Origin of the sequence: Lichenifustis flavocetrariae, from assembly GCF_026130545.1 — a bacterium.
Lineage (GTDB): Bacteria > Pseudomonadota > Alphaproteobacteria > Rhizobiales > Beijerinckiaceae > Lichenihabitans > Lichenihabitans flavocetrariae.
In genome coordinates this window covers 170,836-228,303 of the sequence record NZ_JAMOIM010000009.1, presented here as the reverse complement: position 1 = coordinate 228,303, position 57,468 = coordinate 170,836, and the positions used below count along the sequence as shown (strand labels likewise).

Here is a 57,468-nt window from a genome sequence, read left to right as displayed (position 1 = left end):
CACATTGGCCGGCGCAAGAGAGGGTTTTGGACCGTTTCTCGGCGTCTATCTCCAGCACCAGGGGTTCGATCCCGCCCGTACCGGTTTCGCCATGAGCCTCGCCGGGCTCGCCGGCATTGCCGCGACGGCGCCGCTCGGCGCGCTGATCGATCGTATCACCGCCAAGCGCGCGGCTGTGGTCCTGGCCGTGACTTGCATCGCGATCGGCGCCGGACTCATCGTTGCCTCGAAGCAACTCTGGATCGTGGCCGCCGGGCAGGTCTTCATTGGCATCGCGGACAGTAGCCTGGCGCCTCTTGTGGCCGCTCTGACCCTGGGCCTCGTCGGCCGCGAGCATTATGCCGACCGTGTCGCGCGGAATGAGGCGTTCAACCATGCCGGTAACGCCGTCAATGCCGCTCTTGCGGCGCTTCTGGGCTACATGTTCGGAATGGGGTATGTCGCGGCAGCCATCGGCGTGATGGCCGTGGCGACCGGTGCCGTCATTCTCGGCGTTGATCCGAACCGCATCGACCATGAAGCCGCGCGCGGCGGCAATGCGGGCGACAGATCGACGTGGTCCGTGCTCTGGCACAGCAAGCCACTGTTGTTGCTGGCCGGGACCGTTTTCGCATTCCAAACCGCGAACGGAGCCATGCTTCCCTTCATCGCCCAGGCGCTCACCTCACAAGGTCATGACCCCAGCCTCACGACAGGTGCCATGACGGTGACGGCCCAGGTCTCGATGATCGGTGCCGCTTTGCTGGTCCCGCATGTCTCACGAAGGATCGGACAACCGACGGTTCTCGGCTGTGCCTTGTTGCTGGTGATCCTCCGCGCCGGATTGGCTGCCTGGAGCAGCGCATGGGGGAATGTCGCGCTTGTACAGGTGTTGGAAGGTCTTTCCATGGGTCTTGCCGGGGTCGCCATTCCGGCACTGGTGGCCGACATCATGGCTGACACCGGGCACGCCGGCGGAGGACTCGGCGGCGTCATGATGGCCTATGGCGCGGGTGCGGCGCTCAGTCCGGCTCTCGCAGGCCTCATGGCACAGAAGTTCGGCTTCCCGGCCGCTTTCGTGGCGCTCGGGGCAGTCGCCGCGGTCGGTCTCGCCCTTTGGATCGCCGGGCTACGCATCCAAGCGGGCGCCAATCGGGACAAGCCGCAAGGAACGCCTTCACCTCGTGGGGCGAGTTAGGCGATGGATCAGGCCCTCGACGTCGCCGTCGGCCATCGACCAGAAGCCTCCAACGCGCTTCCTGGCTTTCTGCTTCTTTATGGCGCGCTTTACGCCGCCTACGGGACCGAGTCGGCCTACATGCCCGCCTTCCTCGGCAGCCATGGGCTTTCGCTCGAGCGGATCGGCTTGGTGCTTGCGGCAGGCACGGTCGTACGGATCGTCGCCGGGCCTGTTGCGGGCCGGCTCGCCGACCACCTGGGAGCACGAAAGCAGATTCTCACAGGGGCTGCTGGCCTCTCCGGCGTCATCGGCTGGGCCTACATGCTGGCTTTCGGCCTTACACCGCTGCTCGCCGTGAGCATGGCGCACGCCGCGGCGACAGCGTCCCTGGCGCCTCTCTCTGACGCCCTCTCGGTTGCGGCGTCGAACGGGGGGCGCAACTTCCAATACGGCTGGGTGCGTGGGACCGGCTCCGCCGCTTTCGTCTGCGGGACACTTCTGTCGGGGCAACTCGTAGACCGCTTCGGCCTGTCCAGCATCATCATCACGAGCAGTGTCCTGTTCCTGATCATGGCGGTCTGTGCGATGCGAGTCCGCTCGGTCATCGCAGTGCGGGGGCCGGCCGAGGTCCATGCATCGGGCGCGTTCGGAATGCTCTGGAGCATCCCGGTCTACCGCCGGCTGATCGTTGTCGTGGTCCTCGTCATCGGGAGCCACGCGCTCAACGACGCCTTCGCGGTGATCAACTGGCGCGACTCCGGCTACGGAAGCGGCACGATCAGCCTTCTGTGGTCCGAGTCTGTGGCGGCCGAGGTTACCGTGTTCTTTCTGTTCGGCCCATGGCTGATCGGCCGCCTTGGCCCAGCCGGTGCGGCCGCGCTGTCTGCGGCTGCAGGGGTCCTCCGATGGACCGTCATGGGGATGACAACGGCGATGCCTGCACTGGTGGGTGTCCAGGCGCTCCATGGCCTCACCTTCGCCCTGATGCATCTCGCCGCGATGGGCATCATCGCGCGATCGGTCCCCGAGCGCCTGTCCGCGACGGCTCAAACCATCTACGGCACATTCGCTCTCGGCATCGCCTCGGCCGTCATGACCTTCGCGTCGGGCTACCTCTATGGCTGGCTCGGGATGCGTGCCTTCTGGGTGATGGCCGCCATTTGCGCGGCTGCGTTGCCGTTTGTCCAGGGCCTTCGGGCGTCCGTTGAGCGGGATGAGATGAGAGCAGGTGAAGCCACCTGAACGCGCGCTCAATGATCCAATCATCCGGCAACCGCGTTGTCGTCGGCCTTACCCAATGAGTTGCTCATGAACGTCCTCCATCGGCCTTTGCCGCACACCGGTCCTGCATCGACGCGGCCCTCACCGTTAATCCAACGGGTAAGGGAGGTGGCGGACGTATTGAGCCAAGTCGCAGAGGACGCGGACGCATCCGCGTCGGTCGCGGCGGAGGCATGGCGGGTGCTGTTCCGGTCGGGACTGGCGATGGCGCCGTTTCAGATAGAGCTTGGCGGGGAGGACCTTGTGGCGCCCCGGATGCACCAGGATCTCGTCGCCGTGCTCCGGCTGGTAGGTGGGGCCGACCTCTCGATAGCTCGTCTCTATGAGGGACACGTCAACGCAATAGCCCTGGTGCGTCGCTACGGCACCGCCACCCAACTGGAGCGCCTCGCCCGAGATGTCGCCGACGGCTCTCTTGCGGGGGTTTGGGGGGCCGATGACGCCACCGGTCTTTGGGCCGAAGACATCGGGGGCTCATGGCAGCTGAAAGGCCGAAAGATCCTTGCCTCAGGCGCGGGCTTCGTGACGCGCCCCCTGGTGACGGCCAGGACAGATGCGGGACAGGTGATGCTGCTTCCGCGCCTCGAGGCCGGCGAACGCGCTGATGTCTCGGGATGGACGGCGCAAGGGATGCGCTCGACCGCGACCGGCAGCGTCGACTTCTCGGGCATGGTGTTGGACGCGGAACAGGTCCTCGGAAGCCCAGGCGACTTCATGCGTCAGCCGCACTTCTCCGGCGGCGCGTGGCGCTTCTGCGCCGTCCACCTCGGCGCGGCCGAACGGCTCGTCGACCTCCTGCGGGAACACCTCGTCTCACGGGGGCGCGATGGTGATCCTTACCAGCAGCAGCGCATTGCCCAGTGTGTTGCGGCGACCACGACGGCCTCGTTCTGGATCGCGGACGCGGCGCGACGCCTCTCGGACGAGACGGCGGATCCGATCGCCACCGTCGCCTTTGTCAACCTGACCAGAATGGTCACGGAACGCGCCGCGCTTGATGTCCTGGAGGCGGTGCACCGTGGCATCGGGCTCGCGGCCTTCGTGAGGCCTCACCCTGTCGAGCGGATCGCGCGAGACCTTTCCACCTACCTGCGACAGCCTGTTCCCGATCTGGCGATGGCCGATGCCGCTCGTGCCATCCTGGCTTCACCGCGTGCGACCGCGAGCCTTTGGTCGACCGATGAAGGTTGAGGATTTTCTCCGCGCCTTGCAGGAGCTGCCGCTGACGTCACCGATCGAATTGACGGGCGGCAGGCCATTCGTCGTATTGTCGCCGCATCCCGACGACGAGTCCCTTGGCGCTGGCGGTCTGATCGCCGCGGCGTGCGCGGGCCATGAACGCGTCGAGGTGGTCGTTCTCACCGATGGGTCGGGGTCACACCCGCGTTCGGTCCTCTACCCCCGTGATCGCTTGATAGCCTTGCGCCGCGAGGAGTGCGCACGGGCCGTGGCGCATCTCGGCTTGCCCGATGGACGCGTCACGCATCTCAACCTGCCCGACACGCTAGCACCGAAGAGCGGCCCTGCCTTCGAGGAGGCTGTCGAACGGATTGTCCGGATCGTCGACGCCTCGGGCGCAGGATCGGCCTTCGTCACCTGGGGGCGTGACCCGCATTGTGACCATGAGTCCGCAGAACTGATAGCCCGCGCGGTCCGGGATCGACGCCCGTCGCTGCGGCTGTGGTCCTATCCGATCTGGGGGTGGCATCTCGACCCGGCGGCCGAGGTTGAGGATCCGGCCCCGAGCGGCTTCCGCATCGAGGTCACGCCCTGGATGGAAGGCAAGCGCGCGGCTTTGCGGGCCCATGCCTCGCAGATGACAGACTTGATCAGTGACGATCCTGAGGGCTTCCGCTTCGACGAGAAGACGATTGCGCCGTTCACCGGACCGTATGAATATTTCTTTGAGGTTCCCGCATGACCCGGCGCGAAACCACGATCGAGGCGACCTACTTCGATACCCTCTACACCGTCGAGCGCGATCCTTGGGGCTTTCGTACGAGTGACTACGAGCGAGGCAAGTACGCCGCCACCCTCGGTGCACTGAGCAAGGCCCGCTATTCGCGCGCCCTGGAGGTCGGCTGTTCGATCGGGGTGTTCACCGAGCAACTCGCGGCGCGTTGCGACACACTGGTCGCCATCGATGCATCCGAGGTCGCCCTGGCTGCGGCGAGAGAGGCCTGTGCCGGATGCGAGAACGTGATCTTCGAGGCCCGCATGGTGCCCAAGGACTTCCCGCCCGGATCGTTCGATCTGATCGTCCTCTCGGAGGTCATCTACTATCTGGATGCGCTCGATCTTCACAAGCTCGCCGCTCAATGCGCCAGGGCTCTCCTACCCGGAGGCGAGATCGTGACCTGCCACTGGCTCGGCGAAACCGACTACCCGCTGACCGGCGCGGTCGCGAGCGACCTGTTCGCGCTGGCCATGGCCAAGCGGCTCCCGGTTCACGCGATTTTGCACGATCGAGACTATCGGCTCGATCGGCTGTCCAGCAGCTGAGGCCGCCGCGTCAAGCTTCCAAGGGTCATCGAGGGGCCCTCGATTTGGCGCGGAGATCCTGTAATCCGTCAGAAGGGCGTGAAGTCTGCGTCTCTCTACGGCGCGACATCAGCTACACTGTGTCCGATCGCGGCGGCGACACTCGTCGACGACGTGACGGCAGCCACGTTTTTCAACGCGTAGTCGATCGAGGCGCGATGCCAGTCGGCGTTCATGGTGGCGCAGCAATCTTCCGGCACGATCATCACATAGCCCTTGTCTGCGCCGGTGCGTGCCGTGTGCTCGATCGACATGTTGGTCCACGCGCCCGCCACGATCACGATGTCGCGTCCGGTCGCCTTGAGGATGGTCTCGAGCGAGGTCCCTTCCCATGCGCTCATGCGCATCTTGGTGACCACGTGATCGCCAGGGTGCGGCTGGAGGCCAGGCACCGGCTCCGCGCCCCAGGTGCCGCGCACGACAGCTTTCGAGTCCACCACGCCCTCGAACAAGGGCGCGTTCAGCGTCAACCCTGGTGCTCCGGGCTCGACCACGAACCAGACGTGGATCACGGGGACATCCCGAGCACGGCAGGCCTCCGCCAGTCGAGCCAGATTGGCGATGGCATTCTGCTCCCGGCAATGGGCCGGCGCGCCGGAGGAGGCGAAGGCCCCGCCTTCCATGACGACATCGTTCTGCATATCCTGAATGATCAGCGCGCAGCGTGACGCATTGAGGTCGAGGCCGGATGATGGTGCCATGGTTGTCTGCCTCGACGGAGCGTTGTGACGTTGTTGGTTCATGAAGGGTTCGTGCCGCGGCCCGATCTTGGTCTCGACCGCGTAAAGGGACGTGCTGGCGGCGAGGAACAGCGTATGCCAGTCCGGGCCACCCCAGTGCAGATTGGCCACCAATTCAGGCACGCTGACCTTGCCGATGTGGCGTCCGTCCTGGCTGTAGACCCACACACCGCCCGGACCCGTCACCCAGATGTTGCCTTCCCGGTCGCATTTCATGCCGTCCGGCACGCCGGGCTTGAGGCTGTCCTTGATGCCGGAGGCGAAGACGCGAGGGTTCGACAGCGACCCATCCTTCTCGACCTGGAACACGCGGATGTTCGCCTGATCGGTGTCGTTGACGTAGAGGCGGTCTTCGCCGGGACAGAAGCAGAGACCGTTCGGCTGGCCGAACATGAAACGGTCGACAAGCAACTGCGGAGCGCCGCCCACCGGCGGGATCCGGTAGACGCCCTGGAAACCGAGCGCGCGCGGCCGCTCGACTCCGAAACCCGGCATGCGGCCGTACCACGGATCGGAGAAATAGATCGCGCCGCTCGAATGTACCACCAGATCGTTCGGGCTGTTGAGCTCGCGGCCTTCGAAATGCGACGCAAGAACGGTGCGGTTGCCCTGGCGGTCGATGCGCACGACGGACGATGTAGCGTGTTCGCAGACCAGCAGGTTCAGGTCGGCGTCGTAGGTCATGCCGTTGCCCTTGCGGCTCGGACGCTCGACCTCCCGCACGCCACCCTTGTCCCACCGGCGCCGCACGTCCCCCGGCATGTCGGAGAAGAGAAGATGATGCTCGGTCGGATGCCAGATCGGCCCTTCGACGAAGGAAAATCCCGAGCCGAGTTGCCGCACCGGCGCGTGTTCGTCGATCAGGGTGCGGAAGCGGGGGTCGAACGCGTCGTGGGCCATGCTTTGCCAATCCGTCTGGAGATCGCCAACCAATCGCCGGCGCCTAGGCCGGGAACCAGTCGCGGCGGGGGACGGTCTGGGAAATCGGGCCGGGGATGGCCATGTCGAGGCGGCCGACGACCTGCTGGGCTTCGATCTTGGCCGGCTTGTCGTGGATCGGCATGAGGAACTTCGAGGAATTCAGCAGCTTCTTGATGGCGCCCTTCTCCTGCCGGTGGCTATTCGAGTGATTGCCGGTGATGCGCGGCTCCATGGCGTTGATCTCGTGGAAAGGCTCGACGATCTGATCGTTGAAATCGTAGATGACGTCGCCACACACGGTCGCCCGTCCCTCGGCGGTCTCGACATGCACGTTCATCGAACCCTCGGTGTGGGCACCTGCGGCCTCGACCGTGACACCCGGCATGATCTCGACCTCGCCCGTGATTTCGAGGTCCATCAGCCGCATGGCATTCTTGGTGTGCAGGCGATCGAGCAAGTGCTTGATGTCGGGCAGCGGGTACTGTGGGAACATCAGGCCCGAGGCCGACAGCTCCATTTCGCGGCGATTGATGACCACCGTGGTGTTCATCGAGAACCGATCGTCCATTCCGGCATGGTCGATGTGCAGATGGGTGTGGAGCACGTAACGCACGTCCCCCATCCGCACGCCGTGCCGCGCGAGTTGATTTTCGATCTGGTTTTCGTGGAACTGCAGCCCGCGCATGCCGAGCGATTCCATGATGGCGTTGTTGCGGTACCCCGTGTCGACCACGATCGGATAGCGGCCACCCAGGATCAGGAAGCCGTAGACCGGCACCCGCCTGGTCCGCCCGCATTCGCGCCCGAGCACCAGGAACGACGATTCAAGTTCGATGTCGCCGTAGTCCAGCACCTTGATTTCGAGAGCCATGGTTCCTCCTGATTGTTGTTCTTCCGAGCCGGCACGGCCGCGTCGGCCGCCGGCCGGTTCGCCCGGCAAGCCTTACCGAATCTCCGGCAATCGATAGACCCGCCGCGCCGTGTCGGCGAAGATGGCGCGTTGCGCAGCGTCGCTTAAATCGCGCGCGGCATCACGGAAGGCACCGATCAGCGCCGAATAGCTCGTCCAGAGCTTCTCGATCGGGAAATTCGAGCCGTAGAGACAGCGGTCGGGTCCGAAGAGCGCGACCGTTTCGTGTAGGAGCGCCGCGATATGGGCGGGATCGTTGCGATGGATGAACGTGCCGAAGGCCGACAGTTTGGAAACCACGTTCGGCTGTTCGGCAAGCGTCCTCATACCCTGCCGCCAGACGGCCCAGCCGGCCTCCGACAGGTCCTCCAGCATGCCGGCATGTTGCAGCACAAAAGTGACCCCGGGGCAGGCTGCGGCGAGTTCGGCCGCACTAAGCATCTGGCGCGCAAAGACCTGCAGGTCGAAACTCCAGCCATAATCGGCGAGATGCGCGACGTTTCGTTGGACCCTCGGATCACGCGCGAGGTCGGCCGAGACTGCGAAGCGGTAGATCGGGTTCTCGTGCCAGTGGAGTTGCTGGCGGATGCCGCGCATGGCCGGGTATTTCGTCAGTCGGTCGAGTGCGGGGCGCGCGTCGTCGACGGTCATGTCGCAATAACCCACGATGCCATGAGGCCAGCCGGTCTCGGTGTTGACCGATTGGACCCATGCGACCTCATCCTCGAACCGGTCGACGGGCCAGTTGGCCTGCACGTAGACCGACTGGACCACCCCTGAACCCGCGATATCGTTCAGATATTCGGTGATCGGATAATCGCGCCGGATCGGCTCGTAGGGCCCGAAGATGCGTGGCTGCATCGGGCCGCTAAGCCATGCAAGGTCATCCTGGCGCCAGATATGGTGGTGTGAATCGACGATGTTCATGACGTCTGCCCGGACCAGTAAGTGACGGAGCGATTCCCTTCTCCCCTCGCGGGAGAAGGTGGCGCGAAGCGCCGGATGAGGGGGCGCCTTGGACCGGGATGTCCTACCCCCTCATCCGTCTCACGCTCCGCGCGATCCACCTTCTCCCGCGAGGGGAGAAGGAAGGCGCCGACGCGTCTCGCTTCCCGCGCATCCAGCCGGCGGGCGAGAGCGAGGATTTCATCGCAGAGCGGGCGCAGACCCGCTCCATTGCCGAGGTGGTCGAGAAACGGCAGGACCGCCTTCAGGGCCGCCGTCGACGGGGTGTAGCCCGCGTCGGCCGCAAGCGGCGTGAGCCATGCGACGCGCCAGGCCAAGGTCGAGAGCTTTCCGACGGCCGCGGTCAAGACGGCCGGATCGCCGCGCTCCAAACCGTCCGACAGAACCACGACGAGCGAACCGCGCGCGAAGGATGCGAAGCGGGGCACGTGCAGAAAGGCGTCGAGCGCATCGCCGAGCCGTGTGCCGCCGTCCCAATCGGACACCAGCGAGGCCGTGACCCCGAGCGCCTGTTCACGGCGTCGCAGCCGTAGCGCCCGCGTCACTCGCGTGAGGCGCGTGCCGAGCGTGAAAACCTCGGCACGGTCCGCCGCGCTCACCAGCACGTGAGCGAGACTCATGGCATCGTCCGTATGCGCCTTCATCGAACCCGACACGTCGACGAGGAGCAGGATTCGGCGCTGCCGCGTCGTCCGCGTGAGCTTGGGCAGGCTCAACACTTCGCCGTCCCGTCGCACCGCCTCGCGCATCAGGCGCCGCATGTGCCAGCGGTCGCCGGTCTTGGCAGCACGACGCCGAAAGGAGCGCTGCCGTGGAAGCGCGGCCGGAGCCGCCCGTGCGAAGCGCCGCAGGGTCTCGCGCGGGTCCTCGTCGCGGAACTGGCGCAGCGTCAGCCGTTCGATCGCCGTTGCCTCACCGCCGACATCCTGGTCTTCTGTTCCTTCGGGAGGTTCGATCTCGCCCTCTTTCGCGTCGAACACCTGCAGGTCCTCGTCGTCCTCCGGATCGGCGTTGGCGGGAGCAGCCAGGGTCTGGCCGTGGAACAACTGGCGGAACAACGCATCGAACTCCTCCCGTCGCTCCGGCGGGGGCGCCAGGGTCGGCACGGCGGCGCGATGAATGTCGCGCATCGAGACTGGCCCCAGCAATCCGACGGCCGCCACGAAGGCTTGCGTCTGCTCCGGCGCCACCGCAAACCCGTTGGCGCGCAGCACCGTCGCAAACTGGACGAAGGGTTTGAGGGCGCGGGGCAGGGGGGCGGTCATCGGCCCGTCCCCGTCTGCCTATCGCAAGATGCAATATGTCGTGCTTCTCCCCTTGCGGGAGAAGGTCCCGCGAAGCGGGGGACGAGGGGCGGATTTGGCCATGGCCCATGGCCTGCCAAGCAGGCTGGGGTGCCCAGGGGAGGGAGGCGCCGGAGGCGCTTCGCGCCTAACCCCTCATCCGATTCTTCGGGCCACCTTCTCCCGCAAGGGGAGAAGGGAATGCCGTCGGCCCCGAGCGCCCCGGACAAGCGACGGGTTGGCCTCATTCTCACGCCGCGATCCCCGTGATCACCTGGTCGAGCCGGCCCTGAAGGAACATCAGGTCATCCTGGTCCTTGAGTGCGACCCCGATGGCCCGCCGGAAGGCCGCCGGCCAGGTCGCACCGCCCTGGTGGAGCAGCGTTGCGGCTTCGGCCCATTCGACGGTCTCGGCGACTCCGGGCGGCTTGGAGAGCGGCTCCTGCCGCAACCGTCCGACGGCTCCGACGACCGCCTCGGCCGTGGCCTGCGCCACCGACGACGCCCGCATCATCACGATCTGGGCTTCCCGCGCGGCATCGGGATAGCCGATCCAGTGATAGACGCAGCGACGGCGCAGCGCCTCGTGCAACTCGCGCGTCCGGTTGGAGGTGAGCACCACCACCGGACGCTCGAGAGCCCGCACGGTGCCACGCTCAGGAATGGAAATCTGGAAATCCGACAGGAACTCGAGCAGGAAGGCCTCGAACTCGTGGTCCGATCGATCGATCTCATCGATCAGAAGGGTCGAGGTTTCGGGATGCCGCAGCGCCTCGAGCATTGGACGGGCGATCAGGAACTCGTCGTCGTAGATATTGATCGATCGTTCCCCGGCCTGACGGATGGCGAGCATCTGGCGCGGGTAGTTCCACTCATAGAGCGCGGCGGCCGAATCGATACCCTCGAAGCATTGCAGGCGGATCAGCGCCCTGCCGAGCACCGCCGAGATGGCTTTGGCGGCTTCCGTCTTGCCGACCCCCGGCGCGCCTTCGAGCAGCAAGGGTTTGCCGAGCGCAAGCGCCAGATAAGCTGCGGTCGCCAGTCCCTCGTCGGCGATATATTGCGCCGAGCCAAGGGCGCGTTCGAGCGCCTCAGGCGAGTCGATGCCGACGATGGTCTTGCGGACGGGCAATTCAGCCTCCTTCGTGCGCCGCGACGATGCCGTTGCGTCCCTTCTCCCCTCGCGGGAGAAGGTGGATCGCGTGCGGCGCGCGGCGGATGAGGGGGAGTCCGGCAGCGTCTGCCCCCTCATCCGCCCCTTCGGGGCACCTTCTCCCGCGAGGGGAGAAGGGATGTGCCCGGCCGCTCATATCACCAGCGCCGCTGCGGCTTCGCGCCGCCATTGGCCCTGATGCCGCGCAGCACCTTTTCGGGCGTGATGGGGAGATCGGTAATCCGCACACCGACGGCGTTGAAGACGGCATTGGCCACGGCCGGGAGCACCGGGTTGGCGCACATCTCCCCAGGTCCCTTGCCGCCGAAGGGGCCATCGGGCGCGGGGCGTTCCAGGATCGAAATGTGATGGGGCGCGATGTCGCCGGGCCCGGGCATGAGGTAGTCGTTGAAGTCGATGGGGCCGTGCGACCGGTCGGGGTAGTAGGGCTCGGTGGTCTCCCAGAGGGCGTGACTCATGCCCATCCAGGCGCCGCCGACGAGTTGCTGTTCGACGAGCTTGGGGTTGAGCGCCCGGCCGAGTTCGTAGGCGCTGTTCATCTGGGTGACGGAAACCTCGCCGGTCTCATCATCGACCTCGATATCGACCACCATGGCCGCATGGGCGAAGCAGGTGACGGGTGTCATCTCGCCGGTTTCGGGATCGACCGGAGACAACGGCACTAGGAAGATGCCTCGCCCCGAAACCGTCTTGCCCTGCTTGAATTGGGCGGCCGCACAGGCCGTCCCGGTTCCGATCGAGCGGGACGGTGCGCCCTTGACATGGATGTTGCCCTTGCCGTCGGTCACGAGGTCGTCCGGGTTGACCTCGAGTTCCTCGGCCGCAGCCTCCATCATCACGGCGCGCGCCTCCTTGGCGGCCTGGATGACGGCATTGCCGACGCGATGGGTGCCGCGCGACGCAAAGGATCCCATGCAATGCGGCCCGGTGTCGGAATCGGCGGTATCGACATAGACGTCCTCGACCGGCACCCCGAGCGTCTCGGCCGCGATCTGACGCGTGACGGACTTCATACCCTGGCCAAGATCGATGGACGACAGGGCTACGGTGAACTTGCCGTCCGGATTGGAGTGCACCAGGGCCTGGGACGGGTCACCGCCGAGGTTCATGCCGATGGGATAGTTGATGGCCGCAAAGCCGCGGCCGGGGTGGAGGGTCATGGGCAGACTCCGGTCCGGAAGTGAAGACGGTCGGTGCAATCCTTCTCCCCTTGCGGGAGAAGGTGGCACAAAGGGCGGAGCTGGCCAGGGTCCACGCCCTGCGAGGCTGGGCGCGGTGGCCAGCGCAGTGCGGATGAGGAGTACGCGCCACAGGCGCTTCGGGCCTTACCCATCATCCCCCGCTTCGCGGGACCTTCTCCCGCAAGGGGAAAAGGGGTGGCCCGGCAGCGCGCGCCGTTCGGCATCGCGACGCTCATCGTCGTCGCAGCCCCGAAACCGAGGACGAGAAGCGATTCGGGCCAGTGCGGTTGGGGGTAGGCGGGGCTGATGACGCTGGAGTGGGCTGCGTTGAAGCGACCGAGGCGGCCGGCGCTACCGGCTGCGGGCTGTAGGTCGTAGAGGGCGCGTAACTCGGCCGCGGCTCGGAGCGGACTCCCGTCCCGGGCGTCGGCGCGAAGCCGGGGAGGGGGCCTCCTCCGGCATAGGTCGGCGCTGGGGTCGGCTGGCGTGCCGGCTCGGCCCTGGGCGGGATGGTGCCCGGCATCGAGAACGGCCGTTCGGGATCGCCGGGCCGGCGCTTGATGCCGCGGTTCCGGGTGTCGACAAGCCCGTTCTGATCCGTTGCCGTGTAGTTCGGCACCCGCCCTGCTTCGCCGACCCCACCGCCCTCGCTCGAGGCCATGCGGCGGAAATCGTCGCGGATCGGCCAGTTCGCCTTCTCCGAAACCACTTGGCAGCATTCGATCAGGGCGGTGTTCTTCGCGACGCGCCGATGCGCCTTCATGTCGCCGTCGCGGTAGGCGTTGAGGATTCGGAACTCGATCGGGTTCATGCCGATCTCGTGCGCCACCACATCCATATGCGACTCGATGGCGAAATCGACGCCCGTGATGCCGAATCCTCGCATGGCCGTCGACGGCGTGCGGTTGGTGAAGACGCAGTAGACGTCCGACTTGACATTGGGGATTGTGTAGGGGCCGGGCAGATGCCCGGTGCTCTTGTGGATGGCGTAACTCGACAGGCGCGTGTAGGCGCCGGCGTCGAAATAGCCCGTGAGCTGTCGCCCGAGAATGCGACCGTCGCGGCCGACGGCGTCTTTCAGGTACCAGCGCTCCGCGCCGCGCGGCGCACCGACCTGCATCTCCTCGGCGCGGTCGAACATGTATTTGACCGGCCGGCCCGTGAGCATGCAGCCGAGGATCGCCATCGGCTCGTGCAGACTGTCGACCTTGCCGCCGAAGCCGCCCCCCACCGTGCCGCCGATAAAGTGCAGCCGGTTCGAGGGCACGTTCAGCAGTTTGGCAGCCGTGCCGAGTGAGAAGAACAGCGCCTGGGTCGAGGTGTAGCAGACAAAACGGCCGTTGTTCTCCTGCGCCGCGATCGCGCCGCAGGTCTCGGTCGGCGCCTGCTCGATCGGCGACATCTGATAGCGGCCTTCGATGACTCGATCAGCCTGACGGAAGGCCGCCTCGACATCGCCGAAACGCAGCTTCTGATGGTCGTATTTGTCGTGATACGTGAACGTATTGCCGGGATAGGTGTCGTTCACCGTCACGGCGCCGGGCTTCAGGGCGTCCTCGACATCGAGGACGTGCGGCAGCACCTCCCAGCTGACGCGGATCTTCGCGATCGCGTCATAGGCGGCCCGCTCGCTCTCCGCGACGACGGCGGCGACCGGCTCGCCCTTGTAGCTGACCTTTCCACCCGAGATCAGCGGCTCGTCGTCGAGCCCGAACCCCATCAGGCTCAGCAACGTGTTGAGATTGTGCGGCACGTCCTTGGCGAGGATCACGCGATGCACGCCGGGAGACCGCTCGGCATCCCGCACCTCGATCGAGCGGAGACGGGCATGATGATGCGGGCTGCGCAGACAGCGCAGATGCAGCAAACCCTCGAAGGCATGGTCGTCGTAGAACGGCGAGCGGCCGGTGACATGGCCCACCATGTCCTGCCGCTGGGTCGGCTTGCCGATCTCGTTCAGGTTGTCGTCCCGCTCATCGCGGAACAGGTCCTTGCGGAACTCGATCATGCGCGGCTCCTCAACAAGGACCGTTGCGGGTGTGACGAGTGCATCGGCGCACCACTTCTCCCCTTGCGGGAGAAGGTGCCCGACAGGGCGGATGAGTGGTGAGGCGCGACGCGCCTTTGGCGCTTACCCCTCATCCTCGGCTTCGCCGGACCTTCTCCCGCAAGGGGAGAAGGAGGGTAGCCAGCGCCTCGCCTGTCTATGCCGCCCCTCATGCCGACCTCCGCCCGCTCATCCGCGACGAGGCGTCGAGCACGGCCGCAATGATCGGCTCGTAGCCGGTGCAGCGGCAGATGTTGCCGGCGATCGCCTCCACGACCTCCTGCCGCGAGGGGCTTGGATTATGGTCGAGCAGGCTTTTCGCGGCCATCAACATGCCGGGGGTGCAGTAGCCGCACTGGGCCGCGAAATTGTCCATAAAGGCTTGCTGCAACGGATGTAGTTCGACGCCCTTGCCAAGCCCGGAGGTGGTCTCGATCGAGCGCCCCGCGACCGTCTCTGCGAGTGTCAAACAGGAGAGGTGCGGCTCGCCGTCGACCAGCACCGTGCAGCAGCCGCAGGTCCCCTGGCCACAGCCGTATTTCGGGGCGAAGTCCCCGACCCCGCGCCGTAGCACGTCGAGGAGGTTCGAACCCTCCTCGACGAAAATTGCCTGGTCACGCCCATTGTGGCGGAACTCGATGGGTGTGCGTGCCATGCTGCTCACCCCGCCTGATTGAGCAGCAGACGCCGAAGATGCACGGGCGCGACTTCCCGCCGATACCAGCTCGAGGCGAGAGCGTCGGTCGGTGGATCTAGCCGTTCCGTCGCGGCCGCCAGCGCGGGCGCGATGCCGCTCGCGTCAAGGCTCCGGCCCTCCAGGGCCCGCTCGACACCCGTGACGCGAAGCGGCGTCGGCCCCATGGCGCCATAAGCCACGCGCGCATTGTTGACCCGCCCGCCGGATTGCGGCAGGTGCGCCGCGATCGACAGCACCGAGATGCCTTTCGGCTTGATCCGGCTGACCTTGTGGAACCGGAACGCTTGCGCGTCGCGCGGCCGTGTGATCGTCACCGACGTGACGATCACACGTGGTTCCCGATCCCGCACCTTGAGGAAATCGTCGAGATTCAGCGCTCGGCCCCCGCCTGCGATGGTGACCGCACCGTCGAGCGCCAGAAGCGCGACCGTGAAATCACCATAGGGGCAGGCGGCAAATAGATTGCCTCCGATCGTCGCCATGGTGCGCACGGCCGGACCGCCGATCGAGCGCGCCACAGGATGCAGAAAGGCGAGATCGCGGTTGGCCAGAACTGCCGCCATGGTGACGCCAGCTCCGATCGTCAAACGATCGCCCTCGGGCTTGACCTGCCTCAGCGCCGGATCCGTGACGCGGATCACAGTATCGAAGGCCTGCGTCCCCTCGTTCAACGCTCGCATGACCAACGTGCCGCCGCCGAAGAACCTGGCTGAACGGCTGGCTGAGAGAGCACGCGCCGCCTCTTCGACTCCTGCGTAAGTCTTTACGCTTACCGGCATCAGGACACTCCTTCGATCGTCGCCGGCAGGCCGAGATAGGCGCGCACCGCCCGGAAGCCTGCGTCGTAGATGTCCGTCGAGATCGCCTCGAACAGCGCCTGTTCCTGGCCGGGCGGCGTGTCGAACCGGCAGTGCCAATGCCAGAACGTTCGATCGCCGTCGGTGATCGGGATCAGCCGGTTGTGCGCCACATAGTTGAGCAGCGGCACCGGCGTATCGAGGAGGCAATAGCTGAAGCTCATGTCGGCGTCCGACAAGGTCAGCAGCAGTTCCCGCAGCTCGGAGCCGTCCTGGAGATGGAAGCGGCGCACGCAGCCCACTTTGTCGGACGGCAGCCCCCGCTCGATCTGGCTGTTCGCCACGGCCGGATGGTATTTGTCGTGCAGATTGAAGTCCCGCAGCACCGCCCACACCTGCTCGACCGGCGCGTCGACCACGGTGCTCTTGTCGATTTTCACCATGGGTGGTCCTCGACAATTCGGATGGCCAGGAGGTCCCTTCTCCCCTTGCGGGAGAAGGTGGCGCGAAGCGCCGGTTGAGGGGTAAAGCGCGAAGCGCTTTTCGAGGCACAACCCGCAGCCGAGAGGGCTAGGTGGCACAAAAAGTAGCGCTTAAGCTTACCAAGATTATGGCATGTCGGATCCACAACTCCATGACGCTCATACGACGGCGCACAAAGCTTTCCCGATCTCTGCGCGCCCGAAGCACCGACACCGAAGCGAAACTCTGGATGATACTCCGCGGACGCCACTTGAGTTCGATGAAATGGCGTCGGCAGGTGCCACTTGGGCCGTATATCGTCGACTTCCTCTGCTTTGACCGCAGGCTCATCGTCGAGTGCGACGGCTCGGGCCACGCGGACAATGCTTATGATCAGACCAGGGACGCTTGGATCGATAAGCAGGGGTTCAAGGTGCTGCGGTTCTGGAACCACGAAGTTTGGCAAAATCCGACCGGCGTCACCGACACGATCTTGGCGCGTGCGGGCCTTCCATTCTGACATTGCCGAAAAGGCGCTTCGCGCCTTACCCCTCATCCCCCGCTGCGCGGGACCTTCTCCCACATGGGGAGAGGGTAAGCTGCCGCTCTTAGTTTGACCGACGATGCGCATCCTCACCGCCCCGGAAAATGGCGTTTGAGGGAGTCGAAGCCGCCCTGGAACACATTGGTGCCGATGCCGGTGACGAGGCCCTCCTCGACTTCAGGTGCGCAGGCGAACTCGGCGGTCCATTCGACGAAAGTCCGGTCGCCATCCGTGATCGGGGTCAAGCGGAGGGTCGCGATGTAGTCGGTGAGCGGCATCGGGCTTTCGAGAATCGTATAGGTGCAGAAGAAGTCGTAGTCGGACAGCCCGAGCAGTTTTTCCCGGATGCGGTCGCCATTCTGCAGCCGGAAGTCGCGCACGCAGCCGATCTGGTCCGAGGGCGCGCCGTTCTCGATGCGGCTCTCCCGAATGCCGGGGTGCCACTTAGGCATACCGTTGAAGTCGCGGACCCGCTCCCAGACTTTTGCGGTCGGCGCACTGATGACGGTGGAGATGAAGACGCGGGCCATCAGATTGTGTCCTCGCAAGAGACAACGGCCGCCGTCCCCTTCTCCCATTGCGGGAGAAGGTCCGGCGAAGCCGGTCGGAGCTGGCCAGGGCCCCCGGCAAGCAACGCTTGTTGGGGTCGCCAGCGGAGAGATAAGGGGTGAGGCGCGAAGCGCCTTCGATGCTTGCCCCTCATCGGCCCCTGCGGGGCACCTTCTCCCGCAAGGGGAGAAGGAAGACGCGCACAGCCTGTCGGACCGACCTGAAACGCTCTCATCGCCCTCACTCCACTGGCGCGGCGGGCTTGGATCCACCGCCCGAGCCGCTCTTCGTGTCCTTGGCGATGCGCTGGAGATCGCTCGCTTCGCGGATCAGCCCGCCCATCTTGGACAGGGCACCCCCTTCGATGCCGAGATCGGCCAGGAGGCTGTCGACCAGGGGCGCCTGCACGCGGTAGCGGAGCGCCGAGTCGATCACCTCGTCTGTCGCGCTGCGGCCACTGCCGCCCCCGCCGCCCCCAATGCCGTCCAGGTGCATGATGCGGATGTCGTTGATCTTTTCCATCGGCTTGACCGAGGCCGCGACGATCCCCTCGACCTTGTCGAGCAGCTTGCGCTTGAACAGAGAGGCGCGCGCCGGCTCGGTGAGCACGTTCTCGGCTTCGTTGACCAGCCGCTGGGCTTCCGCCTCGACCGCGCGACGCACGCGCTCCGCGTCTGCCATGATGCGTTCGCGCTCGGCAGCGATCTCGGCCGTCACCACGTCGACGGTGCGTCGACGGTGCACCTCCTCGGTCTCGCGTGCCGTCTTGATCTTTTCCTCGGCTTCGGCGGCCCGGGCACGGGCCGTATCGGCGGCTGCACGGGCGGCCGACTCTTCGAGCGACGCCTGATAGAGTGCGATGGCTTTCTGCATCGAGGCGAGATCGACGACCCGCTCCCGGTCGATTTCGAGCTTGCGACGGTCACGCTCGTGGGTGATGCGGGCTTCGTCAAGCCCGCGCTCCGACACGATGCGGGCCCTCTCGATCTCTTCGTGGGATGCGATCTCGGCTTCCCGCAATGCCTGCACGCGGGCGATTTCCAATTGCTCGGTCGAACGGCGGCGTTCCAGCCGCGCCGCATCAAGCGCCCGCTCGCGGCCAACGTCGGTCGCCTCGATATCGCGTTTCGCCGTGATCTCCGCCTGACGCACCCGCGCGTCGGCTTCCACACGCTCGGCGCGGCGAGCCGCGAGTTCGATGACGCGGGCTTCCTCGGCCTCCTCGACCATGCGCTTGCGGGTGATGTCGATGATCTCGCGTTCCTGCTGCGATCCGATGCGGTGCTGCTCAAGAAGGAGTTCGACCTCGATACGCTGCCGCTCGACGGCCTCGCGGCGCTTGAGGTCGGCCGCCTCGATGGCTTCGCTGCGGGCGATCTCGCGACCCCGGACCTCCTGCTCGGAGTCGATGCGGCCGACGTTGATCTTGGCTTCCTGCGCGATCCGAGCCGACTCGGTGGTTTCGCGTGACGCGACATCGCGCAGCACCGTCTCTTCCTGGCGGGTGATGCGTTCAACCTCGATGCGGGCGGTTTGCGCGATGCGGGCAGCTTCGACGGCCTCGCGCGCCACGATCTCGGCCTCGTCGATCGCGCGATTCCGGGCGATCTCCAGCGAGCGCACCCTCTCCTCCTGCGCGACCCTTGCGGCCGAAGTCGACTCGCGGGCCGCGATATCGGCTTCCTCCAGCATGCGCTCGCGTTCGATCTCAAGCTGCCGAGTCGCCTGGTCCGAAGCGATCCGCTCCGCTGCAACCTGCTTCTCACGGGCGATGCGCGTGGCTTCGGTCGCTTGCCGCGCCGTGATCTCGGCCTCCTCCAGCGCGCGCTGCCGTTCGATTTCAAGGCCCCGGGTGCGAAGGTCGGACTGGATGCGCTCCTCATCGACCTGGGCAGCCTGGACGATGCGCAGCCTCTCGGTGCCTTCGCGTGCGGCGATCTCCGCCGCCTCCACGGCCGCATTACGCTCGATTTCACGACGGCGCGTCGTCTCCTCGCTGGCGATGCGGGCCTCGGCCAGGGCGCGGTCCTGCTCGATCCGCGCGCGCTCGGTGCCCTCTCGCGCCGCGATTTCAGCCCGGTCAAGACTGCGCTGGCGTTCGATCTCCTGCGAGCGGGTCTCGAGGTCCCGGGTGATCCGCGCCTCGATCACGGCCCGTTCTTGGTCGATCCGCGCCCGTTCTGTCGATTGGGTCGCTGCGATCTCTGCAGCCTGAAGCACCCGCTGACGCTCGATCTGCAGAGCCTCGGTTTCTCTCTCGTTTTCGATGCGCGCTTCCAGCACCGCGCGTTCCTGCAGGATACGGGCGCGCTCGATCTGCTCGCGGAGCCCGATTTCCGCAGTTTCGACAACCTGCTGGCGATCAAGCTCGCGCTGGCGGATGTCACGTTCGGACTGGATGCGGGCCTGGGCGATCGCATAGTCGTTGGCGATGCGGGCGCGTTCGATGCTTTCGCGGGCGATGAACTGGGCCTGCTCCGCTTCGGTATCGCGTTCGGCGCGTTCGCGGGCGAGTTCGGCGCGTTGCTGCGCACGGCGGAACTCGATCTCACGTTCCTGCCCCAGGCGAGCGTGTTCGCTTTCCCGCTCGATGTCGAGCGCCTGCCGTTCGGCCTCCAGGTTCCGGGCGCGGATCTGGATCACCGAATCCTGCTCGATGTCGTTGCGGAGCTTGCGGCGCGACTCGATGGTCTGGATGAGCTGGGTCAGGCCTTCCGCATCAAAACGGTTCGAAGGATTGAAGTATTCGAGCCCGGCCTGGTCGATGTCCAGGATCGCCACGGATTCGAGTTCGAGACCATTTTGGGACAATCCAAGCTGCGCCATGGCGCGAACCTGTTCGACGAACAGGTTCGGTGCCTGATGCATCTCGTCCATGGTCATTTCTGCCGCGACCGCACGCAGGGCCGACTCGAACTTGCCGATCAGCAATCCTCGAAGATTCTCAGCCTCCAGGGTCCGGCGGCCGAGCGTCGAGGCCGCAAGCGAAACCGCTTCCCGCGTGGCCCGCACCCGAACATAAAACTCGGCCTGCACGTCCACCCGCATGCGATCGCGACTGATGAGGGCGCCTTCGCGGGCCCTCACCACCTCGAGCGGCAGCGTGTGCATGTTGACGGGCGTGATGTCGTGGATGATCGGCCACACGAAGGCACCACCGTCGATCACGACCTTCTCACCGAACAACCCGGTTCGGACGAAGGCGATTTCCTTGGTGGAGCGGCGGTAAAGCCAGTTCATCACGTAGTAGACGATCGCGATCAGGACGACCGCAAGGATCAACCACAGGATCAACTGTCCGATGATCTGCCCGGTCATTGGGAATTCCTCACGATGCGCGATGTCAGGGGTGTCTGGCGATGGAACGAGCGGTCTCGGGTGTCCTTCTCCCCTTGCGGGAGAAGGTGCCCCGAAGGGGCGAATGAGGGGGAAGGCGCGAAGCGCCTGCGGCGCTTACCCCTCGTCCCCCGCTGCGCGGGACCTACTCCCGCAAGGGGAGAAGGGATCGCGCCCAGGTTCTCACCGATTACCGAGGACATCATGCGCCACCCCCTGTCCGGCCGATCGCCTTGAAGGCGCGGGTCTGATCGGTCAGTGCAGCTTCCACCGGCAGTCGCTCCATGGAGGACGCGCCGTAGAAGCCATGACAGTGCTTGGTGTTCCGCAGCACGAAGCGGGCATCCTCCGGCATGGCCACGGGCCCGCCATGGACCAGGATCAACGCGTCCGGGTTGACCCTGAGGGCGGCGGCGGACCAGCGGTCGACAAGCGTCGGACAGTCTTCGAGCTTCAGCGCCGTCTGCGCCCCGATGCTTCCTCCGGTCGTCAGTCCGAGGTGGCACACGATGATGTCCGCTCCGGCTTCCGCCATTGCGGTCGCATCCGCCTCGCAGAACACGTAGGGCGTCGTCAGCAGGTCGAGCGCCCGCGCCTTGCGGATCATCTCGACTTCGAGGCTGTAGGACATTCCGGTTTCTTCGAGATTGGCCCGGAAGGTGCCGTCGATGAGCCCGACGGTCGGAAAATTCTGCACGCCTGAGAAACCGAGGCGTTTCAGCTCGGGCAGAAAGACATCCATGTCGCGGAACGGGTCGGTGCCGTTGACACCCGCCAGCACCGGGGTGTGCTTGACGATGGGCAGCACCTCGCACGCCATGTCGACCACAATGGCATTGGCGTCACCATAGGCCAGGAGCCCGGCCAGCGAGCCCCGCCCCGCCATGCGGTAGCGGCCGGAATTGTAGATCACGATAAGGTCGATGCCGCCGGCTTCCTCGCATTTGGCCGACAAGCCCGTGCCGGCGCCGCCGCCCACGATCGGCTCGCCGCGCGCCCTCATGGCGTGGAAGCGTTCGAGGATGGCGTGACGTGAAATGGCTGGCATGGTCAGCGCGCCCCCTGTCGCTTCTGTGCCCGCGACTTGGCCGTAATCGCGCGATGGGCGGCCACCGCCTCGGCCGCAAAGGCCGGATCGTTGATGGCGTGCGGCGAGCGGATGAGCTGGCGGGCGGCCGTGACCCGGACGGTCTTCTCCAGGGCATCGAACAACGCCGCATCGGCCGCCGGATCGTAGAAAATTTCGCCAGGACGATCGATGATCGACACGCCTCCGAGCGGGAGCAGGAACCGCACCGGACCTTCCATCTGGTTCAGCTTCTCGCCGATCCAGCGACCCATCTCGGCGTTTTCCTCGGCGGTGGTCCGCATCAGCGTGACCTGCGGATTGTGCTCGTAGAACAGCCGGCCTCTGTAGCGCTCTGGCACCGTCTCGCGGGCTCCGAAGTTCACCATGTCTAGGGCGCCGACCGAACCCACATAGGGCACGCGGCGACGAATGACGGCGCCGAACCGATCGGCCGTCGCCGGAAAGACGCCGCCGAACAGGAAGTCGCACACCTCCGTGGTCGTGATGTCGATCACGGATCCGATCAGCCCGGCCTCGACCAACGCTTCCATCGATTGCCCGCCGATGCCTGTGGCGTGGAACACCAGGCAGTCGGCCTCGGTTTCCAGGGCCTTGGCGATCACTTGCACGCAGGGCGTGGTGACCCCGAACATGGTGATGCCGATCGCAGGCTTGTCGACCGGTTTGGCCTCGGCCGCGCCTTCCCTGCGGCCACGCACCATGCCGGCGAGCGCATGGGCGCCGTTCGACAGCACCATACGGGTGATCGGGTTCAGCCCCTGCACGTCGGCAACCGCATGCATCATCAAGATGTCGCTGGCACCCACGTAGGCCCGAACGTCGCCCGACGCGACAGTCGAGATCATCACCTTGGGAACCCCGATGGGCAGCGACCGCATGGCCGGCGCGATCATGGCCGTGTTGCCGGATCCCCCGGCCCCGATGATCCCGCCGATGCGCTGTCTGCGCATCCATGCTTCGAAGGCGACCGTCATGCCCGCGATGGACGAGCCACGATCGCCGGTGAAGACGCCGCTCGGTCCGCGCGGATGATAGGCGGCAATCTGATGCGCCGGGATATCGGCACCCGTTTGGGCGCCCGACGTCGATAGGTCGGCGAGCCGCACCCCCAGGCCCTGCGCTTTCAGGAGGTCGCGGAGGAACCGGAGCTCCGGCCCCTTCGTATCGAGCGTTCCGGCCACGATCACCGCACCTTCGCCCATGGAGACGGCAGGCCGAAGTTCGCCGGCTTCTCCCGCCATAGGGGAAAGGCTCGAAATCGTGCGGGCGGATTGCTCAAGCAGCCGGACCGGCACTGGTTGCGACCAGCGGTTCGGCGGAACGGGGTTCGACATATAAATCTTGCGCGGACCTACCGGTGCGGCCGCGATTTGCGGTCCGGCTAGCGCTTCCGATCCAGGTGTTTCGTCGTGCGCGTGGCGGCCGACGCCGAGAAGACGCTGCTGCAGGTCGCGATCACCCGCGAGTTCGGCCGCATCGGCCTCGCGATTGATCCGGCCGTTGACCATGATGGCGACGCGGTCCGCGACCGCGGTCGCGACCCCGATATTCTGCTCGATCACGAGGACATCGATGTCGCCCTCCTGGCCGAGCCGTGTCAGCATCGCCTCGACCTGGGTGACGATGACAGGGGCGAGGCCCTCGGTCGGCTCGTCCATGACGAGGAGACGGGGGTTGAGCAGAAGGGCACGCGAGATCGCCAGCATCTGCTGCTCGCCGCCGGACAACTGGCCGCCGCCGTTGGTCTTGCGTTCCGCCAGCCGCGGAAACGTCGCGTAGATCCGCTCGATCGTCCAGGCGCCGCCTTTGGTCGAGACCAGCCGCAGGTGTTCGTCGACCGTGAGAGAGCGCCACAGCCGACGGCCCTGCGGAACGTAGCCGACCCCGAGCCGGGCCACGTCGGCCGGCGCAAGCCCGCGCAATTCCCGGCCGGCGAAGCGAATGGAGCCTCCCGACGCCGGAACGAGCCCCATGATCGCCTTGCAGAGCGTGGTCTTGCCCATGCCGTTGCGGCCGACGACCGACAGGACGCCGCCATGCAGCGTAAGGTCGACGCCCTGCACCGCATGCGAGGCGCCGTAATGGACGTGGAGGTTGCGGATTTCGAGGACGGGCGCCCGCGCGTTGCCCTTCGTCGGCGGAGATCCGGCCACTGACCTCATGCGGCTGCGATCAGGCATGACCGCCTCCGAGATAGAGCGCCTGCACCTCGGGATCGGCCTCGATCTCTTCGGGCAGCCCTTCCTTGAAGATGCGGCCGTTGTGCATCATCGTCACGCGCTCCGCGACCCGCAGCGCGACATCCATGTCATGTTCGATGATGATGAAGCCCATGTGGCCGGGCAGGTTCGTGAGGATTTCGACGAGTTCGCGCCTCTCGGTCGGCGATAATCCTGCGGCCGGCTCGTCGAAAAGCACAAAGCGCGGCGCGCCCGCGAGCGCGAGCGCGATCTCCAGCTGACGCTGCTGTCCGTAGGACAGGACCGCGACCTTGATGTCCCTGACGTCGCGCAGGTGCACGGCTTCGGTCAGTTGCTCGGCCGTGGCCAGCAGCGCATCGTCGCGCCTCGGTCGTATGAAGGAAAATCGGCTTCGCGACACGCCGCAGCATGCGAGATACACGTTGTCGAGCACCGAGAGGCCGGGGAACAGCTGCGAGATCTGGTAGGTACGACGAAGGCCGCGCCGGATCCGCTCATGGGCTGGGAAGCGCGTCACATCCTCGCCGAACAGCCGGATGGTGCCCGAGGTCGGGAGAAAATCGCCGGTGATGCAGTTGAACAGCGTCGTCTTGCCGGCGCCGTTCGAGCCCAACACCGCGCGCCGCTCGCCTGGGCTGACCGAAAGCGAGATGTCGGTGAGCGCCGCCAGAGCGCCAAACAGCTTGGTGACCCCACGCAGTTCCAACGCATTGGCGGTGCCGGCCGAGGACAGGCGCTCGGCAATCGAGCGGGTTGCGACGGCGCTCATCGTGACACCTCCCTGTCGGGAAGAATGCCGCGCTGCGACCGATTCTGCAGTTTCGTCCAAAGCCCGAGCAGCCCATCGGGCGACCCGAACACGATGATGAGGAAACCCAGCCCGATCAGCAGTTGGAACCGCTCGCCCGACAAGCCCACCGCGACCAGCGCGTCGAGTGCGAAGGTTCGCAGGATCACATAGATCAGGGCTCCGATGAAGGCGCCGATCGGGTGGCCGATACCACCCACGACCGCGATGATCAGGATATCGATAGCTGGTCCCACGGCGACGGTTCCCGGCGACACCTGCGCGTTCAACCAGACCAGGAGCACGCCGGCCACAGCCGCGATCAGGCTCGCGACGCTGTAGGCCGCGATCCGATGGGCCGTGACGCTGAACCCGAGAGCGGCCATCCGCCGGGCATTGTCCCGCACACCCTGAAGGGCCAAGCCGAACGGAGTGCGTGCCACGTAGAGAACCGCCAGATAGGCCAAGGCCGCGCAGCTCAGGATCAGGTAGTAGAACGCGATGGGGTTGTGCCAGTCGACCCCCAGGAACACGGGCGGGATCAGGTTGTTGAAGCCGGTGAAGCCGTTGAAGACCGCATAGTTCTGCTGGACGAAGTAGAAGAAGGCGGCGGCGATCGCGAGCGTAATCATGATCGTGTAGATGCCGGCTGTCCGCACCGCGAGCGCACCCACGAGCGTGCCGAACACGACCGCCACCAGCATGGCCACGGGCACCGCGAGCCACCAGGGCCAGTTCAGGCTGATACCGCTGACCGCACTCGTGCCCAGGATCGCGGTGAGATAGCCGGCTATTCCGGCAATCGTCAGCTGCACGAGACTGACCATGCCGCCATAGCCCGCCAGGAACATGAGGCTCAGCGCGATCATGCCGAGGATCATGGCCCAGCCGAGGATCTGGAGGAGGACGAAATGGGAACAGAACAAGGGGGCGAGAACCAGCAGGGCGCCGACGACCCAATAAAGTCCCGGGATCTCGCCGGTGGCAGGACGCGCGGGCGCCTGGGTCGTTGCAGTCAGGCGCGGTGACTTGGCCGAGACCGCCGTCATGCCGATCGAGCCCCGGACTTGGGCTGGCCGCCTGACCTGTCGAGCCGTCGGGCATCGTCCCGGCGCATCACGTGCGCCCGCTCGCCAATAGGCCCTGTGGCCGGAACGCCAGCACCACGACCATGATCAGGAAGGTGAGAACGACCGCGTAGGTCGGAAAATAGACGGAGCCGAGTTGCTCCGAGAGGCCGATGATCAGGGCTCCGAGAGCAGCGCCCGGGATCGATCCCATCCCGCCCACAATGACCACCACCAGCGAGGCCAGCAGGAAACGGATGTCCTCGCCCGGTGCGATCGACTGGAATGTGCCCCCGACGACGCCGGCCACGCCCGCGAGCCCCGCACCGAACGCGAACACGAGGATGAAAACGCGCTGGATTCTCACGCCCGTGGCCGACAGCATGTCGCGGTCGTCGACCCCGGCCCGGATCAGCATCCCGATCCTGGTTTTGTTGAGAGCCAGCCACACCGCCACGCCGAGCACGACGGCCGCGCCGAACACCGCGAGACGGACGACAGGATACGTCAGGTAGACGGCCTCGCCATTGCTTTTAACGGCCGTCACGAGCGGCAGCTTCACCGGCCCGGACAGCCAGCCGGGTGCCAGGATCTGATAGAAATTGCCGCCCCAGATCCAGAGCATCAGATCGGCCAACACGATCGAGATGCCGATCGTCACGAGCGTCTGGCGGAGATCCTGCCCCTCCATGCGCTGGAAGACGAAAAGCTGAAGCAGGACGCCGAGCGCGCCCACGACGATGAAGGCGGCGACGAAGCTCAGGAGCCAATAGCCCGTCAGCGCCGAGACTTCATAGCCGACGTAGCCGCCGAGCATGTAGAGCGAGCCATGCGCCAGGTTGACATTGCGCATGAGGCCGAAGATCAGCGTGAACCCGCTCGCGACGAGAAAGTAGAGCCCGCCGAGCGTGATGCCGTTGAAGAAGGCGTTCAGGAAAATCTTCTTGGATCCGGCCCAAGCCACCATGCCGGGCGGCCATGCCGCGAAAATGGCCCACAGCAAGGCTGCCGCCGCGACAAAAACGATGAGTGACCAAATGGGGTGCCGCGACGCAAATGCACTCATGCGTCACGCCCTCGCTCATAGGCGTCGATGTCGTCCAGTGCTGAGTGAAGGCGTACTAAAGTCCGCATGAGGTTCCGGTCGTTTCGTCCCGTCGGGTCTCTACGGACCGCGTTGGCACGAGACTAGAACGGGAATTGCAGGGCCGCGTACCTCAAAGTCTTCTCCCATCGTCCGGCGCCGATCATCTTGCCGCATGCCGGGCGAGCGCGCTGCCGCGCGCTCAAGCGAGGCGGCATGCGACGCGGCGGTAATCGCTCGGAGGGACGCCGACGTTCGTGGTGAAGAACCGCGTGAAACTCGCCTGAGATGCGAAACCGAGGTCAAGCCCGATCACGGTCACCGGGTCGGCAGTGCCGGTGAGACGGTCAATCGCAGCCTCCATGCGTAAGGTGTTCAGGTAAATGTTCGGGGTGAGACCGACGTGTTGCCGAAACAGCTTGTAGAAGTGGGGGCGCGAGAGGCCGGCATCGCGCGCGATCGTGTCGATCGCGAGTTCGTCGGCGATGCGCGCCTGCATCAGGCGGATGGAATTGCGGATGCGAAAGTCGCGGTAGAGACTCGAGCGATCGGCGGCCGTCGGCGCACGTCGGTCTTCCCAACTCTGTTCGTAACAGGCGCAGGCGAGGTCACAAAGGTGCCGATCAAAGCCGCCGGATGCGCCCTCGCCAAGCAGCAGAGCAACGATGCGGTCGACGAGCCGATGGAGCCCTGGTGTCATCTCAAGCGTCGATCGGCCGAAGCGAAGGCCGCCACGACCGCCCACACCCTCGTCGGATGTCCATTGCGGCTTCAAATAAAGTACGAGCGCGACCGTGCTCTCGTAGGCGTCGCCGGGATCGTAGCTGTGCGGCTGCCATGGGTCGACCGCGACGCCCGTCAGATCGTCAAGCCCGATGGGCAGCTCTGAGACCGTGATCCTGGCCGACTTGCCTCGCACATAGAATGTAAGATGAGCCTCTCGATGTGCGTGCATCAAGAAGGCTTTGTTCAACTGATAAAGCGCAGCCCGGCCGAATTGACCGTGGCGCACAGCGAGAGCGGTGCTCATTCCCCCTCCGGCGAGGGCGCGCATCCCGGTGCAGTCGCATATCGACCATCACGCAGCCGGGTACGCCCCTCGATACAGGTCGGACCGAGACGTCGAAGACGTCGTCGTTCCCGACGTTTCCTTATGTCGCCCACCTCGTTCGGGCAGTGTCGACGGAGAGAATAGAAGGACCAATCGTTGGACGGGTCAAGCCGACTGTTCAGGTCTCGAAGGCTCTACACGATCAGCGGCTTCCGCAAGCCTGGCTGTTCAATGCGGCTTCATCACATCCAGCGAAAGACGCAGGCCTTCGCGGTTGAAGAACTCTCCGTTCTTAATCAGCAGGCGGTCCTCATGGAGCTTGCGCACAAGGGCGGCAAGGCGGCGTTGAGCCTCCGCGTCGCGCACCAATCCTTCGCGGTCCGCCTGGAAGAAAGCCGCGGCTGACCAATCGACCTTCGCACTGGCAAACAGATCCATCATAGCGGGCCAGCGCGTCTCGTCGCCAATCACGTGCAGATAGGCGGAGCGCAGAATGTCGATGTTCGCGTCGCCGATATGGACGAGCACGAACAGCATCGTGAATGGGCCCGTCGACGCGAAAGTCTCGACCATCCATTCGTCGAAGTCGGTGTGGATTGCCCCGCTCATTCCCGTTCAACCCCTGGCGGAAGAGAATGGGAGTCGAACCCACCCGGGACAGTCTCGCTGCCCCACCCGGATTTGAAGTCCGGACGCCCCACCGGAGACGATTCTCTTCCCTGCGGGCTGTCTGTCGCTGTTGGCTGGAGCTGCGGGACGAACAGATCGAGACGGTGCGGATTGATACGGCGCAGGTCGCCGCGCCGCAAGGTCACTCCATGCCGGTCGAAGAAGTCGAGGATTTGGATTGCGACCTTGCGGCCATTGTCCATCCGGTCACGAAACTGGGCGGCGGTGAATTCCCCTTTTGGAGCTTGTGTCGCAACGTCGCAGGCCAGCGCCACCATCTCGGCCGTGGTCGAGCGCGCGAAGAAGTGGTCATGGGCGATCTGATCCACACGGCCCAGTCGCGCGCAGAGCTTGAGGATGCGACGCACCTCGGTTTCTGGGCTGCCGAGTTCCCCTGCAAGGTCGCGGACCCTTGGGGGCCGGAACCGGCCCCCGGTCCCAAGCCTCGGCGAAATCGCCGCCCAAGTCGCTTCGTCGGCAGCGCTCAGGCGCACCTCGTGCCCGGACAGGCGCACGAAGGCGCCTTCCAGCACAAGGTGCCCGGCCTCCGCTTCTGCCTGCAGCACCGCAACGAAGGCCGCCACCGGGAGCCGTGGCTCGACCGAGAGGCGCAGCCTTTCGCGTCCCACACCCTGCAATTCTGCGCTTTCGACATGGAAACGCGAAAGTTCGGCTTCGATGTTCCGGATCAACCTCGCCCAAGAGTCCGGCGCAAGTGCGAGTCGATTCTCGTTGGATGGCAAGACGATCGCCTTTGTGGCGTGTTCAAGTTCCGTCGTCTGGCCGATCGACAGCGCGTGATCCCGGGCAAAGTCGCTCAGGTCGACCAAGAAGGGCGGCTGTCGAAGAAGCTCGGCGAATGCCTCTACTGGATGCGGGCGAGCGAGCGCACTCAGTTGCGCCAGACGCTCGGCCGTGCGGCGCTTACGTGCGGGCGCGCGAAGGTCGAGGAAGCGGCCGCCCCCGAGCGTGCGCTGCGCAGAAACATCACGGATGACGAACCGATCCCCGGCCGCGGCCGCGACAGGACGGTCGAGGACGAGTTGCACCCAGCCTGTGCCGCCGGGCGGTATGGGAGGGCCGAGTGGTACGATGCGGGCGCCGACTTCGGCACTGGCTTGATGCAGCCGCGCCGGAAACCACGTGCCAATCGGCTTGGCTTCGGCGGGAAGAAGATACAACTCGGCGTCAATGCGGTCACTGGGGGCGTGGAGTTTCGGATCGAGCACGACGTCGCCGCGCGCGATCGCGTCTTTGGTAATGGCGTCGCCAGCGAGGTTGAGCGCGCAACGTTCACCTGCAACGCCGTGTTGGGCTGGCCTGTTCTGGGCATGCAGCGACCGGACGCGGGCCGTGAGCCCCGAGGGGCTGACGGTCACGCGATCGCCGACCGTGATCCGTCCCGACAACACCGTCCCGGTGACCACAACACCAGCGCCCGTCAGGGTGAAACACCGGTCGACAGCAAGGCGGAAGCGGCCGTCCGCATGCCTCACGACGATCGTGCGCTCGGCCTCGGCCAGTAGAGCTCGCAGGTCGGCGATCCCTTCGCCGGTGACAACGGACACCGGCACGATTGGCGCATCGCACAAGGCCGTAGATTCGAGCAAACCGGTGATTTCAGCTCTGACGGCAGCCGTGCGCGCCTCGTCGGCCAGATCGGCCTTGGTCAACGCGACAATGCCACGTCGGATGCCGAGCAGATCGAGAATGGCGACATGCTCGCGGGTCTGGGGCATCACGCCATCGTCGGCGGCAACCACGAGCAGCGCGACGTCGATCCCGCTGGCGCCGGCCAGCATCGTGTGGACGAAGCGCTCATGGCCGGGAACGTCGACGAAGCCCGTGACCCGCCCTTCCGCCATTGGCCGATAGGCGAAGCCGAGATCGATCGTGATCCCGCGCGCCTTCTCTTCTTTCAGCCGATCCGTATCGACGCCCGTCAAGGCTTTGACCAGCGCCGTCTTGCCATGATCGATGTGGCCCGCCGTGCCGACGATCATGAGGGATTGTCCGTGAGCGGTGCCGCCGCGCGCTGCGCCGCCAACTCGAACTCGGACGGGTCGAGACCCGCCCGCGCGGCGGGCAGGAACGGCTGCGCCAAGGCGCTCCCGCCCGCTTGCGCCCGCAGCAACCAAACCAAAGCGCCTACACCGTCTTTCGCGACGCCGTTGCCGAGCAGATGCGCGGCACCCAGCATGGCTTGACCATCCGCATCGCCGTGCCGCGCGGCCTTGCTCCACCAGATTGCGGCCTCGGTAGGGTTGCGCTCGACCCCTAGGGCATTGTGATACAGCATGCCGAGCCGTGTCATGGCGGAAGCCACACCGGCATCCGCGGCGAGGCGTGCCCAGTGCCGCGCCTCGATCGGATCGACCGGGATGACGTCGCCTTCAAGGAGCATCCAACTCAGCATGTCCTGTGCCGGAGCATCGCCTTGTTCGGCTGCTTGCCGGTAGAGCGCGGCGGCCCGGATGAAGTCGGCCTCGATGCCATCGCGGCGAAAGTGAAATGCAGCGCAATTGCGCTGCCCGACCGGATCTCCGGCCTCGGCCGAAAGCGTCAGCCACTTGAGCGCGAGCGCGGGATTGCGCTTTACCCCAAGTCCCTCCGCGAAACAGGCCCCGAGATTGTTTTGTGCACGAGCGACTCCGGCCAGCGCAAGCGGCTCCCAGAGCGCGAACGCGGCGGCATGATCACCGACCTCGGCCGCTCCGAGCGCCAGCTCCATCGGGTCGGTCGAGGGCGCCGGCCGACGGCGAAACCGGTCAAGCCATGCCATTCGGGGGCAATGCCGCTAGAGATTGCAGGAAGGCCGGTTCGTCTTCAAGGCATCGCAGGTCAAACACGATCGCGTCATCCTTGATGTGGCCGACGACGGGACGGGGCAGGGCGCGCAGGTCTGCCGCCAGACGGTTCAGAGCATGGCCGTCCGCTGCGCGAAGCCGCAGTCCGGCACTCGGCAGGGTATCGATCGGCAGCGCGCCCGAGCCGATCTGACTACGACACGCGCAGACCTCGACCGAGCGGGTGGGGCCGAGCAATGCCGCCACAAGCGGTTGCAGCCGTCGCGCGACGGCTGCGATCTCGGGCTCCTTGCGGGCGAGAAGGCGAAGCGTGGGAAGGCGGTCGGCGAGGCGGTCGGGATCGCGATAGAGCTTCAGGGTCGCGGCGAGCGCCGCGATGCGGATCTTGTCGACACGCAGCGCCCGCTTCATCGGATTGCGATTGATGGCGGCGACAAGATCCTTGCGGCCCACGATGAAACCCGCCTGCGGGCCGCCGAGCAGCTTGTCGCCCGAGAAGGTAACGAGATCGGCACCTTCTGCCACCGTCTCGCGAACTGTCGGCTCCTTGGCCAGATCGTAGATCGAAAGATCGACCAGCGTGCCCGACCCGAGATCGTTCAGGAGCGGCACGCCCGCCTCACGGGCCAGGGCGGCGAGGTCGCGGCCACCAACCTCGGCTGTAAAACCTTCGATCCGGTAGTTGGAGGGGTGCACCTTGAGGATCAGTCCGGTCCCGGCCCGCAGCGCCGCTCGGTAATCCTTGGCGTGTGTCCGGTTGGTGGTGCCGACTTCGACAAGCGTGACGCCCGCGCGCGCCATGATGTCCGGCATCCGGAAGGCGCCGCCGATTTCGATCAGCTCGCCGCGCGACACGATGGCTTCGCGTCCCGCGCCGAGCGTGTTGAGAGCGATCAGCACCGCCGCAGCATTGTTGTTGACGACGGTGGCGTCCTCGGCGCCGGTCAGTTCGCACAGGAGCGCGCGCAGATGGTCGTCCCGTTCGCCACGCCGTCCTGTGTCGAGATCGAATTCAAGCGCTGCCGCCTCGCGCATGGCGTCCACAGCCGCCGAGATCGCCGCTTCGGCCAGGATCGCGCGGCCGAGATTGGTGTGCAGAACGGTGCCGGTGAGATTGAAGAGCGGGCGGAGGTTTGATCGCTCCTCACCCTGAAGACGATCGAGAACGCTGGCGGTGATGAGGGCTATTGCGGGAAGACTCCCGCCATCACGTATGTCTTGCCGTCTCTCGTCCAGCACATTGCGAACGGCAGTCGTCACGGCGCGGCGCCCGAAGCGACCGACGGCCTCAACGATGACAGGTATGTTCAAAGTCTGATCGACCGAAGGAAGAGCCCTCAAAGCGCTATTATCGAGCATTGTCGTCCTGACAACGACCTCTGAACGACAGGAGGATGATCGGCATGAGTTCAATAGCCGAGCATGAAAGGATTGGATCCGGCGGCGCGATAGTCCGTCCCACGCATGAGCATGTCGAGCCCGAGGCTCGCGACATCATCCGCGACCGGGTCCAGCGACGGATTCTGGTTCTGATAAAGAATTTTGATCCAGCTGTGACAATGGTCGCAGACCTCAGCCTTGACGGTCGCCGTGGTGCCCGGTTCGGAGGTGTCGCGATACCCGATCCCCTGCGTCGACCCACAAGCGATGCATTTGACGCGAACTTCGTTCCACGACGTGCTGCAACAGGAGCAAACCGCATAACGGGCGCCCTCCGCCCCCGAGAAGCCGACGACGACCGAGACCCCGGGTGGGCCACCACACGCCGGACATACCCCGACCGCGATGGGAACGAGCGTCGATGGATCAAGCGCCGCGGCGCATCGCGCCGCATGAACCTGAATGCCGGCCGCGACGAAGAGGTGCGGCGCGAGACTGTCGCGCGGGATGGCATCGGCCAGCACATTGGCCGTCATGGCGCGCAACATCCCGGGTTCAGCCTGTCGTGTCGTCGAGAGTGCCTGTGCGGCGGCGGCCGGCATCTCGATGGTCGCTGCCGCTTCGAACAGGCGATCGAATGTCGTTGCGAGGTCGGGCGCTGTAGCCAGACTGGCCCGATCGATCGGTGGCATAGCTGCCGCCCGCGCGCGCTCGATCTGTGCCGCGTCAGGCGGCGGGAGCGCGGGCAGAGTCGCCACGAGACTGGCTTGTGCCCGCGTGAGCGCGCCCAGAAAATTGAGATAGGGCGCCAATTTGCTGGTTGAGGCTAGGATGTCGAAGCGATCCGCACGCCGCGTGAAGATGCGGAGTGGGCCAGGCGGCAGAACGAAGGGCGCCTTACTGACGCCGCCGACCATTGACGGGTCGGGCTGCAGGGGACTTTGCTCTGCCATCTCGCCTCACGGGCCACGATGTCTCGCTTCATGATTCTCAGAGGAAGCCGCAACTCTATTCCGCAGGACCGACCCTGTGCTGACCCGCCAGTTTTCGCAACCATTTCCGGTGATGCCGCCACGCCCATCCGCCCGTCACTGAGCCACGTGTCATGGCGCGCAGCGTGCCCCGCGTCCAGATCCCGGCATAGACGTGGAGGATGAAGACGCAAATGATCAGCACGGCCGCCACCGAATGCGCCAGTATTGCGATGCGCTTGGTGCCGATGGCTGTCGCATCCGCGAAATACTGGTCCCAGATGATCACGCCCGAGACGATCAGGATCAGGATCAGTCCCGACATGGCCCAGAAAACGAATTTCTGACCGGCATTGTATTTCTCGAGTTCCGGCAACCGCTCTTCATGGCCGGCGATAAGGTCGCCGATGCGGGACAGCCAAACGAAATCAGTGCGCGTCCAAAGGTTTGCCCGCCACAATTGAAAGAAGAACACGAAGAAGCTGACGAACAACACGATCCCGAACCACGGGTGCAGCATGCGGGTGTTCTGGCCTCCGCCGAAAAAGTCCGTGAGGAAGAACAGGGACGGGGTGAAGAGCGCCAGTCCCGAGATCGCCAGCAGGATCAAGCTTGCCGCCGTGACCCAGTGGTTCGCCCGCGCCGCCGGGCCATATCGATCGACAGTCAAAGGCGGACCGATATGAATGGCGTCGCCGGGCTGGATGCGCTCCGCTTCGGTCAAACCCGGGCCTCCGGCTTGCGCTCGACGAGCTCCTCGGCGGCTTCCTCATCCTCTTCGGTCACGCGATTGGGCCTGCCAAGGATGCCGTGCAGCAGACTCCCGGCCGCCGCCACACCCATGAAGGCAAGTCCCACGTATTTGGTCACACCCTTCCAGGTTTCGACGACAGGGGAGATGCGTGGGTTGTCCGGAAGGTCGGCGTAGATGTGCGGCTTGTCGTTGTGGTGGAGCACATACATCACATGTGTGCCGCTCACGCCGGGCGGATCGTAGAGGCCCGCATTGGCATAGCCACGCGATTTGAGATCGGCGATCCGCTCGTCCGCGTGCTTCTTCATGTCCTCCTTGGTGCCGAATACAATGGCCTTGGTCGGACAGGCCTTGGCGCAGGCCGGACCTTGGCCGACCGCCACACGATCGGAACACAAGGTGCACTTATAGGCCTTGTGATCGACCTTCGAGATGCGTGGGATGTTGAACGGACACCCCTTCACGCAATAGCCGCAGCCGATGCAGTTCTCGTGAACGAAATCCACGATGCCGTTCGAATATTGCACAATGGCGCCCGGAGACGGGCAGGCCTTCAGGCAGCCTGGATCAGAGCAATGCATGCAGCCGTCCTTGCGGATCAGCCATTCGAGATTGTCGGTCTCGGGGTTCACCCATTCGGTGAACCGCATCAGCGTATACATGTCCGCCGTGAGGTCGTGCGGATTGGTGTAGACCCCGACATTCTCCTCGATGGCCGGGTTCGTGTCGTTCCACTCGATACAGGCCGACTGACAGGCCTTGCAGCCGATGCATTTGGAGACGTCGATCAGCTTCGCGACCTCGGTCAGCTGCCGCTCGGGCGGCGGCAGCGACGAGGTGGCCGAGCGCCGGATGAGATCACGCTCGGTGAGGTTGGTCTCCATCGGCTGCACGGGCGGGTTCGCGGCCGCCGTGCGTGGGCTGTCGGGGCGCATCATGCCACTACCTCGCTGGGCGGCGTGGTGGGTTCGATATTCACCAGGAAGGCTTTCGATTCAGGCGTTTCGATATTGGCGTCCCCCACGAAGGGCGCGAGGGAATTCGGCCCCCATCCCTTCTTGGCCGCGCCGATGAAGCCCCAGTGCAACGGGATACCCACCACATGCACCGCCTTGCCGTCGCACATGAGGGGTCGGATGCGTTTGGTCACCAAAGCCTTGGCCTTGATCGAACCGCGCTTCGACCAGACTCGCACCCAACCGCCGCGCTCGATCTTCTTCTCGGCCGCCAGTTCCTCCGAGATCTCGACGAAGAATTCGGGCTGGAGGGCCGCGTTCACCCGGTTGTGCTTGGTCCAGTAATGGAAGTGCTCGGTCAGCCGGTAGGACGTCGCCGCGTAGGGGAATTCCGCCGAGGTACCGAACTGCGACACATCGTTCTGGAACACGCGCGCCACCGGATTGCCGCGGATCTTCGGGTTGATGACATTGTCGACCGGCGACTCAAAGGGCTCGTAATGGGCCGGGAAGGGTCCATCGCGCATCAGGCCGCGGGTGAAGAGGCGTGACACACCCTCCTGGTTCATGATGAAGGGGCCGACATCCTGCGGCTTGGCGTTCGGCGCGATATCCGGCACGTCGAAGCCCGACCATTTGGTGCCGTCCCATTCGATGATCTTGCGGGTCGGGTCCCAAGGCTTGCCGTTCACGTCGCAGGAGGCGCGGTTGTAGAGCGTCCGGCGGTTGAGCGGCCAGGCGAAGGTCCAGCCGAGATAGGCTCCGGTATCGCCGGGGTCGTGATTGTCGCGGCGAGCCATGTTGTTGCCGTTCTCGTTGAAATTGCCGGAATAGATCCAGCAGCCCGAGAGCGTGGTGCCGTCGTCCCGCAACTGCGAGAAGTTCAGCACCTGCTTGCCGGCCGGTACGAGAACTTTGGTGACGTCTGTCGGATCACGCAAATCCTCGATTGCCCGCCCGTTGATCTCCTTCGCGAGCTCCTCCGGCGTCGGTTCTCCCGGGTCCTTGTAGTCCCAAGCGAGGTTGACGATGGGGTCAGGGAACGCGCCGCCCTCCTTGCGGTAGAGTTCCCGCAAGCGGACGAAGATCTGGCCCATGATCCAGGTGTCATGCTGGGCCTCGCCAGGTGGCGTGCCGCCGGCCCAATGCCACTGAAGCCAGCGTCCGGAATTGGCGAGCGACCCCGCTTCCTCGGCGAAACACGTTGTCGGAAGCTGGAACACTTCCGTCTGGATGCTCTTCGTGTCCACGTCGTTGTACTCGCCGTGGTTTTCCCAGAACCGAGACGTTTCCGTCTCAAGTGGGTCCATCGTGACGAGCCACTTCAGCTTCGACAGGGCGGACGTGATCTTGGCCCGATTCGGGAAGGCCAGGAGCGGGTTGAAGCCTTGACAGAAATAGCCGTTGACCCGCCCTTCGTTCATCAGCTCGAAGATGCGCAACACGTCATAGGACGGCACGTCGAGCTTGGGCAGGTAGTCATAAGCCCAGTCGTTGTCGGCTTGCGCGGCGTTGCCCCACATGGCTTTCTGGAAGCTGACGAAGAACTTCTTGTAGTTCTGCCAGTAGCTCGTCTGGCCCGGCCGCAGCGGCTTGAACTGCCGCGTGCTCATATAGCTGCCGAAGTTTTCTTCCATCTCGGTCGGGATGTTGAGATAGCCCGGGATCAGGTTCGACATGAGCCCGAGGTCGGTCAGACCTTGAATGTTGGAATGACCTCGAAGCGCATTCATGCCGCCGCCCTGCACCCCGATATTGCCCAGGATGAGCTGCAGCATGGCCATGGCACGGATGTTCTGCGCGCCGCTCGAATGCTGTGTCCAGCCGAGCGCATAGAGTGACGTCATGGTTTTGGTCGGCGTCGAGCATTCCGCGATCATCTCGCAGATCTTCAGGAACTTCGCCTTGGGGGTGCCGCAGACGCGCTCGACGAACTCGGGCGTATAGATCGCCACATGCTCCTTGAGCAGGTTCCATACGCAGCGCGGATGCTGCAATGACGGATCGACTACGGCAAAGCCGTCGTCGCCGATCACATAATCCCAGCTCTCCCGATCGTAGTCGCGCTTCTCCTCATCATAGCCGGTAAAGAGCCCGTCCTGATACGAGAACCCGTCCTTCACGATGTAGGACGCGTTGGTGAAGGCTTTCGTGTACTCCCACTGCACCTTGTTGTTTTCGATGCAATATTTGATCACGCCGTTGAGGAACGAAATGTCTGTTCCCTGACGGATCGGCGCATAGAAGTCCGAGACCGAAGCCGTGCGGGTATAGCGCGGATCGACGACGATCAGCTTCGCGCCCCGGTTGGCTTTCGCCTCCGTGACCCATTTGAATCCACAGGGATGCGCTTCCGCCGCGTTGCCGCCCATCACGACCACGAGATCCGTGTTCTTGATGTCGGTCCAGGCGTTGGTCATTGCACCACGGCCAAAAGTCGGGCCCAAACTGGACACCGTAGGGCCGTGTCAGACGCGTGCCTGGTTGTCGAAAGCGACGATTCCGGTGGACCGCACGACCTTGTAGGTCGCGTACGCGGTCTCGTTGGTGGTGGCGGAGGCGGCCAGGAAGCCCGTCGTGGTCCACCGGTTCACCGGCACACCCTTGGCGTTCTTGGCGATGAAATTCGCGTCGCGATCGTGCTTCATCAGCCGAGCGATGCGATCAAGTGCGAAATCCCAGCTGACCTGTTCGAAACGATCCGAACCGGCCTTTCGCATCATCGGGTGCTTCAAGCGGGTTGGCGCATGCACGAAATCTTTAAGCGCCGCGCCTTTGGGGCAGAGGGTGCCGCGATTGGTCGGATGGTCGACGTCGCCCTCGATATGGACGATATCCGCCTGCTCGCCTTTTCGAAGGTCGCCCTTCGAGTACATGATGATGCCGCAGGCGACCGAGCAATAAGGACAGGTGTTGCGCGTCTCGACAGTGGTGGTGAGCTTGAACGGCCTGACGTGTGCCAGCACCGCCGCTTCCGCCTCGCCGAAGCCCATGGCCCCGAGCGTCGTCCCCGCCACGCCCGCGCCTGCAGCTTTCAAGAAGCCGCGTCGCGAGAGTTCCATATTCATGGCACCCTCCCCTCGGGCCGGGATCACATATCCGCTGCGGCCCGACAATGTCCTGTTTCTTCCGAGAGCGAATGTAAATTTCGCTCCGCTGTCCGTCAAATGTGGCCTGTAGCTTTGTTGTCGCGACCGCGGGCTCGACGGACGCGGTGAGAACTCAGATCGCCAGTTCTTCTGACGTGATCGTATAGCGAACGGCGTCCGGATGGTAGCAATCCACCCGGCCAGCCGCGGTTTCCGCCTGGGGATACATAAGGAACGCCTCCGGGCTGCGGGTCGAGCCGGGCAGGGCGATGTCGTTGGCCGTATTGAAGGGAATCCAGTTCCCCTCCCAGGATCCGAACAGGCGGGCGCGAGCCGCTTGAACCTTGGGCTGATCCATCGTCAGGCCGCCCGGTGCTTCCTCCAGCATGACCTTGCGAACGTCGGCCGGGTCCATCGCAGTCCAACCATAGCCATCCAGGAAGACCTCGGCCCGGCAATGCTGGGACTTGGTGATTGTTGTCGTGCTCGGGCCAAGACTGGCGTAGCCAAGCCGCGAGGGGGCCACCCGAACGCCGTAGAGGTCCCGCGCCGGCAGCCCTGCCGCCCGGGCAAGGGCGACGAAGAGCGGATTGATGTCGGCGCACTTCCCACCCATCTGGCCGGTCTGCAACATCCGCAACACGTTGCCGTCGCCGCAGCCAGGCACGGGCGCCGAGCGGAACGTGTTGTCGACGACCCATTCGTAAAGTGCGCGCGCTTTGGCGACATCGCCGGACGCGCCCGCGGTGATGCGATCGGCGGTCGCCTTCACAAGGCCGTCGACAGGCGCCAGCGTGGAGCCGCTGAGATAGGTTGCCCGCTCCCCGTCGGAGAGCGTCGTCTTGGACGGTGGCGATCCCGCGAAGGGTGCCGTGCGGTCCCGCGTCACCACAATGCTCGCGACATCGAGGAACCGGGCGCCCGCGCCCCACTGCACGTGAAGCAATTCGGCGCCCGCCGAAATGAGGCGCTCCACTTTCGCACCTTCGCTCGCGGTCCATGTTTGAGTCTCAGGCCGGACCCAGTCCGTGGCCTCGAATGTGGCCAGAGGCACCCAGGCTTGAGCGGGCCCTGGAGCATCGGTCAGGTCGAGGCGCGTGGTCACACGAAATCGACGCCAGCCCTCTCCAGCGCCTGACACGGCGGCGATGCCCGGACCCGTCAAGACGGTTGCGGCGGCGCACCCGGCGATTGCAGCGGTAAAGCGGCGGCGAGACAGCATGGGACTCTCACGGCTGGGTTCACACCGGCCTATAGTCCAGATCGCCGACTGATGGAACATCGAGGGCGACAAGGTCGCAACCGATGTTTGCACCGATTGGGGATTGCAAGCGTTCCAATGGCCAATCGACAAGAGGCATGACGCGATCTACGGATTGAGACCGTGCCAGGGCCTGCAACGACAGACACCCTGAGAGCAACTGAGACCGCGCCGAAGGCGCGAACGGGAGAATAAGCCATGAAGGCGCTGGTTCTGGAAAAGCAGCATGAACTCAGCTTGCGGGAGATCGACCTGCCGCTCGACGTCGGTGCCACCGATGTGAAGATTAAGATCGATACGGTGGGGGTCTGCGGGAGCGACGTGCACTACTATACGCACGGTCGCATCGGCTCCTTCGTGGTCGAAGCGCCGATGGTGCTCGGGCACGAAGCCGCTGGCACGGTGGTGGAAGTTGGCTCGGCGGTCACCTCATTGAAGGTCGGCGACCGGGTCTGCATGGAGCCCGGCATCCCAGACCTCACCTCGCGCGCCTCCAAGCTGGGGCTCTACAATGTCGATCCGAGCGTCGTGTTTTGGGCAACGCCGCCGGTCCATGGCGTGCTCACGCCCTATGTGGTGCATCCGGCCGCCTTCACGTTCAAACTGCCCGATAATGTGTCCTTTGCCGAAGCCGCCATGGTGGAACCCTTCGCGGTCGGCCTCCAGGCCGCAGTGAAGGCCAAGATCCAGCCTGGCGATACGGCCGTCGTGACTGGCGCGGGGCCGATCGGCATCATGGCCGCGCTGGCGGCGCTCGCCGGTGGCTGCTCGCGTGTGATCGTCTCGGATCTCGTGGACGAGAAACTCGCCATCGCGGCTCGCTATCCGGGCGTCACCACGGTCAACATTCGACGAGAGAAACTCGCCGACGCGGTAGCGAAGGCCACTGAGGGCTGGGGTGCCGACGTGGTGCTCGAAGCCAGCGGCGCTCCTCAGGCCTATGATGGCATCCAGAACGTCATCCGTCCTGGTGGCTGCCTGGTGCTGATCGGCATGCCGATCGAACCCGTCAAGCTCGATGTCTCCTCGATCGCGGCCAAGGAGATCCGCATCGAGACGGTGTTCCGCTACGCGAATGTGTTCGACCGGGCGTTGCAGATGATCGCTTCCGGCAAGGTCGATCTGAAGCCGTTGATCAGCGAGACGTTCCCGTTCGAACAGAGCGTCGCGGCCTTCGAACGGGCCGCGCAAGCCCGACCCGGCGATGTTAAACTGCAGATCAAGCTTTGACGGGGGCTGACAGAACCTCACGCAGCGGGTCGGCGGGCGTGATCGATACGCCGCAAGTGGTTCAAATCGGGACGGATTAGGGGCTCCGTGCCGTAAGCTCTCGTTGAGAGTTCGTCCGGCATCGTGGTTACCGAAACGTAGCCGCGAGCCGCCTGATGACCCCGGACCCCTTTTCCTCCATGCCGCCACGCGCGCGGCATTCCGCGAAAGGTCCGGGGCGTGCCGAACCGCTCGATGGCGAAGTGATTCCGCCCAGAATTCGTGTGGTCAACCCGGAGCAGGAACGGGGGCCGGTCCCCCCGGTCGCGCCGCGTTCGGGTTTCCGCATGCGCCTCAGCACGGCTTTGCTGGGCGTGGGGTTTGTGATGACGCTCTGCGGCGGCGGTGCCTTGGAGGCCTACCGCTGGCAGAAGATGGAACAGGCACGCCAGGCCGCGATGCCCAGTCCCACCACGGTGGCTTTGACGCATCTCGGCAAAGACCTCGGCGAACTGAAGGCGACTGTCGAGTCGACACGTCAGGACGATACGGTCCGGGCGTTGAAGAAGAGCGTCGACCTTCTCAAGGCGGAACTCGACGGGCTCCGCAGCAACGATGCCTCGGCCATTTCACAACTGACCGCAAAACTCGACAAAGCCGCCCAGAACCCGGGACCCGGGCTCTCCGACGTCATGAGCCGGATCGACAAGATCGATCACGACCCGCGGCTGGGGGAGATCGCGGCGCGTCTCGACCGTATCGAGCATCAAGTCTCGTCGCCGACCCCGACCGGCACGGTCGCGGTTCCGGCGCACTCACCCGCGGCCCAGACCGTGTCGATCCAGAGCGGAACGAGCACCGCCCCCGTCACAAAGCCCCTCAAGCAGGCTGTCCTCGACAATTGGATCGTCCGCGACGTCTACTCGGGCATCGCCTTGGTGGAAGGCCGCAGCGGCGGGGTGCGCGAGGTCGTACCTGGCGAGACGCTGCCCGGTGCGGGCGAGGTGCGTTCGATCGAGCGGCGTGGACGGGCGTGGATCGTGGTGACGAGCCGCGGCATCATCGACACCGAGACTTGGTAGACGGGAAGCCTGTCCTCGCGGGCGGCACCAGCCACATGCCGCTTCATTCACAGGATGGCACATAGGTGCCGCGTCGGGAGAGACCCGTTTTGACCCATCTCTGGAGCGCCATCGAGGCTTTCGTCATGGCGGCGGTGGTTGCGACGCTTCACACCCTGGCTACTGGCATCTGGCATCTGTAGGTTCGCAGCATCTGGACTGACCGGCGATGTCGATATGCGGGACGAAACGCTTCCCCTGAGTCACTTCGAGGCGTTCTATGCGCGCGGCGGGCCTGATCCCTGGCATTTCGCGACAAGCCGCTACGAGGCGGCGAAATATGACGCGACGCTTTCGGCTCTGCCGCGCGCCCGCTATGCCAAGGCTTTGGAGGTCGGCTGCTCGGTCGGCGTCTTCACCGCCAGGCTGGCGGAACGTTGCGACGACCTTCTCGCAATCGAACCTGTCGCGAAGGCCCTGCAGGCGGCGCAAGCCCTGAACGCGGCGCGATCCTGGGTTCGGTTCTCATCTGCATTCATCCCGGCCGACTGGCCGAATGAGCGGTTCGATCTCGTCATCCTCTCCGAAGTGCTCGACTATCTTGGCAGCGCCGACCTGGCCAAGCTGGCCGAATGCCTGTCTGGTTCGATCGAACCGACTGGCGATGTCGTGATGGTGCATTGGGTCGGTAAAAAGGGTGGCGCCGCCAAGTCGACAGAATCAAGCGAGATCCTCATCAAGGCGACAAAGGGCTTCCTGCGGCCCTCCTGCCAGCATCGGAATTCCGACTATCGGCTGGACGTTCTGCACCGGGACGTCTCCGCCTAACGGCGCGAAACTGGAGCGCTTCCAATAGGGCTCGTAGCGACCTCGCTACGGGAGACGCTAGACGACACTCCCATGCAGGTCGTAGGCGTCCGCCCGCTCCACGCGGACGGTTACGATGTCTCCCACCCGGACCGGGCGGCGGGATGTCAGATAGACCTTGCCGTCGATTTCCGGGGCGTCGCCTTTGGTGCGCCCCTGGGCCACAGTCGAGCCCGCCGCATCCACAATCACTGACAGACGGCGCCCGACTTTCGCTTTCAGTCGTGCGGCGCTGATGCGCTGCTGATGCTCCATGAACCGGCGGTGACGCTCGGCCTGCACTTCAGGCGGTACCGGCTCTAGCCCGAGATCGTTGGCGGGCGCGCCGGCCACGGGCTCGTATTTGAAAGCGCCGACGCGGTCGAGCTTGGCCTCGGTCATCCAATCGAGCAGGAAGGCGAAATCCTCTTCGGTCTCGCCCGGGAAGCCGACGATGAAGGTGGACCGCAACGTGATGTCCGGCAATGCCGTGCGCCAGGAGCGGATACGTTCAAGCACTTTCTCGTGGTTTCCAGGGCGACGCATGGCGCGCAGCACTTTGGGCGAAGCATGCTGGAAGGGGATGTCGAGATAGGGCAGTACACTGCCTTCCGCCATGAGGTCGATCACCTCGTCGATGTGCGGGTAAGGATAGACGTAATGGAGCCGCACCCAGGGGCCCAACCGTCCAAGCTCGCGCGCCAGATCGATGAATTTTGTCCGTACATCTCGATCGCCGAACCGGCTCTCCGCATACCGGACATCGAGACCATAGGCCCCGGTGTCCTGCGAGACCACAAGCAACTCCTTGACGCCGGCCTTCGCCAAGCGCTCTGCCTCACGCAGGACATCTCCGGCCGGCCGCGAGACGAGGTCGCCACGCAGCTTGGGGATGATGCAGAATGAGCAGCGGTTGTTGCACCCTTCCGAGATCTTCAGATAGGCGTAATGGCGCGGAGTGAGCTTCACGCCCTGCGGAGGGACGAGGTCGAAAAACGGGTCGTGCAATGGGGCTGCGGCCTGTCGAACCGCCGTCATGACGCTCTCGTAGGCCTGCGGGCCCGAGATAGCCATGACATTGGGATGCGCGGCCGAGATGGCTTCGGGCTCGGCGCCCATGCAGCCGGTCACGATGACCTTGCCGTTTTCCGCGAGAGCCGCCCCAATGGCATCCAACGACTCACGCTTGGCGCTGTCGAGAAAGCCGCACGTGTTGACGATCACGGCATCGGCGCCCGCATGGCTCTTGGTGAGCTCATATCCCTCAGCACGCAGCCGCGTGATAATCCGTTCGCTATCGACCAGCGCCTTGGGGCAGCCGAGAGACACGAAGGAAATACGCGGTGCGGAACGCTCCGCTGTGGGAGCCTTTGAAACTTCAGTCAGGACGGACATGATTTTCCATGCCATGCCTGCCGGAAGAGAGCAACCGGAGGCTTGGCCATGTATCGACCGGCCAGCGCCTCGATGCGGTGACCAGGTTGCCGTCCGGTGCGCTACACGTACGGGTTCACGCTCAGGATATGCACTGTTCCCTGGAGCATGAACTCCGCGGCGAGCGTATCCGATGGATCGTTCGCCGCAGAGTTCGTCACATCTCAGTAGGTCGTGAACTTGTAGTTCAGGCCGATGCGAGCCAGTTGCGTCGCGCCATCCGACTTGGCGTTGAAGCTCGTGCCCTGCGTGTTGATCGATGTTCCTACAAGCGTGTAGTTCTTGCTGCCAAGGTCGGCGTAGAGATACTCCCCTTTCACGCTGATATTCGGCGTGATCGCATATTCGATACCGGCACCGATCGTGTAGCCGACCCGGACGTCGTCGTTGTTGTTCACGCCATAGGTTGCGATCGAGAGGCTATTCGCGGCCGAGAATGTTGCCGACGTGTAGCGGGACCCGTAGTTGCCGTAGGCAAGGCCGCCTGTGACATAGAGCAAGGTGCGATCGAACCCGGCATAGCCGAGCCGGCCGCGAAACGTGCCGAGAAAACCATTGCCGTCCTCTCGTTTCGTCGTCAGCGTGCTGCCGTTGAAGGCCGATGTGGCGGTCGACGTCGAGCCGCGGCCGCCGATGTTGATATAGTCGATGTCGGTCTCGACGCCGTAGACGAAGACTCCGTTCTGCCAGTTGTAACCGGCCTGTCCGCCGCCGATGAAGCCGCTGTCGGACCCACTCGACGAAGTGCCGACCGAGGTCGTGAACCCATTCGGCGTGAGTGCGCCGGCCTTGTTGTCGAAGGCGCCACCGAGATTGGCGCCGACGTAAAATCCGGTCCAGCTATAGACAGGGGCGGGATAATAGGGCGCAGGCGGGGGCGAGCGCATAGGAAGATCCGCAGCCAGAGCGGAACCCGCCATGCCGGCCACAGTGGCTGCTGCCAGGACGGAACGAACGAACATGATGACTCCTCCGGAGCCTCGGCTCAGGGTTTTCGGGTACGCGGTTGGCCTTCTGCAGCAAGAGCTTGCCGAAGCGACGAACCGATCGACTGTCCATTTTATTCGCCAAGGGGCATCAAACAGAACCGGAGGCATAAGAGCTGCCGATGAGATCTTTGATCGATCTTGCGTTCCGCCTGATAGCTCCCTGCCGATTGCAGGAACTGAGAATTTACTACGTTGGGATGGTTGACGAATTCTTTCCAAGTCGGCGCAATATTTTTGGTTATATGCTTAACAATGAATGACCAGGCCTCTGACAGCCTCGCCCTATGTCATTGGTCCTGCAGACCTGCTTTTGTACCGACGCCAACTCCTCTAGGGATAGCCGTGCGCGCGCTGAACGGTTTCTCCAGATGCCGCGCGGATCAGGAACTTGATGTCGAGGCGGATGCATTGATTCTCGTCACCGGCGGTGCCGGATTCATCGGCTCGAATGTGGTCGCATCGCTGAACCACGTAGGTGAGCGGGATGTGGTCGTCTGCGACGACCTCGGGACTGGGAACAAATGGCGCAATCTGCAGAAGGCGCTTGTACAAGACATCGTCCCCATCAAGGAGTTGCACGGCTGGATCGAAGGGAGAACGCTCCAAACCGTGGTCCACATGGGCGCCAACTCCTCGACGACAGCCAGCGACGGGGACGGAATCATGGAGGAGAACTTCCGGTTTTCGCTCCGGCTCCTCGAATGGTGCACGATGAAGCGCGTGCCCTTCATCTACGCGTCATCGGCCGCGACCTATGGGGCCGGCGAGGCGGGCTTCGTGGATGATATTTCGGTTGCGGCGCTACGCCAGCTGCGGCCGCTCAACCTTTATGGCTGGAGCAAGCACCTCTTCGATCTCGTCGTCGCCGATAAGATCGAGCGCAAACTTCCGCTGCCGCCTGTTTGCGTCGGGCTCAAGTTCTTCAACGTCTATGGTCCCAACGAATTGCACAAGGGCTCGATGATGAGCCTCGTGAGCAAGCTGCACGACAGGGCGGCCGCGGGCGAAAAGATCGCGCTCTTCAAAAGCCATAAGGAGGGCTATGCGGATGGGGAGCAGTTGCGCGACTTCGTTCATGTCGACGATCTGGTCGACGTGATCCGCTGGCTGATGAAATCGGGGCCGCGTGCCGGCATCTTCAACGTCGGCACGGGAGAGGCGCGTTCTTTCAAGGACCTGATCCAGGCCCTGTTTACAGCGGTCGGCCGCACGCCCGACATCGAATATGTCGACATGCCCGATGCGATCCGTGATCGGTATCAATATTATACCCAGGCGGACCTGAACCGGCTGCGAGCTGCCGGTTACAACCAACCTTTCCTCAGCGTGGAGCAGGGCGTCGACCGTCTCGTCTCGCAATATCTCTCGAAGCCAGATCCCTACCGCTAAACGCCTGGGGCGTCGTCAGGCGGAGAACGATTGGGCCAAAGCGGCTGCGAGGCCGCTCCGGGGCACGGGCGTGCAATGAACATCGCCCTGGTCGACCCTATCGGCGTTTCCTACAAGAAGCCGATGAGGGATGCCGGCCGCGGCGGCGGCCTCCATGTCGCTTATCCGGTCGCCCACCATGCAGGATCTGGCGAGATCGAGCCCGAGTTCATGGGCCGATGCCGCTATCATTCCAGGCGCAGGCTTGCGCCAGTCATGCGCTTCGCGGCGATAGCGCAGAACGGCGGCATCCGCGTGATAAGGACAGGCGAGTACGAAATCGATGTGGCCGCCGAGGGCCTGGACCGCTTTATCGATCAAAACCTGAACGGACGAGAAGGCAGGCCAGTCAAACAGCCCACGACCGATCCCGGATTGGTTGGTAACGATACCGACCGCGACGCCGCGGGCGTTCGCGGCGGGGACAAGCGCCAAGGCTTCCGGAATCAGCACCACGTCTTCTGGCCGATGCGGGTAACCGCTATCCTCGATCAGCACGCCGTCGCGATCGAGGAAAAGGCAGGGCTGTCCCCTGCATTGTTTGGCGACTGTCCGATAATCGGCCCAGCAGCCGTCGTCGGTGATCACGACGGTTTGGGCGCGAAGAGGTGTCGGAAGCGCAGCACCTCGGCGAAGGCCAGGACGATGTGGTAGAAACTGCTTGCCGGGATCTTGTCGGCCTTCGGCTTCATATCGTGGTCACGGCATTCAATCCAGGTGCCGACAGGTTGCGTTGCCAGATAATGGGTGAACAATTGTTCCACCCCTTGGGCGACCGCCCCGCGAGGATCGATCCCGTCGCGCTCGAACATCGCCAACCAAGCCTTCAGACGTTCGGCCTGAGGCCATAGCCGCTGATCGCGCTTGATGGCAGTGCCGTCGGGTCGAACAGCCTCCACGACGAGGTTCGTGTGCGGGTTCTGACCGTGAGCCACGGCGAAGTCGAAGAGCCGCCGCATGGTCCGGTGCACATCGCTCCGTTCTTCGCCTGGCTTCATGAAGCTGTGCAGCAGCCAAACCCATTCATAGTGATGGCCGGGCTCGAGCAGGACACTGTGTGGGAGGCCATGACGCGACCAGTGCCGGTCAAACGTCTCGGCAAGCGTTCCCTTCTCGACATCGCAGAAGCGTGTCAGGCACAGATCCACCAGCCGCTCGGCTTCGTCGGCAAATCTGGCTTGGCCCGTCGTGTCCCGGAGGACGATCATGGCCTCCGTGAGATGCATATGAGGGTTTTGGAGAAAGGGAGCCCTTCCGCCAGCCCGGTGCAGATAGCCCTCACCGGAAGGATGCCGCATGTGCCGGCCAAGAAAATCAAGTGTCTGGCCCGCCAGGTCGCTCACGCGAGGGTCGCCCGTCACGCGATGCCAAAAACCGAGCGCGAATAGAACGAAGGCTATGTCGTAGAGATCCGGGATTGTGTCGAGCGGCTCCCCCGCACGCGTCAGGGTGCTGGCCCAACCTCGCTCCGCACCGGCCCAAGCCTTGTCGATGAGCAATTCGACGCCGTGTCGGGCGGTGTCCACACCATCGCCGCTCCAGCCCAGTTCTGCGGCTCGGCAGAAACAGTAGACCTGACGGGCCTGAACCCGGACCCGTTTGAACGTCACATCGGCGGGTACCCCGGCCAGCGTCAGATGTTCTACAAATCCAGGGCCCTGCCGGTCCAGCCCCTGCTCGGACCAGAACGGGAAGGCCGTGTCGAGTAACCAGGACTCGACGCGTTCGATGATCATCAACCCTCTCGGCTCCGAGCGTGGCCCCAGCGTGTACCAAATCCGGGCCGAATGGGCAGTGTGCGAATTCGATCACATCGCCGGAGTCATGTAATCGAAGGTCTAGCGGTCGGAACAAGATCTGGCCACGATGGAGGACGTCGATTGTCCTTCCGCGAGATCGGCGAGCAGCACCGTCCCCCCCGCTGCTTTCACCACGTCCGCGCCAACCACCTGATCTTCCCGGTAGTCGGCCCCCTTCACCAGCACATCGGGCAGAAGCGTTGTGATCAGGTCGAGCGGCGTGTCGTCCTCGAACACCACGACCGTGTCGACGCAGAACAGAGCGCCGATCACCTTCGCGCGCGACATTTCGTTTTGGATCGGCCGTGTCGGACCCTTCAGGCGGCGGACCGAGGCGTCGCTGTTGATGGCGACGATCAGCCGGTCGCAGCTGGCGGCCGCCTGTTCGAAAAGCTGGATGTGACCCGGATGCAGGATGTCGAAGCAGCCGTTCGTGAAGCCGACTTTCAGTCCCTGTTCCCGCCACATCTCACGCAGCTTCAAGGCCTGATCGGTGCTGATCACGCCAGCGTGGCTCGGTCCCACACGACGGAGGGCGCGGTTTAACTCGGTAATTGTCAGAGTGGCGGTGCCTTGCTTCGCGACAACGAGACCCGCCGCCGCATTGGCGATCGACATGGCCTGGCGCAGCGTCATGCCGGCAGCCAGCGACGTGGCCAGAACTGCCACCACCGTGTCGCCGGCGCCTGAAACGTCGAACACCTCGCGGGCTTCGGTGAGAATATGAAAGGCAGGCTCGTCCGCTTCGACGAGCGACATGCCGCGTTCCGAGCGCGTTACCAAAATGGCCGATCCCGTGGCCTGCGCGGCGCGGCGCGCGGCAGCTTCGACCTCTCCGTCGCTTTCGCAGGGCAGGGCGGTCGCCTGCTGCAATTCGAGTTTGTTCGGGGTGATCACGGTCGCGCCACGATAGATGGTCCAATCCGCGTGCTTGGGATCGACGATCACGGGGCGACCGGCCTTGCCGCAAAGATCGATCACGTGGCGGATAACATTTGGGGTGAGAACGCCTTTCCGATAGTCCGACAGAACGACGACATCGACTGCCTCAAGAGCCTCCTCGACAAAGCGCAAAAGCTCCTCTTCGCTCGCAACGGCTATGTCGCGAGCCTCTTCGAGGTCGAGGCGAAGCAACTGCTGGCCATTGCTGACGAACCGTGTCTTCAGCGTCGTAGGTCGGGACGGATCCACCGCGAAGAGGGGCCGCAGCTGTTGGCCGAACCGCGCGAGAACCTCGGAGAGTTCGCGCGCGCCCTCGTCGTCCCCCACGACGCTTGCGAGGGCCACGCCGCCGCCGAGCGAAGCGATATTGGCCGCCACGTTAGCGGCGCCGCCGGCCACGCGCTGGTTGCGGAGCCATTTGAGGATCGGAACGGGAGCTTCGGGCGACAAGCGCGATGCACGACCGTGAACATAACGGTCCAGCATAACATCGCCGACGACCAGGACCGTGCCCTTGCTGGAAAAGTTCAGGAGCATCGGAAAGCGGCACCCATGTCGAGACGAGGTATCAACTCGCGTTGGCTTCTAACAGCCGGCACCGAAAGGGCCAAGACGGTCTGAAGGGGACGCATCGGCCCTGACGCCGATGAGCAAGGTCTGTCCCGAAGTTGATGGTAGGCCACAAACCGGTGGGCGCGAACGGCCAGGGCGAATTCACGCGGAAGGCAAGAGTTAAGTCAGTCCTGCTGCAAAAGGCCCACTGACCGGACCTTTGCTATCTCTCCCGCTCAAGCACACTCGTGGCCTAGGTTGTGAAATATCGTTTTCACTCGGTAAGCTATTCACGTTTGACCTTCGCAGGGCCGTTAAGGCGATATTGATTATTGATCGATGTAGAAGAGATGCGGCGCATTTCAGGAGAAATTAATCGGACTTCGTTTCACGCAACCCGATCTATGCTTTGATTTTCCCAGAAAACACGCGCATTTAGAACGCGAGTGCCGCTTCATAATGTCAAAGTCGTCACAATGGAAATCCTTCGCATTATAGTTTTGACCTGGTTGAGCGCGATCCTAGTGGGTGGATTCATTATGGTGTCGCCGCTTCAAACATACGGACTAGAAGTACTTTTTGCGGCCGGTATCTTTATGCAGACCGTCCCCACAAGCGTACTTTTATGTTGTGGTATTCTGGTTCACGCTGCCGCTGTTTATTACGTCCTGTTGCTGCGACCCACAGCGGAATCTCAGCACATTGGCGTGGCGTGAGCTCCAGGAATCGGAGACCCGGCGCTTGGCTCATCAATGCTCCCACGGGTGCAATCGAACAGAGAGGACATCATGCAGGCCGCGACGTATCTGAAAAGCTTATTGTCGAATTTCTATCGGACCGACGACGCCCTGGTGGCAAAGGATGCGGCCGCCCTCATCGAGCGGTGGGGCGCAGGGGCCTACAAAGCCGCCGCGGAGCTCTCTTGGCGCGAAGACATGGGGTTGCTCAAGGCTTCGTCTCCAGGTCATTGGGGCAGGGTGACCCTTGAAATTGCGCGATGCTCCCCTGTCGGGCGAGAGCCTGCAATAGAAAGCGGACTTCGCGTCGCCGCCTGACGCTTCGGTGTGCTCGCTGCAGCGCGAGCGTTCGTCCGAAGGCAGCATTGTTCGGGATCGACAGGCGCGCCGACACGCTGCATGCCTCCCTTGTCGACGCCTCTGAGATTGTAGGTGGCGTCGTGCTCAGCCGCCCCTACAAGGGCCGACTGGAGCGCCAGGAACTGACGAACCGATTCGCTCCCCCGTCAAGGAGCGTTTGTCGATGATCGAAACCAAGGTTGTGCGTGCGGCCGATCGCAGCGTGGTGGTGCGAGATGACGCGGGCCACGAGTTCACTTTTCACTGCCCGACCAAGAGCAGCGGTGACGTCAAAGCCGGCCACGTCGCGATGACTCAAGACACGCCGGAGGCTCACGACGTGACCGTCGACCAATATCGTGCGGCGCGAGAGATGGCCTTACGCCACGCCCAAGCCATGGGGTGGCTGTCAAAGGATTGATCGAGCGGCTCTCATGAAGACTGAGGAAAGGGTTACGACCCTCTAATTCGGCCACAGCAATCAGCAGTTCTGCCAGCAGCGGCGACCGTAGCCGTAACCCCCAGTCCGGCCGCTTGGACGAAACTCTATTCGTATTGGCCCACACAAAAAACGCCCGAGCATGGCGCTACGGGGGGTGTTAGATCGGGTCCGCCGCGATCAAAGGGGTCGCGGCGAGTTTCTTGCCCTTCGATGTAGCCCGACGCTTGGTGCCGTAGCTGAGGCCGGCAAGCGCCAGAAGGCCCGCGCCGAACATGGGAGCCGCGGCGGGCAATGGCACGGTCGAAATCGTCCCTCCGGAAGCCACCACCCCTGCGAACTCGAACGAGGGCGAGCTGCTCGAAAAACTCACCGTGGTAAACGGTGTGTCACTTACCGCCACAACATAGGCGCTCCCGCCTGGTCCCTGGAATCCGTTTGACACGAAACCAGCTGTTGTCGTCTGGACCTGCGCCCCTGTCAGCGTATCGCCATTATCGAACGTGATGCTATTGCCTTGGTCGATTGAACCCCACAGCAAAGCGAGCGAAGTCTCGGGCGTCGAAAACGTCAAGGTGATCGTGCCTGTCCCGGTCGAGAGGTAATTGCCGGACGCAGAGATGTCCGTCGTCTGAGTCGACCTCAAGTCTCCAGAGAGAAAGCTAGAGCTTCCAGCCGAAACTCCGGCCACCGGAACGGCATAGTTGCCTGAACTGGCGCCATGAACAAGCCCCTGGTTGGCGGCCACCGAGAAACTGAGCTTATAACCTGCGCCAACGAGAGCTGCATGGGATGGCGAGCTCACCCCTTGCAAAGCCACGATAGTGTTCGTCGTTCCGACTGGGAGCAGTGGAGTGTACAGGCTTGACGAAACCATGAGGGATGCATGGGCGACACTGCCAATGGCGCTTCCCACAAGCAGTCCACTTGCCAAGACCGTCGACCTAATGAATTTCACCATCGTAAAATCTTGCGCCTCAAATCACCGGCCCATTCCTGACTGTTTGGGTGGTTTTGATCAACGCTATGATGAATCGTAGGTTAACAGGCGGGCGGTTGGGAGCCCGGTGCCCCCTTGAGTGCCGCACGGCGCCGTATCAACCGCGCCTGACGAGTTACCTCAGGAAAACAGGCACCGAATGGCGTGAACTTTTGGAAACCATTCCACAATTGGCCTTGCCCCTGAAGGGATCAACGCGGCAAAGATCACATGATTCAATGGCGTCCCGGAAGGGATTCGAACCCCTGACCTACGGTTTAGGAAACCGTTGCTCTATCCTGCTGAGCTACCGGGACTTGGCCGGAGGTATATCATGCCGGGCGGGGATGCAAAAGACGGTTCATGATGAAGCTGACCGGTGCGGCGGGATGGTGCGGAGCCTGTGCCCTCCTGTTTTCTGTCATGTTCGCGGTGCCGGTCAGGTCAGGGCCCTTGTCGTCTCCGGGATGCATGGCGGGCGGCGCGATGGCGAGGGTGACGGCCGTGGATGATGAGCTCCATCTGCGACTCGAGGACGGCCGAGTCGTGCAGATGCCCGGACTCGACCCGCCATGGTCAAGCGGGGAGGGAGCGGAGATGACCGACGGGCGAAATGCGCTGAGGAGATGGCTCATAGGTGCTGATGTCCGGGTCGAGCCACTTGCGTCGGCTCCGGACAGGTGGGGGCGCTTCTCGGCTCTCGCCTTTGCGATCGCTCCCTTGGGTACGGACAGCCCTCGCCCCGAGGTCTCTGTCTCAGAAGCCGTCATCGAGGCCGGCTTTGCGCGAGCGCGGCCCGATCCATCGATCGATCCCTGTTGGTCCACGTACCTGACACTGGAAAGCCAAGCCCGTCAGGCACGGGCTGGTGTTTGGGCCGATCCCTTTTACGCGATCCTCGATCCGCTGGATCGCGTGTCGCTTGAGACGCATCTTGGTAGGTTTGTGATTATTGAGGGTCGAGCGCGGGAGTCACATGAGGGGCACTATGGGCTCTACATCCAACTCGCAGATAAACCAGGCGGCTTGGCCATCTCAATTAAGCGAAATGCGGCGCTTCGTCTCACCAGACAAGGCGCCGACCCGCGGGGTTGGGTCGGCCGGCGTCTTCGGGTGAGGGGCCTGCTCGACGATCGCTGGGGGATGCAGATCGACGTCACATCGGCGCAACAGATCGAGCTTCTCGAACCATGATCCCGTTGCGGTGCGGCTTCCGGATTGCTTTTCATTGAGCGCACAGGGTGTGTTGCTGTATCGAACCGGGGGATGTGACCATACGGGTGTGGCCGGCGAGATGAGAAGCGCGGTGATGACGGGCCGGCGAAGGTGGATGCGGGGTCGCGTCAGGTACCCGCTCGGTGCTGCGCTGATGTTGACGATTGCCGGGTGTGCGAGCTTCGGGCCGGACAATACGCCGGCCACTCCCGAAGCCGTTTCCGTTCCCATTGCGGCGCCGAAAACGACGGGGATCGACCCTGTCGCGGTGCGCCAGCACAAGCAGGTCGTGGCTCTTTATGGCGGCGAGTATCATGCGCCGGCGACCGAACGGTTCCTCAACGAGGTTTTGGGTAAACTGGCAGCGGCCTCCGAGACGCCGGGGCAGACATACAAGGTGACGATCCTGAATTCGCCGATAGTCAATGCCTTCGCGTTGCCGTCGGGGGATCTCTATGTCACGCGCGGCCTTCTCGCACTTGCGAACGACACGTCGGAGGTGGCGGCCGTTATGGCGCATGAGATCGCCCATGTTACCGCCCGGCATGCCTTGCGGCGCGCGGAACTCGAAAAGAGATCCGACGTCATCAGCAAGGCCGCCATGGTGATCGAGAATCGAGACAAAAGCCGCACTTTTCAAAACTACGCCCAACTGTCGCTGGCGAGCTTTTCACGTCAGCAGGAATATGAAGCTGACGAGATCGGCATCCATGTCATTGCAAGGGCCGGTTATGACCCTTATGGCGCCTCGCGTTTTCTAGAAGCGCTCGGCCGGTCTGTGGAGTTGCGCCAATCGCTCCTCGGCCGGAATACGAGCGCCGAGAAACCGGACATTCTCTCAACACACCCTTCGACTCCAGACCGCATCGCCAAGGCTGTTGGGGTCGCACGGCAGCTTGGCGCGCCGGGACTTGGTGACGTGGGGCGGGAGCGCTATCTGGCCGCCATCGATGGGATCGAGTTTGGCGACGATCCCTCCGAAGGGGTCGTGCGGGGGCACGTTTTCTTGCATCCCAAACTCGGCTTCACCTTTACGGCGCCCGCGAATTTCGCGTTGGAGAATTCAGCCCAGGCGGTGCTCGGCATCGCCGAAGGCGGGTCGGAAGCGCTACGACTTGATCGCGTCCATGTCGCGGCCGATACCACTCTCGAAGCCTATATCGCGTCGGGATGGATCGACGGACTTCAGGCAAATTCCATCGAGAGCCTTGTGATCAATGGCTTGCCGGCCGTCTTAGCGGTCGCCAAAGGCGACGAATGGACATTCCGCCTGGCAGCCATCCGGTATGGGCCCGATGTCTATCGGATGATCTTTGCGACGAAGTCGCTGTCGGAAGACGTTTCGCAACAGTTCCGATCCTCGATCGAAAGCTTTCGCAAGCTGTCTCCCGATGAAGCGCAGGGGATCAAGCCAACCCATGTGTCAGTGATCACGGCCGACGCGTCCGACACCCCAGACAGCCTCGCGAACCGCATGGCCGTTGCCGAAAAACCCTTGGAATTCTTCCTCCTCCTGAACGGATTGGAATCGCCCTCTAGTTTCAAGTCCGGCGAGCACTACAAACTTGTGACCGAATGATGTCGAACACACGCCGTCTAAGTTCGCGGCCGGCGAAGTTTTCTGTGTGTTTTCTGCAACCATCCTGGTCCTGAGGCGTCTTTTCCCTGTGTTCAGGGAGAAGACGCGATGCAGTTGGCAGGCGTACGGCGGCAGTTCGTCAGGGCGGCGATGTCGGCCCGGTTTCTGGAACGTGAAGAAGAGCGTGCCCTAGCGGTCAGCTGGAAAGACAATGGCGACGAGGCGGCGCTTCACGAACTCGCCGCAGCCCATATGCGCTTGGTCATTTCGCTTGCGGCGCGTTTCCGACATTACGGCCTCCCGATCGCGGATCTGATCCAAGAGGGCCATGTGGGCCTTCTCGAAGCCGCCGCGCGTTTTGAACCGGAACGCGAAGTCCGATTCTCGACCTACGCAACTTGGTGGATCAGAGCGTCGATCCAGGATTATATCTTGCGCAATTGGTCGATCGTTCGCGGGGGAACGAGTTCCGCGCAAAAGGCGCTCTTCTTCAATCTTCGCCGTCTTCGCGCCAAGCTCGCCCGGGACGGAGCCAATCAGAACGGCAACGTGGCCGTCTTCCAAACGATTGCGACCGCCTTGGGCGTCTCGGCCGCCGATGTCGAGCTGATGGATACGAGGCTTTCGGCTCCAGATATGTCGCTGAATGCTCCGGTCACTGACAGCGACAATTCGGGCCAGACCGAGCGCGTCGAGTTCCTCGTCGACGGCAATCCGCTACCAGACGAGACGGTTGGGGATGCGATTGATAGCGACCGCCGCGTGACATGGCTGCACGAGGCCCTGAAGGTCCTGACCGACCGCGAGTTGAGGATCGTGCGCGAACGCCGGCTGCAGGAAGATGCGGCGACGCTGGAAGCCCTGGGCGGCACACTCGGGATTTCCAAGGAGCGCGTGCGCCAGATCGAGAGCCGGGCCATGGAAAAGCTCAAGAGGGCATTGGCGATGAGCTCCTTGGGTGACGAGCGGCTCCAGATCTCGTAAGCAAGCTTTGTGTGCGTCGCGAGGCACGATTGATGCCGAAGCCAGACAAACCCGTCGACAAATCTAATCTCCTGAGCTATACGCGCCTCCTCAAATGATAACAGCGCGCCGAAACGCTGCGGTGGCTTGAGCCTCCGCGACGGCAGGAGTTTGGTTCTATGAACATCATCGAGGCTCTCGAAGCCGAAGAATTGAAGCGCTTGGTCGCGACACGGGAAATTCCCGAATTCCAGCCAGGTGATACCCTCATTGTAAACGTCAAGGTCAAGGAAGGCGAACGCACGCGCGTTCAGGCCTATGAGGGCGTTTGCATTTCGCGCAAGGGCGGCGGAATCCAGGAAAGCTTTACGGTTCGCAAAATTTCCTATGGCGAGGGCGTTGAACGTGTGTTCCCCGTTCACTCGCCGAATATCGATTCGATCAAGGTGCTCCGGCGCGGCAAGGTGCGTCGTGCGAAGCTCTATTACTTGCGCGATCGCCGGGGGAAATCGGCGCGTATCGCCGAGCGGACGGATCTTAAATCCAAGGCGCCGGCTAAAGCCAAGGCCTGAGATCTCTTCAGCAGATCTCCTTTCCTCAAAGTGACTTGCGACGCATCCCGGCGTCGCGAGTTCGCATCATTCGATACGGACGGTTGAGGCTCCTTCGCGTCTGAACCCGTCCCGTCACGCTCTGGGATCAAGGACATGACCGTCGCGTCGCCTCGCACGCTCTATGACAAGATTTGGGACGACCACGTCGTCGATCAGCAGGCGGATGGAACCTGCCTTCTCTACATCGACCGCCATCTCGTTCATGAAGTGACGAGTCCGCAAGCCTTTGAGGCGCTGCGCGTTTCAGGCCGTCGCGTGCATGCTCCCGAAAAGACCTTGGCGGTCGTCGATCACAATGTTCCGACGTCCGACCGGAGCAAGGGCATCGAGGACGAGGAGAGCCGCACACAGATCGAGACCATTGCGGCCAATGCCCGAGATTTTGGAATCGAATATTTTGACGCGCTCGACCGCCGCCAGGGTATCGTGCACATCATTGGTCCGGAGCAGGGTTTTACGCTGCCGGGCACAACGATCGTCTGCGGAGATAGTCACACGTCGACCCACGGCGCCTTCGGGGCCCTCGCCCACGGCATAGGCACGTCCGAGGTCGAGCACGTGCTCGCAACGCAGACACTGATCCAGAAG

Annotated in this window: 49 protein-coding genes, 2 tRNA genes and 1 pseudogene (2 of these 52 cut by a window edge); 17 read left to right on the top strand and 35 right to left on the bottom strand. The window is 64.0% G+C overall.

Annotated features, from left to right (window positions below; all coding sequences use genetic code 11):
• The 5 genes from M8523_RS15550 to M8523_RS15530 form a co-directional block, all read left to right on the top strand.
• A protein-coding gene (locus tag M8523_RS15550; RefSeq protein ID WP_282585789.1) for an MFS transporter crosses the window boundary here: on the top strand, window positions 1-1,177 show its 3' portion. The gene continues 35 nt to the left of window position 1, outside the view; only the last 1,177 of its 1,212 coding nucleotides appear in the window; the start codon falls outside the window, past its left edge; it ends in the stop codon at window positions 1,175-1,177.
• A 3-nt stretch (window positions 1,178-1,180) separates the two neighbouring features.
• Window positions 1,181-2,401: an MFS transporter gene (locus M8523_RS15545; RefSeq protein ID WP_282585788.1), complete on the top strand. Its 1,221-nt coding sequence runs from the start codon at window positions 1,181-1,183 to the stop codon at window positions 2,399-2,401.
• A gap of 66 nt (window positions 2,402-2,467) precedes the next feature.
• Window positions 2,468-3,631, top strand: coding sequence for an acyl-CoA dehydrogenase family protein (locus M8523_RS15540; protein ID WP_282585787.1), 1,164 nt, complete (start codon window positions 2,468-2,470; stop codon window positions 3,629-3,631).
• Window positions 3,621-4,361: a PIG-L deacetylase family protein gene (locus M8523_RS15535; RefSeq protein ID WP_282585786.1), complete on the top strand. Its 741-nt coding sequence runs from the start codon at window positions 3,621-3,623 to the stop codon at window positions 4,359-4,361. Before M8523_RS15540 ends, M8523_RS15535 begins: the two co-directional genes overlap by 11 nt.
• Entirely contained in the window at window positions 4,358-4,942 is a 585-nt protein-coding gene (locus M8523_RS15530) for a class I SAM-dependent methyltransferase (RefSeq protein ID WP_282585785.1), read from the top strand. Before M8523_RS15535 ends, M8523_RS15530 begins: the two co-directional genes overlap by 4 nt.
• 95 nt (window positions 4,943-5,037) lie before the next feature.
• Here the strand turns inward: M8523_RS15530 and M8523_RS15525 are convergent, their stop codons facing one another.
• The 10 genes from M8523_RS15525 to M8523_RS15480 form a co-directional block, all read right to left on the bottom strand.
• Window positions 5,038-6,621, bottom strand: a complete 1,584-nt coding sequence (locus M8523_RS15525; protein ID WP_282585784.1) for an isochorismatase family protein — start codon at window positions 6,619-6,621, stop codon at window positions 5,038-5,040.
• A 43-nt stretch (window positions 6,622-6,664) separates the two neighbouring features.
• Window positions 6,665-7,513 carry an N-acyl homoserine lactonase family protein gene (locus M8523_RS15520; RefSeq protein ID WP_282585783.1) on the bottom strand — a complete coding sequence of 283 codons (849 nt, stop codon included), beginning with the start codon at window positions 7,511-7,513 and terminating at the stop codon, window positions 6,665-6,667.
• Between the two features lie 72 nt (window positions 7,514-7,585).
• The gene (locus tag M8523_RS15515) at window positions 7,586-8,479 is read right to left on the bottom strand and encodes an amidohydrolase family protein (protein ID WP_282585782.1); all 894 of its coding nucleotides are present in this window, start codon (window positions 8,477-8,479) and stop codon (window positions 7,586-7,588) included.
• Entirely contained in the window at window positions 8,476-9,783 is a 1,308-nt protein-coding gene (locus M8523_RS15510) for a vWA domain-containing protein (RefSeq protein ID WP_345894253.1), read from the bottom strand. Before M8523_RS15510 ends, M8523_RS15515 begins: the two co-directional genes overlap by 4 nt.
• Before the next feature lie 268 nt (window positions 9,784-10,051).
• A complete protein-coding gene (locus M8523_RS15505; protein WP_282585781.1) occupies window positions 10,052-10,933 on the bottom strand; it encodes an AAA family ATPase in 882 nt (293 codons plus the stop codon).
• A 179-nt stretch (window positions 10,934-11,112) separates the two neighbouring features.
• A complete protein-coding gene (locus M8523_RS15500; protein ID WP_282585780.1) occupies window positions 11,113-12,135 on the bottom strand; it encodes a xanthine dehydrogenase family protein molybdopterin-binding subunit in 1,023 nt (340 codons plus the stop codon).
• Window positions 12,136-12,388: 253 nt separating this feature from the next.
• A complete protein-coding gene (locus M8523_RS15495; RefSeq protein WP_282585779.1) occupies window positions 12,389-14,164 on the bottom strand; it encodes a xanthine dehydrogenase family protein molybdopterin-binding subunit in 1,776 nt (591 codons plus the stop codon).
• Between the two features lie 208 nt (window positions 14,165-14,372).
• Window positions 14,373-14,858, bottom strand: a complete 486-nt coding sequence (locus M8523_RS15490) for a (2Fe-2S)-binding protein (protein WP_282585778.1) — start codon at window positions 14,856-14,858, stop codon at window positions 14,373-14,375.
• Window positions 14,859-14,863: 5 nt separating this feature from the next.
• A complete protein-coding gene (locus M8523_RS15485; protein WP_282585777.1) occupies window positions 14,864-15,679 on the bottom strand; it encodes an FAD binding domain-containing protein in 816 nt (271 codons plus the stop codon).
• On the bottom strand, window positions 15,679-16,140 hold the full coding sequence (locus M8523_RS15480; RefSeq protein ID WP_282585776.1) for an SRPBCC family protein: 462 nt from the start codon (window positions 16,138-16,140) through the stop codon (window positions 15,679-15,681). The genes M8523_RS15485 and M8523_RS15480 overlap by 1 nt, the downstream gene beginning before the upstream one ends.
• Before the next feature lie 167 nt (window positions 16,141-16,307).
• Here M8523_RS15480 and M8523_RS15475 point away from each other — a divergent pair, with 167 nt between their 5' ends.
• The gene (locus M8523_RS15475) at window positions 16,308-16,679 is read left to right on the top strand and encodes an endonuclease domain-containing protein (protein ID WP_345894254.1); all 372 of its coding nucleotides are present in this window, start codon (window positions 16,308-16,310) and stop codon (window positions 16,677-16,679) included.
• 113 nt (window positions 16,680-16,792) lie between these two features.
• Here M8523_RS15475 and M8523_RS15470 read toward each other — a convergent pair whose 3' ends face one another.
• From M8523_RS15470 to M8523_RS15385, 18 genes and pseudogenes are all read right to left on the bottom strand, one after another.
• Window positions 16,793-17,233, bottom strand: a complete 441-nt coding sequence (locus M8523_RS15470) for an SRPBCC family protein (RefSeq protein ID WP_282585774.1) — start codon at window positions 17,231-17,233, stop codon at window positions 16,793-16,795.
• Between the two features lie 259 nt (window positions 17,234-17,492).
• Window positions 17,493-20,570: a flotillin domain-containing protein gene (locus M8523_RS15465; protein ID WP_282585773.1), complete on the bottom strand. Its 3,078-nt coding sequence runs from the start codon at window positions 20,568-20,570 to the stop codon at window positions 17,493-17,495.
• A gap of 220 nt (window positions 20,571-20,790) precedes the next feature.
• Complete coding sequence (locus tag M8523_RS15460) at window positions 20,791-21,636, bottom strand: phosphoenolpyruvate hydrolase family protein (protein ID WP_282585772.1); 846 nt, start codon at window positions 21,634-21,636, stop codon at window positions 20,791-20,793.
• 2 nt (window positions 21,637-21,638) lie between these two features.
• Entirely contained in the window at window positions 21,639-23,840 is a 2,202-nt protein-coding gene (locus tag M8523_RS15455) for an ABC transporter permease (RefSeq protein WP_282585824.1), read from the bottom strand.
• Window positions 23,841-23,850: 10 nt separating this feature from the next.
• Window positions 23,851-24,648 carry an ABC transporter ATP-binding protein gene (locus M8523_RS15450; RefSeq protein ID WP_282585771.1) on the bottom strand — a complete coding sequence of 266 codons (798 nt, stop codon included), beginning with the start codon at window positions 24,646-24,648 and terminating at the stop codon, window positions 23,851-23,853.
• Window positions 24,645-25,715 carry a branched-chain amino acid ABC transporter permease gene (locus tag M8523_RS15445; RefSeq protein ID WP_282585770.1) on the bottom strand — a complete coding sequence of 357 codons (1,071 nt, stop codon included), beginning with the start codon at window positions 25,713-25,715 and terminating at the stop codon, window positions 24,645-24,647. Before M8523_RS15445 ends, M8523_RS15450 begins: the two co-directional genes overlap by 4 nt.
• Window positions 25,716-25,782: 67 nt before the next feature.
• On the bottom strand, window positions 25,783-26,799 hold the full coding sequence (locus M8523_RS15440) for a branched-chain amino acid ABC transporter permease (RefSeq protein WP_282585769.1): 1,017 nt from the start codon (window positions 26,797-26,799) through the stop codon (window positions 25,783-25,785).
• A gap of 220 nt (window positions 26,800-27,019) precedes the next feature.
• Complete coding sequence (locus M8523_RS15435; RefSeq protein WP_282585768.1) at window positions 27,020-27,847, bottom strand: helix-turn-helix domain-containing protein; 828 nt, start codon at window positions 27,845-27,847, stop codon at window positions 27,020-27,022.
• 249 nt (window positions 27,848-28,096) lie between these two features.
• The gene (locus M8523_RS15430; protein WP_282585767.1) at window positions 28,097-28,405 is read right to left on the bottom strand and encodes a hypothetical protein; all 309 of its coding nucleotides are present in this window, start codon (window positions 28,403-28,405) and stop codon (window positions 28,097-28,099) included.
• An 86-nt stretch (window positions 28,406-28,491) separates the two neighbouring features.
• Window positions 28,492-28,587, bottom strand: a tRNA-Sec gene (locus tag M8523_RS15425).
• Between the two features lie 123 nt (window positions 28,588-28,710).
• Window positions 28,711-30,540: pseudogene (selB, locus tag M8523_RS15420) on the bottom strand (selenocysteine-specific translation elongation factor); the annotation flags it as partial.
• Window positions 30,537-31,319: a tetratricopeptide repeat protein gene (locus M8523_RS15415; RefSeq protein ID WP_282585766.1), complete on the bottom strand. Its 783-nt coding sequence runs from the start codon at window positions 31,317-31,319 to the stop codon at window positions 30,537-30,539. The pseudogene selB and the gene M8523_RS15415, both read right to left, overlap by 4 nt.
• The gene (gene selA, locus M8523_RS15410) at window positions 31,306-32,703 is read right to left on the bottom strand and encodes an L-seryl-tRNA(Sec) selenium transferase (RefSeq protein ID WP_282585765.1); all 1,398 of its coding nucleotides are present in this window, start codon (window positions 32,701-32,703) and stop codon (window positions 31,306-31,308) included. Before selA ends, M8523_RS15415 begins: the two co-directional genes overlap by 14 nt.
• A gap of 50 nt (window positions 32,704-32,753) precedes the next feature.
• Window positions 32,754-33,677 (bottom strand): formate dehydrogenase accessory protein FdhE, encoded by a 924-nt coding sequence (gene fdhE / locus M8523_RS15405; protein ID WP_282585764.1) that lies wholly within the window; start codon window positions 33,675-33,677, stop codon window positions 32,754-32,756.
• A 55-nt stretch (window positions 33,678-33,732) separates the two neighbouring features.
• Complete coding sequence (locus M8523_RS15400; RefSeq protein WP_282585763.1) at window positions 33,733-34,419, bottom strand: formate dehydrogenase subunit gamma; 687 nt, start codon at window positions 34,417-34,419, stop codon at window positions 33,733-33,735.
• On the bottom strand, window positions 34,416-35,333 hold the full coding sequence (gene fdxH / locus M8523_RS15395; protein ID WP_428350659.1) for a formate dehydrogenase subunit beta: 918 nt from the start codon (window positions 35,331-35,333) through the stop codon (window positions 34,416-34,418). The genes M8523_RS15400 and fdxH overlap by 4 nt, the downstream gene beginning before the upstream one ends.
• Window positions 35,334-35,383: 50 nt before the next feature.
• Window positions 35,384-38,473 (bottom strand): formate dehydrogenase-N subunit alpha, encoded by a 3,090-nt coding sequence (gene fdnG / locus M8523_RS15390; protein ID WP_282585761.1) that lies wholly within the window; start codon window positions 38,471-38,473, stop codon window positions 35,384-35,386.
• 154 nt (window positions 38,474-38,627) lie between these two features.
• Window positions 38,628-39,716 carry a transglutaminase-like domain-containing protein gene (locus tag M8523_RS15385; RefSeq protein ID WP_282585760.1) on the bottom strand — a complete coding sequence of 363 codons (1,089 nt, stop codon included), beginning with the start codon at window positions 39,714-39,716 and terminating at the stop codon, window positions 38,628-38,630.
• Between the two features lie 237 nt (window positions 39,717-39,953).
• Between M8523_RS15385 and M8523_RS15380 the strand changes: the two genes are divergently transcribed.
• From M8523_RS15380 to M8523_RS15370, 3 genes are all read left to right on the top strand, one after another.
• Complete coding sequence (locus M8523_RS15380) at window positions 39,954-40,985, top strand: NAD(P)-dependent alcohol dehydrogenase (protein ID WP_282585759.1); 1,032 nt, start codon at window positions 39,954-39,956, stop codon at window positions 40,983-40,985.
• 155 nt (window positions 40,986-41,140) lie between these two features.
• Window positions 41,141-42,046, top strand: coding sequence for a hypothetical protein (locus tag M8523_RS15375; protein WP_282585758.1), 906 nt, complete (start codon window positions 41,141-41,143; stop codon window positions 42,044-42,046).
• Between the two features lie 216 nt (window positions 42,047-42,262).
• The gene (locus tag M8523_RS15370; protein WP_282585757.1) at window positions 42,263-42,853 is read left to right on the top strand and encodes an SAM-dependent methyltransferase; all 591 of its coding nucleotides are present in this window, start codon (window positions 42,263-42,265) and stop codon (window positions 42,851-42,853) included.
• 57 nt (window positions 42,854-42,910) lie between these two features.
• Here M8523_RS15370 and rimO read toward each other — a convergent pair whose 3' ends face one another.
• Both rimO and M8523_RS15360 read right to left on the bottom strand, forming a co-directional pair.
• The gene (gene rimO / locus M8523_RS15365) at window positions 42,911-44,266 is read right to left on the bottom strand and encodes a 30S ribosomal protein S12 methylthiotransferase RimO (RefSeq protein WP_282585756.1); all 1,356 of its coding nucleotides are present in this window, start codon (window positions 44,264-44,266) and stop codon (window positions 42,911-42,913) included.
• A gap of 203 nt (window positions 44,267-44,469) precedes the next feature.
• A complete protein-coding gene (locus M8523_RS15360; RefSeq protein ID WP_282585755.1) occupies window positions 44,470-45,267 on the bottom strand; it encodes an outer membrane protein in 798 nt (265 codons plus the stop codon).
• Between the two features lie 435 nt (window positions 45,268-45,702).
• On the opposite strand from M8523_RS15360, the gene rfaD reads away from it, so the two are divergent.
• Window positions 45,703-46,683 carry an ADP-glyceromanno-heptose 6-epimerase gene (rfaD, locus tag M8523_RS15355; RefSeq protein ID WP_282585823.1) on the top strand — a complete coding sequence of 327 codons (981 nt, stop codon included), beginning with the start codon at window positions 45,703-45,705 and terminating at the stop codon, window positions 46,681-46,683.
• 15 nt (window positions 46,684-46,698) lie between these two features.
• Here rfaD and M8523_RS36760 read toward each other — a convergent pair whose 3' ends face one another.
• From M8523_RS36760 to hldE, 3 genes are all read right to left on the bottom strand, one after another.
• The gene (locus M8523_RS36760; protein ID WP_428350657.1) at window positions 46,699-47,220 is read right to left on the bottom strand and encodes a D-glycero-alpha-D-manno-heptose-1,7-bisphosphate 7-phosphatase; all 522 of its coding nucleotides are present in this window, start codon (window positions 47,218-47,220) and stop codon (window positions 46,699-46,701) included.
• Between the two features lie 86 nt (window positions 47,221-47,306).
• Complete coding sequence (locus M8523_RS15345) at window positions 47,307-48,458, bottom strand: AGE family epimerase/isomerase (protein ID WP_282585753.1); 1,152 nt, start codon at window positions 48,456-48,458, stop codon at window positions 47,307-47,309.
• Window positions 48,459-48,560: 102 nt separating this feature from the next.
• On the bottom strand, window positions 48,561-50,000 hold the full coding sequence (gene hldE / locus M8523_RS15340; protein WP_282585752.1) for a bifunctional D-glycero-beta-D-manno-heptose-7-phosphate kinase/D-glycero-beta-D-manno-heptose 1-phosphate adenylyltransferase HldE: 1,440 nt from the start codon (window positions 49,998-50,000) through the stop codon (window positions 48,561-48,563).
• A gap of 803 nt (window positions 50,001-50,803) precedes the next feature.
• Here hldE and M8523_RS15335 point away from each other — a divergent pair.
• A complete protein-coding gene (locus M8523_RS15335) occupies window positions 50,804-51,070 on the top strand; it encodes a hypothetical protein (protein WP_282585751.1) in 267 nt (88 codons plus the stop codon).
• 205 nt (window positions 51,071-51,275) lie between these two features.
• Window positions 51,276-51,512, top strand: a complete 237-nt coding sequence (locus M8523_RS15330) for a hypothetical protein (protein ID WP_282585750.1) — start codon at window positions 51,276-51,278, stop codon at window positions 51,510-51,512.
• A gap of 178 nt (window positions 51,513-51,690) precedes the next feature.
• On the opposite strand, the gene M8523_RS15325 is transcribed toward M8523_RS15330, so the two are convergent.
• Together M8523_RS15325 and M8523_RS15320 are read right to left on the bottom strand one after the other, a co-directional pair.
• Window positions 51,691-52,176, bottom strand: a complete 486-nt coding sequence (locus tag M8523_RS15325; RefSeq protein WP_282585749.1) for an Npun_F0296 family exosortase-dependent surface protein — start codon at window positions 52,174-52,176, stop codon at window positions 51,691-51,693.
• Window positions 52,177-52,749: 573 nt separating this feature from the next.
• Window positions 52,750-52,826, bottom strand: a tRNA-Arg gene (locus M8523_RS15320).
• A gap of 46 nt (window positions 52,827-52,872) precedes the next feature.
• Here M8523_RS15320 and M8523_RS15315 point away from each other — a divergent pair.
• The 5 genes from M8523_RS15315 to leuC all read left to right on the top strand — a co-directional run.
• Window positions 52,873-53,703, top strand: a complete 831-nt coding sequence (locus M8523_RS15315) for a thermonuclease family protein (protein WP_282585748.1) — start codon at window positions 52,873-52,875, stop codon at window positions 53,701-53,703.
• Between the two features lie 175 nt (window positions 53,704-53,878).
• Window positions 53,879-55,303, top strand: a complete 1,425-nt coding sequence (locus tag M8523_RS15310; RefSeq protein ID WP_282585747.1) for a M48 family metalloprotease — start codon at window positions 53,879-53,881, stop codon at window positions 55,301-55,303.
• Window positions 55,304-55,411: 108 nt separating this feature from the next.
• Complete coding sequence (locus M8523_RS15305) at window positions 55,412-56,287, top strand: RNA polymerase factor sigma-32 (protein ID WP_282585746.1); 876 nt, start codon at window positions 55,412-55,414, stop codon at window positions 56,285-56,287.
• Window positions 56,288-56,445: 158 nt separating this feature from the next.
• Window positions 56,446-56,838 (top strand): 50S ribosomal protein L19, encoded by a 393-nt coding sequence (rplS, locus tag M8523_RS15300; RefSeq protein WP_282585745.1) that lies wholly within the window; start codon window positions 56,446-56,448, stop codon window positions 56,836-56,838.
• Window positions 56,839-56,973: 135 nt separating this feature from the next.
• Window positions 56,974-57,468: the 5' end (the start) of a 3-isopropylmalate dehydratase large subunit gene (gene leuC / locus M8523_RS15295; protein WP_282585744.1), read on the top strand. Its footprint extends 918 nt past the window's final position; only the first 495 of its 1,413 coding nucleotides appear in the window; the start codon lies at window positions 56,974-56,976; the stop codon falls past the right edge of the window.

What these genes read in the sequence shown, in the direction of transcription:
- M8523_RS15545 (WP_282585788.1), top strand. Translation starts at nt 1,181, where the DNA reads ATGGATCAGGCCCTCGACGTCGCCGTCGGCCATCGACCAGAAGCCTCC.
- M8523_RS15540 (WP_282585787.1), top strand. Translation starts at nt 2,468, where the DNA reads ATGAACGTCCTCCATCGGCCTTTGCCGCACACCGGTCCTGCATCGACG.
- M8523_RS15535 (WP_282585786.1), top strand. Translation starts at nt 3,621, where the DNA reads ATGAAGGTTGAGGATTTTCTCCGCGCCTTGCAGGAGCTGCCGCTGACG.
- M8523_RS15530 (WP_282585785.1), top strand. Translation starts at nt 4,358, where the DNA reads ATGACCCGGCGCGAAACCACGATCGAGGCGACCTACTTCGATACCCTC.
- M8523_RS15525 (WP_282585784.1), bottom strand. Translation starts at nt 6,621, where the DNA reads ATGGCCCACGACGCGTTCGACCCCCGCTTCCGCACCCTGATCGACGAA.
- M8523_RS15520 (WP_282585783.1), bottom strand. Translation starts at nt 7,513, where the DNA reads ATGGCTCTCGAAATCAAGGTGCTGGACTACGGCGACATCGAACTTGAA.
- M8523_RS15515 (WP_282585782.1), bottom strand. Translation starts at nt 8,479, where the DNA reads ATGAACATCGTCGATTCACACCACCATATCTGGCGCCAGGATGACCTT.
- M8523_RS15510 (WP_345894253.1), bottom strand. Translation starts at nt 9,783, where the DNA reads ATGACCGCCCCCCTGCCCCGCGCCCTCAAACCCTTCGTCCAGTTTGCG.
- M8523_RS15500 (WP_282585780.1), bottom strand. Translation starts at nt 12,135, where the DNA reads ATGACCCTCCACCCCGGCCGCGGCTTTGCGGCCATCAACTATCCCATC.
- M8523_RS15495 (WP_282585779.1), bottom strand. Translation starts at nt 14,164, where the DNA reads ATGATCGAGTTCCGCAAGGACCTGTTCCGCGATGAGCGGGACGACAAC.
- M8523_RS15490 (WP_282585778.1), bottom strand. Translation starts at nt 14,858, where the DNA reads ATGGCACGCACACCCATCGAGTTCCGCCACAATGGGCGTGACCAGGCA.
- M8523_RS15485 (WP_282585777.1), bottom strand. Translation starts at nt 15,679, where the DNA reads ATGCCGGTAAGCGTAAAGACTTACGCAGGAGTCGAAGAGGCGGCGCGT.
- M8523_RS15480 (WP_282585776.1), bottom strand. Translation starts at nt 16,140, where the DNA reads ATGGTGAAAATCGACAAGAGCACCGTGGTCGACGCGCCGGTCGAGCAG.
- M8523_RS15475 (WP_345894254.1), top strand. Translation starts at nt 16,308, where the DNA reads ATGGCATGTCGGATCCACAACTCCATGACGCTCATACGACGGCGCACA.
- M8523_RS15470 (WP_282585774.1), bottom strand. Translation starts at nt 17,233, where the DNA reads ATGGCCCGCGTCTTCATCTCCACCGTCATCAGTGCGCCGACCGCAAAA.
- M8523_RS15465 (WP_282585773.1), bottom strand. Translation starts at nt 20,570, where the DNA reads ATGACCGGGCAGATCATCGGACAGTTGATCCTGTGGTTGATCCTTGCG.
- M8523_RS15460 (WP_282585772.1), bottom strand. Translation starts at nt 21,636, where the DNA reads ATGCCAGCCATTTCACGTCACGCCATCCTCGAACGCTTCCACGCCATG.
- M8523_RS15455 (WP_282585824.1), bottom strand. Translation starts at nt 23,840, where the DNA reads ATGAGGTCAGTGGCCGGATCTCCGCCGACGAAGGGCAACGCGCGGGCG.
- M8523_RS15450 (WP_282585771.1), bottom strand. Translation starts at nt 24,648, where the DNA reads ATGAGCGCCGTCGCAACCCGCTCGATTGCCGAGCGCCTGTCCTCGGCC.
- M8523_RS15445 (WP_282585770.1), bottom strand. Translation starts at nt 25,715, where the DNA reads ATGACGGCGGTCTCGGCCAAGTCACCGCGCCTGACTGCAACGACCCAG.
- M8523_RS15440 (WP_282585769.1), bottom strand. Translation starts at nt 26,799, where the DNA reads ATGAGTGCATTTGCGTCGCGGCACCCCATTTGGTCACTCATCGTTTTT.
- M8523_RS15435 (WP_282585768.1), bottom strand. Translation starts at nt 27,847, where the DNA reads ATGAGCACCGCTCTCGCTGTGCGCCACGGTCAATTCGGCCGGGCTGCG.
- M8523_RS15430 (WP_282585767.1), bottom strand. Translation starts at nt 28,405, where the DNA reads ATGCTGTTCGTGCTCGTCCATATCGGCGACGCGAACATCGACATTCTG.
- M8523_RS15415 (WP_282585766.1), bottom strand. Translation starts at nt 31,319, where the DNA reads ATGGCATGGCTTGACCGGTTTCGCCGTCGGCCGGCGCCCTCGACCGAC.
- selA (WP_282585765.1), bottom strand. Translation starts at nt 32,703, where the DNA reads ATGCTCGATAATAGCGCTTTGAGGGCTCTTCCTTCGGTCGATCAGACT.
- fdhE (WP_282585764.1), bottom strand. Translation starts at nt 33,677, where the DNA reads ATGGCAGAGCAAAGTCCCCTGCAGCCCGACCCGTCAATGGTCGGCGGC.
- fdxH (WP_428350659.1), bottom strand. Translation starts at nt 35,333, where the DNA reads ATGGAGACCAACCTCACCGAGCGTGATCTCATCCGGCGCTCGGCCACC.
- M8523_RS15385 (WP_282585760.1), bottom strand. Translation starts at nt 39,716, where the DNA reads ATGCTGTCTCGCCGCCGCTTTACCGCTGCAATCGCCGGGTGCGCCGCC.
- M8523_RS15380 (WP_282585759.1), top strand. Translation starts at nt 39,954, where the DNA reads ATGAAGGCGCTGGTTCTGGAAAAGCAGCATGAACTCAGCTTGCGGGAG.
- M8523_RS15375 (WP_282585758.1), top strand. Translation starts at nt 41,141, where the DNA reads ATGACCCCGGACCCCTTTTCCTCCATGCCGCCACGCGCGCGGCATTCC.
- M8523_RS15370 (WP_282585757.1), top strand. Translation starts at nt 42,263, where the DNA reads ATGCGGGACGAAACGCTTCCCCTGAGTCACTTCGAGGCGTTCTATGCG.
- rimO (WP_282585756.1), bottom strand. Translation starts at nt 44,266, where the DNA reads ATGTCCGTCCTGACTGAAGTTTCAAAGGCTCCCACAGCGGAGCGTTCC.
- M8523_RS15360 (WP_282585755.1), bottom strand. Translation starts at nt 45,267, where the DNA reads ATGTTCGTTCGTTCCGTCCTGGCAGCAGCCACTGTGGCCGGCATGGCG.
- M8523_RS15345 (WP_282585753.1), bottom strand. Translation starts at nt 48,458, where the DNA reads ATGATCATCGAACGCGTCGAGTCCTGGTTACTCGACACGGCCTTCCCG.
- hldE (WP_282585752.1), bottom strand. Translation starts at nt 50,000, where the DNA reads ATGCTCCTGAACTTTTCCAGCAAGGGCACGGTCCTGGTCGTCGGCGAT.
- M8523_RS15335 (WP_282585751.1), top strand. Translation starts at nt 50,804, where the DNA reads ATGCAGGCCGCGACGTATCTGAAAAGCTTATTGTCGAATTTCTATCGG.
- M8523_RS15330 (WP_282585750.1), top strand. Translation starts at nt 51,276, where the DNA reads ATGATCGAAACCAAGGTTGTGCGTGCGGCCGATCGCAGCGTGGTGGTG.
- M8523_RS15315 (WP_282585748.1), top strand. Translation starts at nt 52,873, where the DNA reads ATGATGAAGCTGACCGGTGCGGCGGGATGGTGCGGAGCCTGTGCCCTC.
- M8523_RS15310 (WP_282585747.1), top strand. Translation starts at nt 53,879, where the DNA reads ATGTTGACGATTGCCGGGTGTGCGAGCTTCGGGCCGGACAATACGCCG.
- M8523_RS15305 (WP_282585746.1), top strand. Translation starts at nt 55,412, where the DNA reads ATGCAGTTGGCAGGCGTACGGCGGCAGTTCGTCAGGGCGGCGATGTCG.
- rplS (WP_282585745.1), top strand. Translation starts at nt 56,446, where the DNA reads ATGAACATCATCGAGGCTCTCGAAGCCGAAGAATTGAAGCGCTTGGTC.